The following is a 56565-nucleotide window of genomic DNA, read 5'->3' as shown; positions in this document are numbered from 1 at the left end:
ACGAGGCCCTGGCTTTGAATACCCATTTGATGCAGCAGCGGCGAAATCAGCTCGGAAAAGGCTGGTTCTCCAATCCATCCAAGACCAAGAGAGGCCAAGGTAATACCCAGCTGGCAGGCGGAGAGGTAGGCGTCAAGCTGACTATGCACTCTGGCGAGGATCCGGCCGCGCCAGGGATATTCCTCTGCGATAATTGCCGCACGAGTCGTGCGCAAACGGACCATGCCAAATTCTGCCGCCACAAAAAACGCATTGAGCAGAACCAGGAGAAAAGCTGCGGCAATTAATAAAATAGTCATGGTTAGATATAATAAGCGGTTTTAGTCATTATTTTAGAGACTACAGACATCATCTTTTTTATCGGCAAGGGCAGATCCATTGCTCCCGCTTCAATCGCCTCATGGGCATGATTACTTTCGTCCTGTTCCATTTCCTCGATAATTGCACGTGATTTGTGATCCTCAGCAGGAAGATTTTTTAAATGATTTTTAAGATGTGTGGAGACCTGGTTTTCTGTTTCGGCCAAAAATCCCAGACTCACCTTATCGCCAGCCAGACCAGCCACCGCTCCCAGAATGAGTGAGCCGGCATACCAGACAGGGTTTAAAATACTGGGTTCACTGCCCAGTTCTCTCAAACGCTGCTCACACCAGGCAAGGTGATCCACCTCTTCACTGGCAGCCTGGGTCATTTTTTCCCGGACGTGATCCAGGTTAGCGGTGAGCGCCTGCCCCTGATATAAGGCCTGCGCACATACTTCCCCGGCATGATTCACGCGCATCAGGCCGGCAACATGCTTCCTTTCCTGCATGCTTAAATGCGGCTCCTTAAGTCCCTGTGCCGGGGATACCCTCGCCGTTTCCCGTTTTTCCGGTGGCAAAAGGCTGCGAATTGCCGTATCAATTTGAGCAAGACATTGATCAAGCAAGTTAAATTCCCGCATTATCTCATCCAGTTAAACAGTTCAATTATTATTATGTTAGCCTGTTTATCGTTTGAATACGAGTCCAGGAAATCAGTGGGCCAGGATGAGCAAAAGCGAGGGGGATTATTCTGCACTAAACTATATAAAACCATTTTAAATAGAATAGAGCGATGAATAACGATGCGTTTAAGAAGCTGAACGATAGAAAGGGAAATTACTCCGATGAGGACATTGATGCGCTATTCAGGCAAACCAATGACCTGCAGGATAAGGAGCTTGCTAAAAAAGAGAAGCAACGCGAAAAATATGATCCTTTTAACGAGGATGAGTTTGAAAGCTTTGATCCAAATGAAAGCTAGTCGATTTTACTAGTGAATCTAATTTGACTATTATTAAAGTGAAGGGCATTGAAAGATGCCGTTAACTTAAGATAGGGAGATCTCTATGTTAGGATGGGCACTTATTTTTCTGGTGATTGCAATTATCGCAGGCGCCTTTGGCTTTGGGGGAATTGCATCCACAGCAACCAGTATCGCTAAAATTCTGTTTTTCCTGTTCCTGGTTGTGTTCGTTGTTTTACTTATTTTGAACTTGTTTGGCGGCGGAACGCCACCTCCAGTTTAATCCTTACAATGGTAAAAAAGACACCTTCGGGTGTCTTTTTTATTCAGGCATTAAATAACATTTGCAATTGAGCCGTTAACTGTCCATATCCTGCTTCGATATTAATATAATTGTCCTTTCCTAGAAAGTAAGACAGAGAACCATCATCCTGGGCCGTGTCTGATTGTAATGCGACATTGAATGCCAGACGTTTCAACCTATAAAATTCTTCTTGTCGGGTCACAAAGAAAAAATTACGGAAATTGGAATTGCGTAAATAATTCAGCGCCTTGGCATCCGATGCCAGAGGGTGCTTCGGAAAATACTCCTGGATGGAATAGCCCTGGTTGTTGTGCACCGCAATGACTTTTCCGGGAGGAATCAACTCAAGAATGGCTTTGGCAAATCGTCTGACTTCGCGATGCGCAGACGGTGAATAGTTACCATACTGCGTTAAGGTTTTTTTGATGCCCGCATCAGTAAATATCCTGTTAGGATCAAATTCATAGCGCTGCTTTTTGAGGTAGAAAACAATGTTCCGTTTTCCAGAATGATGTAAGGTAATTAATGTGCCGCCGTTAGAATCCACATAAAGCTTGGCAGCCTGTAGAGCGGTACTCTCATTTTCATGCAAATGCACCAGCGTTTTTCCCTGGCCGGCCTGGCGAATGATCTGGATTTTAGCATCGCCTAAATTGAAAGGGTGAATTTCAGTATGAAAAATTCCTGTAAACAGAAAATAGAGATAGCTGAAATAAATCATGTTGGGTCCATTAATTTTCCAATGGGCAAATTTTATACTTTTCTCGAGAAAAAAGCACCTGCTGAATTTATAAATATTCAATTGAAAATGATTATCATTCGTGTATGATATCGCCTTTAGCTTAAATGGATTTAAGATGAAATTAGCCGGTTTTTGTCTCCTGGCCCTATGCAGCTCTGCATTTGCTTTTTCACCGCGCTGTGATGTTCACACCTGGCATGACATCCGTAGTACCGAAGGCAATTGGAAAATAACGATGAGAATAATCAGCCAGACAGGTTTACTGGTTGACGAATCCTGTCAGCCCGTTAATGAATTTCAGATTTCACCCACGCAGGGATTGCGATATGGATTCGGTTTTTCTGATAATGCCAGTTTCGATATTGCCTACACGATTACCGCCATAAAGGAAACAGCGGGATTTGAATCCCAGACCTGCGTTTTTGTAGTCACTGCCAATGGACCAGCACAACCAGACATTAATGCACTGGCGTATCATGGCGCAAATTGCGATTGGAAAGTAGTTCCAGGCATTGGAGAAGATTTTACGGTGGGGTAAACTGGTTTTTTATGGTCACACAGGCTATTCAGGGATTTTAATGCCTGGCCATCCGTTTTAATAAGCAGGAGAGAATATGTCTCTACTGAGATCTGCATTTGCTGGTTTAGGAACCGCATCCGGAGTTGCCTGGCCTTTTTTAGGGCTTTCCGTAGCCATCTTTGGACTGGCTGCAGGCAGCAGTGCCGCTGTTAGCCTCGGAGTTTTAAGCGGCGGCCTTTTTGCTCTGGTATCGATACCGGTCCTTTACTGGACCTATCAATATTTTCAGAAAAAAGAGAACAAATTATCCGATAAATTCAAGCGCTACTCAGAAGAGTATCTCAATCAATTTTACCTGCTGATTAACCAGGCTCAACTGGCCTATCAGAAGCAATGCGAAGCGAATAGGGGCTTCAATCAGGACTTCTATCAATTCCTCAGAAACTGGCTTAATGAGATAGAATTAAATTCCGCTCAGGATTTCTCCCTGAATTTGCAATTTCTTGCTAGCCTTAAACGAAATAAACAGCAATGGCTGCATGTCCTCACCTTGCAGGGCGATGAGCGTAAATCCGCTTTAAGGGAGCCTTTATATGAGTTTTTGCTGCTTAGCTTTCATTCAGAATATGCAAAAGGGTCAACTGCTGATCAGAAAAGGGAAATCGCATTTATCGTATTTGCGGGTACCTTTGGTTCGGTAGCAGGATTTAGTTCAGGATTCTCGGGCTTGTTGAGCAGTATGGGTTTATTTGCCGGATTTGGCAGTTTTCCTGTTCTGGGTCTTGGGATATTGGCTTTGGCCATTGGGCTCGCGCTGTTTGCTGCCAGTCAGGCCGTTGAGATGAGCGACCAGCAAGCCAAAAAGAAATGGCTCTATAAAAGCCTTAAAACATCCAGGCAGCATTTGAAGACACTGCAAAAAGAGCCGCTTTTTTCTGCAGAACAATTCAATTCTGAGATTAATACAAAAGATGCTGATCATTATCCTCCCTTGATTCATAATACATCGAACAAGCCTGAATCATCTGCTACATGCGGCCAGGCTCTCGGTTTTAACACAGGACATGGCCTGGGATAATTGGCTGTAGTTTTTGGAATTATTCATTATGCAAAAATCAAAAAAAATTAACTGCCCTATCTGCGGCAAAACGAATACCTGGAAGCCGGAAAACAGCTTTCGCCCCTTTTGCTCGGAGCGCTGCAAATTAATTGACTTGGGCGAATGGGCGTTTGAAACCCGCAGAATCCCCGGTGCTTCAGTTTCTCCGCAGTCAACTGATGATGGCGAGGATGATTTTTCTAAACAATAGAACGTCGGGCGAAGCGCCCGACCTACGTTGTTTTCTATCAGAAAAAAGGGGGCGCTTTTTGACCTAAAGCGAGGCGGCAATTGCCTTGCTGATATCTGGCATTATGTTCTCAGAGCCTATCAAATCATTCACTCCCGCTTTTTCCAGTTTATATGTTACCCGGGTATTCGCTCCGGAGAGAATGACTTTCACGCCGCGGCGTTTGAGATTACCAATCGCTTCTTTTAAGGTTTGCAAACCAGTGATATCAATAAATGGCACCCAGCGCAAATGAATGATCAGCACTTTGGGGTCGGTATGTGTAGCAGCCAGCGCATGTTCGAAATTCTCAACCGCTGCAAAAAAGAAGGGGCCCTCAACGGTATAAACCTGAGTACCCGCTGGCAGTTTTTCAATGCCATTTTCTTTTAATTCCTGCTGGATATCTTTTTCATCCGCCTCACGTACTTCGACACTGGAGGCCATACGTCGAACAAAATGCAGCACCGCCAGAATCACCCCAATATTTACCGCAATCACTAAATCAGCAAAAATGGTCAGTGCAAACGTCACCAGGAGGATGACAATATCCGCGCGCGGAGCCTGCTTAAGCATTTTAATGAAATGGCGCGCTTCACTCATGTTCCAGGAAACGACAAATAGAATGGCCGCCAGTACCGCCAGAGGCACATTAACCGCAAGCGGAGCCAGCACCAGAATAATCAGTACCAGCATCAGCGCGTGAACTATTCCGGATAAAGGACTATTTCCACCATTACGAATGTTGGTCGCTGTTCTGGCGATAGCTCCGGTGGCAGCAAAACCGCCCAGAAACGGCGCGACAATATTGGCCACACCTTGCCCTATCAGCTCCTGATTGGAATTATGTTTTGTACCTGCCATTCCGTCTGCTACCACAGCAGACAAAAGTGACTCAATAGCACCTAGCATGGCTATAGTAAACGCCGGACCAATCAGTTCAATAATTCTTGCTGTTGTGACCGGAGGAAAATTAAGTGAAGGCAAGCCTTGCGGAATCCCGCCAAACGCCTTACCAATCGTGTTAACGCCATCAAACTGAAAGATGGCTTGCAAAGCAGTGGCAATAACCAATGCGATTAATGGAGCAGGGATGCGCTTTAAAAAGGATATACGTGGTGCGATGATAAGCACTGCCAGAGAAAAAAGGGCAAGCAAGGTAGTTGTCAGATGGAATTGCGGCAAGGCTTGAATTAATTGCCAAAGCTTTTGATGAAAATGTTCACCCGAAATTGCCGGTAAACCAAAAAAGTCCTTCCATTGTCCAACCCAGATAATGACAGCTATCCCCGCTGTAAATCCGACGATCACAGGATCAGGGATAAATTTGATGATGCCCCCCAAACGGGCAAGTCCTAGAAAGAACAGCATAAAGCCCGCCATAATGGTGGCAATCTGCAGGCCATCAATGCCGTATTTAGCGGTGATACCAGAAAGAATAACGATAAAAGCACCAGTTGGTCCGGCGATTTGTAAACGGCTGCCGCCAAATACAGAAACGAGAAACCCGGCAACAATCGCCGTGTAAATACCCTGCTCTGGCTTCGCCCCGGATGCGATAGCAAATGCCATTGCTAAAGGCAAGGCCACAACCCCAACAATAGAGCCTGAAATAATATTGGATAACCAGAATTTACGGTTTAATAATCCGGCACGATACGCTTCAAGAATGGCAATCATGAATTACTCACTGAAACAAAATTGTCCAGAATTATAACCTATTGCAGAGAATCCGAACAGCCCCCTGCTAATCTTCAGGTGGCAATGGATACTCGGGAAGCTCTCTTGCTTTTCCAGTCATTGTAGAGAGCGATGGAAAGGCTACAAAAGGCAAGATAGCTGACTGCATAGAGCAATGAGGCCATTGCTGGAGAGGCCCAGCCAAAAGCCAGTTGCGTCAGATAATTCTTAAAATTAAGCATCTGACCTTCTCTTTCAATATGAATCAGAAATTGCAGTTTGAGGAAGATGATGTGAAATACGTACAAACTTAAAGCATTCGCTCCCCAAAATTTAAAGAGGCCGCATGCCTTCTGTTTTTTCTTCAGATCAATCAGCCAATAGCAAAAGCTAAACGCTAAAATAGCCAGGCCGCCAGACCACAAGACAAAAGAGCTTGACCACAGGCTTTTGTTTACAGGAAACCAATGCCCCCAGCACCAGCCAGAAACACAAAGCGACAATCCCAATATTATCAGTATACCAATCCTATTTTTTTGCCGGGAGCTAATAAGAATATGAGCGCTTAAATTACCAAGCAAGGCCGTGCTGATGGCAGGGAATGTCGATAAAATTCCTTCGGGATCATAAAGTGGTTGATATAAATGCGCCGTCGGAATAAGCAGCCTGTCCACATAGGCCGCCAGATTGGATTCCTGAGTCAAACTGCCAACTACTGCTCCCGGCACCGGAAAATAGGCCATGAAGAGCCAATAAGCTATTAAAATCATCACGGTAAGAGCCACTTGAAAGCGTATACTGGTTGAAAGTTCTAATACTGCCGCGAAGAAATAACAGATGGCGATGCGCTGTAATACGCCTGGAATTCTTAGCGTTTCCCAGGAAAAATGAGGGATTGCGTTGAGCAATAGTCCACATAGAAACAGCATGATACTGCGTTTTAAAATCTTTGAAACCAGCTGCCTGGTCTGCAATCGTGTTCGACTGGATTGAACTGAGAAGACAGCTGAAACACCCACCATAAAAATGAAAAAAGGAAAGACCAGATCTGCCAGACTGCAGCCATTCCAATGAGAATGAGCCAGAAATTCATAACTTTGCGGATTTCCTGGGCTATTGACGAGAATCATTAACGCCACAGTTATTCCGCGAAATACATCAAGGGACAACAGTCGGGGAGGAGTCTTATTAGCGGGAATGAAGGCAGTCAATTTATTCCTTGGGCAGCATGCTTTGTTTAAATTTGACTATATGTTCATAGGCTTCGTCAATGCGTGATTCCTTAATTTCTCCCGATTTGACCTTGGCTTCAATAATATCGATAACCTGCCTGGGATCCTGTGCCTTGTCGGTAATCTGATTACCGAAAATGAGCATATCAACACCGGCATTGATAGCCAGGGGCAGGGAATCTTCCAATCGGTAATGCTCACTGACCGCTTTCATTTGCATGTCATCAGTAATGATTACCCCATTAAAATGCAGATTTTGTCTTAGAAGACCTGTTAATATTTTATACGACAAAGTCGCCGGCAAACCCGACTCATCCAGTTGCCTGTTGACAATATGGGCGGTCATAATCATACCGCAGGCGGATTTGCTGTTGATTAGATCGCGATAGGGGTTCAGTTCATAGGCCTGCCAGGTTTGGGTCACATCAACAAAACCCAGATGCGAATCCGCTGTTGAACTGCCATGCCCGGGAAAATGCTTGTAGGCACATTGAACGTTTTCTTTTAAAAAACGACTGGCCATAATATCCGCATAATAACTCACCTGTTCCGGATCCGCAGAGAAACTTCGATTCAGTAAGCCGATAATCGGATTTTGAGGATTCACATTGACATCGAGAATAGGCGCAAAATCAAGATTAAAGCCTACTTTTTTAAGGGTAGTTGCCATTGTCTGGGCCGCTTGCCCTGCCTCAGCCTGACTCATTTTACCGACATCCACTGCAGACCAGGTTTTAGGAAAACCATAATCCTGCTTCAGGCGATCCACAGATCCCCCCTCGTAATCCACAGAAATAATCAGGGGTAATTGAGGGCGTTGGGCTTTCTTATTGGCTAAACGGGTCAACTCCTGGAGGTCTTCGTTGAGTTTCTTAACCTGAGCGGGACTTTCGATATTTTTATCAAATGACAGGGTTTTATAATTATAGTCAAACAAAATTACACCACCCAGATTGTATTGCTCTATGTCTTTTATAATCGCGGCATTGGAATCAACATTTTTACCCTCAAAGCCGACAATCAGCATTTGCCCTATTTTTTCGCGCAGGGAAATTTCCCTGGCAAAAGCAGGAACATTGAACAACGCCAGTGACAAAGCGAGAATGGACAGTTTTAATTTCACACTTAACTCCTAGTCAAGAAATGACAAAAATGCTGCCAAATTATATCAATGGTCTTAAAAAAACACAAACATATCGAATTTGTCCTGCTTGATTACAAGCCTTTCTCTGTTCAGCAACACAGCTAACAATAGAAATTATCTCTTCTGCGTTATCCCGCGCGCAGCGAGGGATCTCCCCGCAGTCGCACAGTCTTTGTCATATCGATCGATATAAATCATCCCGCCGGGATTCAACTCATTAATCAGACCATGCCTGTGCTCGGATAATGTGGGATTTACCTCTTCATTTAAGTGAGCAAAACTTAATCACATGATAATATATTATACTTATAGAGCACAAACCAACCGCTGTTTACTATGCCACAAAAAAAAGCCCCTAAAGGAAAGTCTCCGCGAGAGGTCGTTATTGCGCCAGCAGATCAGCTATCCGAGGCTGAGTTAACCAGACTTCGCCAATTGAGTGATCACCAGCAAGCATTGGTGGAACAATTATCTCAATTCAGCAGTAAAAAATTTGAAATCGCGCCTCAGCTTATGGAGGGAGTCGAGCTCTTAAATGAGCTTGATAAATTTCTGGAGATAATACCCAGGTTTGAGCAACGCATGGCAAGGATCGAGTCCAATCAGTTGACCGCGGAAGATCAGGAAAGTCTGATTCGCTTGATTGAAGCTGAGCAAAAAAAATTGCTGAATGAAAAATCCGGTATGGAGCAGCAATTACAGGAGATATCGGATGATGCTCTCAAGGTATCAACCAGGAATACAATCAACGATATCGCAGAAAAAATCAGATTTCTGCAAACCGTTATTGTTTCTGTTAAAAAAAACCACACCACCGCACTACAGCGAACGCAACTCTCAATCCTGATACTTCCAGAGCAAATTAATCAATTACAAAAAACCTTAGAGAACGTTCAGCCATCCTTTACCCATTTACAGTCTCTGGAAAAGACTCCTCTGACATCGATAATTACTGCAGCCAGTGAGTTGTATGCGAATGCCAAAGCGGAACTGAATAATCAGCGCAGTAACCTTACCGCGCCGCAAACTGGTCCTGCCAATCAGAATGCTCGCAAAATCGACTCCTGGGCGGCTGAGATAGAAAAATTAATGCAGGAGTTTTTACGTACCCGCGACGCAATGCCCACTGCAGAAAACCCTCAGAATAATCTGATCAAGCTGTTCAATCTCAAGTGGCAGCTGCAGCTTAAGCATTTTGAAATTCGTCAGGGCGTTAAATTAATGGCTGATGAACTTGAGATCAATAAAAAAGATGCCGAAATTAATGATAAGCAACAGCAAATTCCTGAAAAAATAAATCGATTAAGGCAAACCCTGGCTGCTATCCAGCTCAACCAGATTTCACTTCCACAATTTAAGGAACTGGAGCATCAGATACGAAGTGCTTTGGAAGAAAATGAAAAAACAGCCACTCTTGCTCCTCTTGGCAAGGCTGAACTGCAATGGGACAATCGAAGCGAACTGGCGCCTGTTTTACTTGAACAGCGCGACACGCGTCTTAAGGCTCTGAAGGAGCAAAACCAGCGTCTCGACGAACTATTAAACAACCTCAGTCAAACATTGGAAGCTGAGAAACAACGACTGCAGCCCCTTCAGGAGCAGTTGGTTTTAGCCTCCAGGAAGCAGGCTCTTCTTGTTCAGCTAGGGATCACCCAAGAGCGTAAAAATTTATTCCGCAGTTTTAATCTGCTATTAAACAGCGATGTCAGGACTCTGCCGGCGGATAGCTTTGGCAATACGATGCATAACCTGCTAAGCCTCTTTCGTTGGGAAGATCCGGAATTTAAAGTAGAAAAATTCATTAATCAAATTAACTCGGAAACTGCAGCAGCAAAACAAAAATTTAACAGCAATTGCCCTGATTTAAATATCGGACCTAATTCATTCCAATTCAATGGCAAAAACTATGAGCCGGCCACTATCATTTCACTTCTGATAGCAAACCGCAGTTTCCTGAATAACCTGCCTTCATTCAAAACTGCCAATGACGATTTGAAGAGCCTTATTAATAAAGGAAATGAAACAGAGCTATTACATTATCTAGAAAAACAGCTGCATGATTATCTGATTGCCTATACAAAGTTATCAACGGCATTTGCCGAGGGAGCGAATGAGCAGACCAATTATTCTCAAGCCTTAATGCAGCTGAATGAGAACAGACCTGTGTTGGACAGCGTACTCGTGCTGGCCGGGCAAGCCGCCGATCATGAACGTATCATTAAGCAGCGTGAACAAAAAGCCCTTGAGGAAGTTGCCGCCGCTGAGAAAGCCGAGCAGGAGCAGCAATTACAGAAATTGCAAACGGAGGCAGCTATTAATAACACAGTGGATATCTTGAGCGCACAATTGAAAGTTCAGTTAAACAAAAATCTGCTACTCACTCAACAGGTAGAAGAGATTCTTTACAAACTGACAAAAGAGGAGCAACGCATTAGTCAAAAAGATCCGGCAGATCCTAGAATCAACTTATTACGAAATATTGGTCAACAGGTTTTTGCTCCCTTTCAAAATAAACTGAAAGATCTCAATGAAAGAATTCAGCAATCAACTACTAATTTGTCACAAGAGACATTGGAAAACACCAAAACGGAATTATTACAATATGTTAAGGAAACCAATCAGATTGTCGCCACAATTCCCAATCAGGTCTCCACACAGTTAAGTGATCAGGAGCTAGAAAAGTTGTCTTCAGTTAAGCAGAATATCTTTCTGCGATGGATTGACCAATGGATTATCCGGCCATTTTATTCCAAACGTTCAGACAGTATTTTTGCAACAGCAGTTGAAAAAAACCTTAGCAGTTTCAGAGATAAATTTATCTCCCAGAATCAAACCGACACCACCAGTGAAACAGAAATTGGGGATCTTAATATTCCACAGCGAAATTGATTGTCTAATGCGCACCTAGCGCCTTTTGAATTAATTGCGCCTGCTTTAAATTTTCGACAAAATCCTGCTTGGAAGATTCAAGATAATTTTTGATGGCGGGATGAGTTGCAATCGGTTTAAAATCCTGCTCAAAAAGCGTTAAGGCCTTGCTGGAATTACGAATCTCAAATTCGATATATAAGTTATCCAATTGGCTGTTTTCCGCTTCGGAAAGTTCTTTCAACTCCTGATTTTTTACACCGCGTAATTTCAATGCCGTGGCTGCATCAATAGTTGAAATGCCTGTCGTTTTGCTTAAATGATAGATTTCCTTTAAATGATGCCGGGCTTGCTGATCAAGTTTTAAGGCAAATTGCTGTATAACAGCATTGTGTGATCTTTTATAAACATAGCGTGCCAGCGCCGACTGATTTTCATTGATCACCAGCAAGTTAGCCAGCACCGCCCCATCTTGTTGCTGGGGTAAAGGACCCAGGACTGAATTATTCTGATTCACAGCAGCAATTTGCAAGAGCCCCAGCAAAAGCAGGCAGATAATACCCATTCTTGTTTTCATATTCAGGCATCAGGAACATCGGCTTAATTTAATTATAGCGATTAACAAATCGATTTTATAATTTTACTGTATTTGGCATTTACTGGATTATAACTTTCACGCTCTTCAAAAAGACTATCCCTATCAATTCTTATGTCCTTCATCAGGGCCAATTTAAAATTTCGCCATTCCGGCAAATGCCCTGATTTACTGCCATTACTTACCTGATAGGCATGCAGTTGCCTGCTGCCATTTAAAATCCCGTAATGATGGGGTTCAACCCGGCGAGCATGCCCATCATAGGAAAAAAGCAGATGGCATTTCTTCATGATCGCCGTGGCAATGATCGTCTCTACGGAAGGCATGGTCGCCTATTGGGCTTTCACTGGCGTTTTAACCGTTTCAAGTATCTTAATATTATCGACAAAACACTTGGTTTCACCGCTCCAGGGGAGTACAAATTGATCACAGTGATATTTCAATACGACATGCCGATTATTCTCCATAGCGGAAATGGCCTGATTAACCAGATCAGATTTGAATTGCCCCAAAGTGAAGTGAAACTCTCTGCCTGTCGCACCACTGGCGTTGTCCAGCCCTCCGCGAATCAGTTCACCCTCCCAGGTTCCCCAATAACGGCCTTCTTTCGCCACCTTGACAATAATGCCCGATTTCTGGCCTGATTGAACCGTCCAGCATCCTGTCAGCAGGGGGGTTGTTGCCAGAAGTATTCCGAACAACAGTTTCTTACTCATTCTTTTCTCCAGAACAGTTTTAGAGGTATATCTGCTAAGTATAGAGAATTTCTAGAATTTTCCGATAGTTTTTTTATATTCGGACTGTCTCTGAAAATAATCTTTTCCTTATTATTTAAAGGGTATTTACATGCCGGTCCACTTGCTATTGAATAGCATCCTCATCATAAAAACAGGTTACTCTTATGTCAGACAATAGAACCGTGGTAATTACTGCGGGTAACCGCGGCGGCGGGCTAGCGCTTTCCCGCTTATTTGCAGCCAGGGGAGCCAGGATTGCCATGATTGCTGAAAAAGTGGATTCTCCTGAGCAAACACCTGTTGAACTGGATAGCCCCTCTGAGTTGCTCAGTATTGATTTTGACGATGAGGCACAGATTAATGAGGCAGTAGAGCACATTATTACCCGCTTTAAAACAATCGATGTGCTTATTAATAATTTTAGTGTGTTCAATTTTAAAACTGTCGCAAACTCAACAGCAGGGATGTTTAACGATGTGATGAAAAACGTATTTGCGACGTTTTTCTTCTCCAAAGCCTCTGCAGTCCATTTAAAGCATTCGGCAAACCCGCATATTATTAATATTTCCCCGCCATTCCACATGGATTCCGCCAAACTGGCTTGCCAGCATCATTTATTATTTTCAATTTCCAAATACGGGATGAGCTTTACCACAATGGGAATGGCTGAAGAATTCAAACCATTAGGTATTGCGGTCAACTCCTTATGGCAGGAGCGTCCTGTGGCCACCAAAACCTTGCTTGATAACTTCGCTAATCAAGTGGTCGAGGGGAGTAATTATCCGGAAATATACGCCGAAGCAGCTTATCTGATGTCCTTGAAACCTGCGGGAACATTCACTGGTAATTACTGTATTGATGAGAGCATTCTTATCGAAGCCGGTATTGATCCACTTCAATACGCGATAAATAAAAACGCGGCCCCGGTGAAGGATATTTTTCTTCCCGGGGTAGACTATAATCGCCTGAAAGAATTACTCTCATGAGCCATCAGGTTTTTTTCCATCTTACCCGATAATGATGATCGAGCCAGCGTAATTCCGCCTCGCATCCGGCTGATATTGAAGTAACCCCGGCAGGCGTGCCGGTATAAATTACGTCTCCCGCTTTGAGCGGGAAAAATTGACTGATGTAAGCGACTACATCGGCAGGTTTCATCATCATTTGGATTCCTCTGGCCGATTGTCTGACAACTCCGTCGATAAGCAGTTGAAATTCCGCCTCCAGATAATCCGGGAATTGGTGACGGGGAATCCACGGGCCAAGAACTGCCGCATCTTTAAACACTTTGGCAGTAGTCCAGGGATGTCCCTGTTTTTTGAGTAGGCTCTGACGTGCTCTTAAGGTCATATCCAGCCCAAGCGTCACATCTGAAATCGCATTTGAAGCCTCTTCAACACTCATCTGATACCCATCACGGGCAATGCGCAAGGCAATTTCACATTCAGGCTGAACCGCTGAATCCTCGGGAAAATACAAATCAGCTTCCTTATCCCAATCATTGAGCTGCCTAAGCACGCTGGCAGGCTTCAAAAATAACACCGGCTTCTCCGGTACTGCATCGCCAAGCTCCAGAGCATGCTCGAGATAATTCTTTCCCACACACACAATTTTATCGATAGACATTGTTCGTACCTTCTATTCAGCCTTTCAGGAGTTTAGCTTAAACCCGTTTAGAGGCAAACAGTGACAGAGGATTCGATATATGCATCGGGTCTTACCAGGATGACCTGATTATTGTAAGGGGAACTGCTTGTCCAATAGCCGTCATCTTGATTAGTTGAATAAATCTGAATGCAATTAACCTCTTCCTGTAAATCCGGGCTGATGACCTGATTACCAAAAACAAGCAGGGTGAATTTTCGATAATCCAGAAGCGAATAGATTCTAGTTCTGGTTTCTCGCTTAAAGACCTCGAAATCAAAAAGACGGGTACCACACAGCTCAGATTCGCCATAACGAATTCCCATGCCGGTTATGTTCCCAGCCCGCTTTTCTATTATTTTTACGTAATCCTGAGCGTGGCTCCCCTCTTTCGAATATTTGGTAGAACGGACCAGCTCGGCGGAGGTTTCAATCACTGAGTGCGCCACGGGTTTGCGCTCTTCCTCATAGGTTTGCAATAGGCTGGCAGGTGCGCTTCCCTTGATTACCCTATTCAGTTTCCACATCAGATTGAAGGCATCCCCAAGACCAGTGTTAAGACCTTGCCCGCCATTCACCGAATGGATATGGCATGAATCGCCCGCAAGAAAAATACGCTGCTGTACAAAGAATTTTTCGGCAACCGATTCTTTAACTGAAAATTGCGAGAACCAGACAATTTCTTTAAACTTCAGGCTATGAGGTTTAATGGCCCGACTAATTTTGTCGATTGCATCCTCAACACAAAACTCTTTGGAGTCCATTCTGACGTAAAATCGGTCGACAGGTTCTTCCCTGGGGATCCAGGCGACATCGGAAGTTTCTGCCTGGAATACAATAATCTCCGGAACTTTGGGGAAGTCGGTTTCAATAATCCCATCGATTACCGCCCAGATCAGTTGCGGACGAATAATATCAAAGGCTATGTCAAAATGATTACGGACAAAGGAGCGCGAACCATCGGCACCGATTACATAACGTGAATGGACCTGTTCACCATTTGAGAGTGTAGTCAGACAGGCATCATTATTGAGTTCAATATGCTCAATTGCCAAGTTTCGTTTAACCGGAGCGCCTAAGGCTTTTAATTTATGATCTAAAAGATTTTCCAGATACGACTGTCCAAGCATCAGAAAATGTTTATGAAAGCAGCCCTCCAGAGACTCCCACCATGAGGACTGGCGAGAAATGAATTCGCCATTCGCCCAGACTGAACTGGTATTGCAGGTTTTTCCAAGCGGATACAATTCCTTGAATAAACCCGCCACTTCAAGGAGCTGAAGGCTGCGTGCATTGAGCGCGTCCGCCCGGCCGCGATCCAGAGGGCCACTGGACATATCCGCAATTATCGTTTTAAGACCGGAAATCTGGCCCAGATAGGCGCACATCAGCCCTACAGGACCTGCCCCCACAATTAAAACATCCGTGGCGGTTTTACTCATTGATGGGATTCCAAATGAGGATTATCAAAAGGCGGATCACTTAGAACATGTACCCGCTGCAAATGCCTTGGCGATCTGGAAACAAATCCCTCGCGCCCGTGTAAAAGTGAAAAGTTATCGGCAATCACTATATCATTGCTCTGCCAATCATGGGCATAAAAAGTATCCGGCGCATACAGGGCGGCTTTTAAGCTGCGATGAAATAGCTCTGACTCTTCAGAATCAAGCCCGATAAAATCAAGATCAGGAGGGTTCACAAAGCGCCCTTGGTCTTCTGAGCATGGCTCGTTGTAGCGAATAACAGAATAATCCTTATAAGGATGTTTATTGATAATCGGAGATACGGTTTTACTGTTATAAAACTCCATTGTTCTTTCATAAACTCCTGTCACTTTATTCCATAAATTTCTGCACTCAGTTGATGCGTTTTTTAAAGCTAACACGGTGTTTGAAAAAGTGGTTCGGCCTCCCTGGCCAGCCAGAGGCGCTTTAACGCAATGAAAAATTTGAAACTCGGGCACTTGCGGTCGATACATTCCATCCCAGTGCAGAGGCACATAACTGTGATCAAATATATGATCTTCAGGCTTCTCCTGCTCGATTAATTCGAGCACTTTTCCAAAAGGCCAGACGCTGATTTCCCCCCAGCTTTCACAATAGGCTGAAAAGTCTGCTGAACTCTTAAACGTATCAAAGCCTCTTAACAAAACCAGCTGCTCCTCGCCGCACAATTGACGCAGCTCCCCAATGTCGAGATCGTTTACGCTGGTATTTGGGTAATCTGGTGTGAGACAAAGTCCAAAAGGCTTAAGCCTGGTGATCTTAAAATTCATGGATTATCTCCGTACTCTCGTTCAGTAGATAATGGCTTGGACGTCCATCATCGGAATGAATTAATGTGGCCCCCAAACCTTCGGCTTGCGAGCGCTTAAGCAGAATATATCCCTTGCCGGTTCCAACCGCTACACCATGCCAGGGAGTCATCCAGCGTTCGTTTGCAATTAAACGGATCCCCAGTTTTTTTGAACCGCAGACTTGCGGATGGATTGATAGCCTTATTGCCTCTGGAAAACGCTCTGCAATCAACTCACTCCAGGCATTGCTTCTTCTGATAACCTCGTAAGCTTTATCGCGTGCTGCTTTTTGTATTGCCGAGCGGCTTTTCATTTGCCCAGTATAGAGAGAGTCTTCAAATAAAAAACGAGTAATGCCGCAATACATTCGGTTAGCCTCCTGGTCATCGGCGTCGGCGAATGGCTTTGAGCCATTGCGTATTTTTTGTTTTATATTGCTCAGGGAATTTCCATAACGACTCATTAATCGATCACGCATTTCCTGAAAACTCAGCGACTCATAACAATGGTCGAGATTAAACGTTGACAGATCGCAAAGCGACATATCAGCTATTAACTTATCCAGTTCATGCTGGTAAGCGCTAACATGCGTTTCTTTCATGCCCACCACATCACTGAATACTCTTCCATCAGAACAGAGCAGAATGCGAATGCCCGGAAAATAATATTTTTTTACTTGCTGACAAAGAGTCCCCAGAAAAGCCAGGGAAAGCCGTTCCGCATGATCTGGCAGAGGGCTTAATACTTTTTCGAGATTGGGTGATTTTCCAGGAAAAGCCGGTAATACAAAAAATACGGGCTCGTTTCGTTTAACGGCAGACAGAATTTTAGGTAAATGGATTGAAACACAGCACGAACAGCCCACGCCCCTGCATGATTGACCTGATTTAGATACACGCCGAAACGCCATGAGCTCTGTCAGAATCTTTATCGCGGTTTCTTTCGCTGCCGAATGGCTGGACGCAAAATTTCTAATGGCAGGTTTATGAGTTAATATGGGAAGCATTGCTGTATTTTTCATTTTTTTCTCCTGAGTTAAAAAATACAGGCTTTCAAAGAATAAATAAAATAACTATTTAATATGCTTGTGATAAGGATTTCTTATGTCATTAGGTATGGATGATATCAAGTATTTCATAACGGTGTGTGAAACACTCAACATTACCAGAGCATCGGAAATCATTGGCATATCTCAACCGGCATTAAGTTATGCAATTAAGCGCCTGGAAAATGAACTGGGTGGAGAGTTAATTATTCGCCTTAAAAATGGCATTCAGCTCACCAAACTGGGCGAGGAATTCGTATTACGTTCGCGCCGTCTTCTCTATGAGTGGGAGCAGGCGCAAAACCTGGCTAAATCTGAATCTGGCCTTATTCAGGGACACTATACTATTGCCATGCACCCTTCTGTCGCGCTTTATACCATCGGTTTTTTTATGCCCGCAATTCAGACCGAATTTCCAAAGCTTAATTTTAATTTTATTCATGGCCTGTCGAGAGAGATGACCGAGAAGGTGATTAGCTGGGAAGCTGATTTAGGAGTGGTCGTCAATCCTATAAAACATCCTGATCTGGTAATAAACCATTTATGCAATGATGAAGTTACTATCTTTTTTGCAGAGAATGCCGCCAATAAACTCATTTATGATCAGAATCTTGCACAGTCTCAATACATCCTGAAAAAAATTGGCAAAAGTGATTGTTTTGAAGGAACACTTAATTCAGCGAACCTTGAAGTAGTCGCCAAACTCACCTCTCTGGGTCTTGGTTATGGGCTTTTGCCAGCAAGACTTGCTTCACAATATCCTCATCTAAGAAAATTAACGGATGCGCCTGTATTCAAAGATGAAATCTGCTTGATCTATCGTCCGGAGAAACATAAAAATCCGGTGAGCCGAAGTATTATAGAAACTATCAAATCAACTGTGAGTCGCTGCTGTAACAGTTGGCTGGATATGCAATCTGAATAATCAGATTTCCTGCCTCGTATCCATATCTTCTAAATATTCGGGAAGAAACCCACCCGCCTGCATATGCCACATCCTGGCATAATGTCCCTGGAGCGCGAGTAGTTCCTCATGGGTTCCATCTTCAATTATGTGCCCGTTATCAAATACCAGGATCCTGTCCATTTCTGAAAGTGTGGACAGGCGATGGGCAATGACGATTGTAGTCTTTTCATGCATTAAATTATGTAAAGCTTCCTGAATGTATTTCTCAGTTACCGAATCCAGTGCTGAAGTGGCTTCATCCAAAATGAGGATAGGGGCTTTTTTTAATATTGCTCTTGCAATAGCAATTCGCTGACGCTGGCCACCGGATAATTTTATCCCTCGCTCCCCCACCATGGATTGATACCCCTCGTTCAGTTGACTGATAAACTCATGGCAATGGGCTTTTTTAGAGGCTTCAATAACCTCTTCATCACTCGCATTGGCGCAACTATAGCGAATATTCTCCATTAATGTACGATGAAATAAGGAAATATCCTGGGGAATTAAAGCAATGTTTTCGCGCAAGGATTCCTGCATCACATCATTAATATTTTGATGGTCAATGGTTATTGAGCCAGACTCCACTTCAAATAGTCTTAAAATGAGATTGACGAAGGTACTTTTGCCGCTGCCTGAAAAACCGACAAGCCCTACTTTTTCACCCGCATGAATAACTACATTCTTATTTTGAAATAATTTCGCACCATCACCATAGTGAAAGCTGACGTCTTTAAACTGAATTTCTCCTCGGGTGACTACTAAGGGCTTGGCATCCGGCTTATCAACAATGTCGTGAGCCGCATTAATAATGGAAAGCGCTTGCCGGCATTTTCCGACCTGCTCAGAAAATGAAACGAACTGACTGGCAATAAACCACAGGTTCCAAAGGATGCCGATTGAAAGAGTAATAATAAAACTAAAATCGCCCACCGTAACCAGGTTCTGACTGTACATTCTTCCAAGCATCCAAAGATTAATGCCTAGCAGAGCTATAATACTCACATCCCACCATATACGCATATGGATAATTTTGCCTAGCATGTTCCTGTCCTGCTGTACTGTATAGGCAATTGAGTCGCCGACATAACTGTTCTCGTAGCGGTGTTTGGCAAATAAGCGGATATTGACGATATTGCTGATGCTATCAACCATCTTGCCTACCAGAGAGCTTCGTGCTTCAGCAAACAGATGGGAAAGGTGTTGAACGGGCTTTAAAAATAAAAAACTGATAGTAAGAAATACGGCGACCCAGGCGACTAAAATAAAGGCAAAAACAGGATGAATTAATAATAAGGCAACGATTGCAATAGTTAAGCCCAACACCTGCGCATAAATATCGTCGATGATATTGAAAATATCTACAATCCCGCCCTGCATGTCGACAATTTTATTAATCAGACTTCCTGCAAAATTGTTTTGAAAGTAATGATGAGAGTGCTGATTTAAATAGGCAAACATCTTTAACATCGCATCCTGTCTTAAGCTGGGAAATAATCTGAGCTTTGCCCAATCCAATAGCCGCATATCCAGACATAAAATTATCCATAGTCCGATGTATAGAAAAATATAAGGCTGAATTGCAATAAAAGCAGAAACCCTGTCGCCTTCAAACCCCGCTATTTTGTCGATAATGAGCTTAAGAACATAAGGCTGGAGAGTATTAGTGAATGCCCAGAAAAGCGCTGTAAACGCAATAATAATGAGATAGGCTTTATAGGGCTTTACAATATTAAAAATAAATTGCGTTAATGACTGATGTTTACTATTCATGTTTTTATCCTGCCAAACGCTTTTCAGTTATTCTGAATTATAAACACAATCTAATTTGAAAATTATTATTTAATCGTTCTAAAAGGGATTTAATTTGATCTTTTTCCTCTTCTTTAAAGCCGCTTAAAACAAACTGATTCAGTTCACAGGCACATTGTTCGATAATGCTTTGACAATTTCGCCCCTTTTCGGTCAATCTGATTTCAATTGCTCGTCTGTCTCTGGCACTTCGAGTTCGTATTATTAAGCCGTCACGCTCCATACGATCCAGCGTTCTGACTGCCGTGGGTTGCTCAATACCTATTTGCTTATGCATTTCCGATTGAGTCAAGCCATCTTGCTGGTAAAGAGCCATCAGAAAATAGGTATAAGCGTCAGTAAGACCGTATGGCTTCAATAATTCATTGGCCCTTTTAATTAATAAGCGGCTTGCTTTTTTGATTAAGGTTGAGGGATACATTTTTTTCTCTATTTGTATAGCTTGCTATATATTACCAAACTATGTAATATTAATCCAGTTTCTTTAAAACCAAGATTCCCAATGACTAAACAAATCGATTTTCAGGAGGCTGCTCATGGCGCTTAAGTTATTATCCCTATCCGAAGTGAAACAATGCATCAGCATGCCAGAGGCTATCGATGCTATGGAAAGGGCATTTATTCAATTAGCCCAACAAAAAGCGGCCTTGCCTTTACGAACGGCTATTCCTGTAGGCCATAACGGATTAACACTAACCATGCCTGCTTATTTATCTGATGAGAAGATTCTGGGATTAAAAGTAGTTTCTGTCTTTCCTGACAATAGTCAACACAATAAACCATCGATTAATGGAACGATTCTGCTAATCGATGCAAGCACCGGTGAGCCGCTCGTGCTCATGGACGCGGCTTATTTAACAGCGCTTCGTACTGGTGCTGTTTCAGGTCTGGCAAGCAAATATTTTTCCCGTGATTTACCTTCGACAGTCTGCATTCTGGGAGCAGGAGTGCAGGCAATGACACAGCTTGAAGCAGTGGCTGCCGTGCGCCAGATTGAACAGGTATTTGTGTGGTCACGGCATTTGGAAAGTGCAGAAAAGTTTGCCAGAGAAATGGGCGCTTTCTACAATATTCAGGCTTGTGAGCAGTTATCTTTCGCCTTGAAAAACGCAGATATCATTTGCACTGCAACAGCAAGTACAGAAGCTTTAGTGCATTTTAGGGATCTTAAACCTCATGCACACATTAACGCCATTGGCTCACATCATCCTTCCATGCAGGAAATCAGCGGGGATGTGCTCCAGAATGCAGTGCTAGTAGTGGATCAGATAGACGCTGCAATGAAAGAGGCTGGTGAAATAATTAATGCGGTAGAGCGGCAACAAATTAAAAGAGAATCCATTGTTGAGTTTGGATCCTGGTTAATGGAAAAAGCGCCTCTGGCTCAGGAAAAACTTACTGTCTTTAAATCAGTCGGTCTGGCGATTCAGGATTTGGCGGTGGCAGAGGTCGTATATCAAAATGCCTTAAAAATGAATTTAGGTTCTGCGTTCAAGCTTAATTAATAAGGATAGTCCATGCAGTATCTTCATACGCAAACACCGCTTATCGAGTCTCAATATTTAAAAAATAAATTCAATAAACAGGTTTACTTTAAACTGGAATGCCTGCACCCTCCAGGCTCTTTCAAACTGCGGGGAATAGGCGCATTATGCCAGGAAGAGCTTCAGCGAGGTGCAAAAACGTTCGTTGCTTCGTCAGGAGGCAACGCCGGGATTGCGGTAGCGTATTGCGCAATGAAATTGAATGTTCCTGCCACTGTGTTTATTCCTGAAACCAGCAATCCCATTTATATTAAGGCGATTAAATCCTATGGTGCAAAAGTCATTGTAGCGGGAAAAGTATGGGATGAAGCACATCAAGCCGCATTAAATTTTGCCAGACAACATCAAGCCGCTTATATCCCGCCTTTTGATCATCCGACTTTATGGAAAGGGCATGCGTCTATGATTACCGAGGCTATTCAACAAGGGCTTTCTATTCCTGACGCGGTAGTCCTCTCTGTGGGTGGAGGCGGTCTTGCCTGTGGGGTTTTGGAAGGAATGCACCAGCATAAATGGGAAAAAGTGCCTTTAATTGCTGTTGAAACCAAAGGGGCTGATGCGTTTTTCCAATCGGTAAAGGCCAATAAATTAGTCACTTTAGACACCATCACCAGCAAGGCAACCAGTCTAGGCGCAAAACGGGTGGCTCAAAAACTAATGGATTGGACCAAAATTCATAAAATAGAAAACGTCGTTGTCAGTGATGAAGAAGCCGAACAAGCCTGTTTCAGTTTTGCCCATGAACAACGGATCCTGGTGGAGTTATCCAGCGGCGCCTCATTATCCCTGATTTATAATGATCATCCTGTTCTTCACAAAGCCCAATCCATTCTGGTAATTGTTTGCGGAGGGGTCAATACCTAATAAGGGGAGGTTTACAAGCACACTAAAGCAAGCCTTCAACTATGCTGTAAGCCGAGGCGAAATGCTACTAAACCCAGCAATGACTATACGAGCCAGAGACATAGGCGGTATAGAAAAGCCAAGAGAACGTTATTTAACCCTCGAAGAAGTAAAAACCTTATGGCAATTCCTCGACAGCGAAGAACAAGGAACCTCCTTCCAGATCAGAGCAGCCCTAAAAATCATCCTGTTAACAGGTGTTAGAACAGGAGAAATCCGAGTAGCCAAATGGTCTGAATTCGACTTTGAAAACTCTTTATGGACTATCCCTGCCGAAAATACCAAAACCAACATAGTCATGAGAATCCACCTCACAGAAATGACTAAAAAGGTATTGAGAGAACTCAAAGCCCACAGCAATTCAGAATACGTCATTACAGGCGCAGACGATCAAAGTATTTTATCCAACCGAGCTATGCCAAGAGCCGTAATCAGAATACAATCACGAGTCGGCATTCCGCATTGGACAGCGCACGACTTAAGACGAACCTTCGCAACCCAGCTTGGTGAGGCTTTGCATATTGATCCCGTGGTGATTGAGAAATGTTTAGGGCATAAGATGCCGAAGATCATGGCTACTTATAATAAGAATGAAATGCTGCCTCAAAGAAAGGAAGCCCTTATTCGGTGGGAAGAACGTATTAAGCAACTTATAGAATCAGACTCCCCCAAATTAGCTGTATATTGCAAAGATGCATTAAACAAAGCAGAAATTACGATTGGATAAAAATTTATGATAAAAAATCTAATTACACAACAAGAAGGAAAAACACTCGAGTTTAAAAGAGATTTATCATCACCAAAATCACTACTTAAATCTATCGTTGCTTTTGCAAATACAGCTGGCGGTCACCTGATTATTGGAGTCAATGATGATAGACAAATAACAGGTGTTGAGCATCCATTAGACGAAGAGGAACGTCTATGTAATCTGATTGCTGATTCTATCTCACCACGCCTTATACCTAGTATTGAATTGGTAACACTAAATAATAAAACACTGCTGGTAATTGAAGTATTTGTCAGCAATACAGGACCTCATTGGATCAATTCAGAGGGATCAACACAAGGTATTTATGTCCGACTAGGTTCCACAAATCGTCAAGCAGATCAAGAGCTTATCACAGAATTACACCGTCGCTCAGAAGGAGTAAATTTTGATGAAATGCCCATGCCCGAGCTTTCTGTCGATGATGTTGATATAACGAAAGCTCAAGAACTATTTTCAGATATTAAATCGCTGAATGAAAAAAACCTCCTGACTTTAAAGCTCATCACTTCTCATCAAGGAAAATTAGTTCCAACAAAAGGCGCGATATTGTTATTTGGAAAAGAACGCAATACATATTTTCCTGATGCCTGGGTACAATGTGGACGTTTCATTGGTAAAGACAAATCCCGTATTTTCGATCATGTTGATATCTATGACTATCTTCCCAATGCAGTTGAGAGCATCATGATGTTTTTGAAAAAGCACGCTTTACGTGGCGCTGATTTTTCAGCAGTACAAAGAAAAGATATTTGGAGTATCCCTCTTCTTATGTTGCGCGAAGCTGTTATCAATGCACTTGTTCATACTGACTACTCTCAACGTGGTGCGCCAATTCGAATTTCCTTTTTTGACGACCGTATAGAAATAGAAAATCCTGGAATTCTTTTGCCAGGACTAACAATTGAAGATATGCGACAGGGTATATCAAAAATTAGAAATCATGTCATTGCCAGAGTTTTTCGTGAACTTAATTTAATTGAACAATGGGGAAGTGGCGTAAGTCGTATCTACTCCGAAGCTATAGAAAAAAAATTACAAGAACCCGAAATTATAGAAATTGGGATGCGAATACGCTTTATAATATACCTTGCACAAGCTATACCAATTGACACTATTTTCGATAAAAGGGATGAACAATTAGAGTCACGGCTAGAGTCACGGCTAGAGTCACGGCTAGAGTCAAAACTTGCGGCTAGAGTCATTTTGATATTACAAAATGAAGAAAATGGCAAATTACAAATTGCTCGTGCCTTAGGTCATGAAACCGTTTCTGGTGAACTAAATAAGCAAATTAAACAACTTATAACACTTGGGATGATAGAAATGACTATTCCAGACATACCCAACAGCCGATTGCAAAAATATCGCTTAACTACAAAAGGATTAGATTTAATAAATGAATCCCAACATTAAATATTTATTCAGTTGGTGACATTTTGTCACCAACTGAATTTAGCAGTTATGATCAATGTTAGATTAAGGGTAGAGGTATATTGCCACCTCCATTTTAATAAGGTAGTTAGAAAAAGGGATGGCAAATATTGCTTATAACATCCTGAGCAGATGTTTCCAAAATGGAAATAACTGAAAAATGAGCAACTGTTTCCATTTTGGAAATAGTTCAAAATAAAACATACTAATAACTTTTCATACACAGTGAAATGGTTCGGTTCAATGATGAATGGCTTCCAAAAATTGATGTCCAATACATTGCCAATGAAATTATTAAAAAATTGGCCATTCAAGAAGAGAGATTAACTGGCAATCAAGTTAAATTCATTCGCTCTTATTTTTCCATGACCCTTCGAGAATTTGGCAGAACAGTGGTTCATGAATCGCACACCGCTGTCAGTAAATGGGAAAAATGCGGGGATGAGATAACTAACATGAATGAAAATACTGAACAAGTGTTACGAATTTATATTATCGAACAGACACAGACCAAGGCCCAAGCTGAACAAAAGAATTTCTATTCAAACTCTAGCTTTTGTAAATGCCAAAGGTAAAAAACCCAAGCCACTTCGATTAAACCTCTGCGCATAAATTGTTTGCTAGAACCAGTCGGCTACATTTTGTAACCGACTAAAATAGTCTATTCACGGATGGGAGCAAATTGCCACCTCCCTTTTGATTGAAAAGACTAAAGTTAGATTTAGTGCAGTTATTTGAATCGGTTACAAAATGTAACCAGTTAAAAATTATCTTCATATAGGATAAAAGATAAAGGGATTATAGAAAATACTGGCTTCATTAAGTCATGTGTCTGGAAAATGCGGGATAAATCAAGAATAAAATCACGAATAAAATTAAATTTAACTCATATAAATCAATATCTTAATTAAATTAAAAGAAATAAAATTTAGGAATAAATTCATCTTTCATTGCAAAATAGACGCTCTAGAACGAGCGAGTATACGTATAACTATATTTACAATTTAACTTCCATCTCAAAATCAGACATAACCTTACCAAATTTAAATAAATGGTAAGACTTTGTCTGATTTTGATTAAATTAAACCGTGACAATTTGTCACACTTTGAAAATAACTTTGTAAACCCCCCCAAGGGCTAATCGACTTCTTGATGTGTCCTGCTAATTGACTTAAATCCCGGAAATAACGGTAGGGCTAATCTATTCAATTTGAATTGGTTCTTACCCAATGCAATCACTGTTTTTAACAACTCTTTGGAGAAGCCAGAGGGCACTGTTAAAATAATGGGCTTATTGGAGGTAGGATGTGTGGTTGATGTGGATATTTTTATTTTCTTGTCAGTATTTTTTATAGGTCTGGTAGTGGGTTATGCTGCTGGACGAAATCGTAAACGCAACGCTGAAAATTGTGGTGAGGCCCGAGTCAGGCACAGGCTAACACAGTATTGTCAACACAAGGAGGCTCATGTTCTGTCTAATATTACCCTACGCTTGGAGGATGGTTCCACCACTCAAATCGATCATATTCTAATCACCCCAAAAGGTATTTTCGTTGTAGAAACCAAGCATTACAAGGGGTGGATATTCGCGAACGAAAACGCCAGAAGCTGGTCTCACTCCCTTTATTACGATAAATTCAGATTTCAAAATCCCCTCCGTCAGAATTATAAACACGTTAAGGCTATCCAGAAAGCGCTTGATTTTATAGAGCCTCATCATGTCCATAATATCGTCGTTTTTAGCGGGAAAGCCGTATTTAAAAGCGCCAAACCTCCCAATGTGCTTTATATAGACGAATTAGTCCCTGCAATCGAACAATTCACCGACGGGGCTTTAAGTTTAAATCGCGTTCAGTTTTGCGTGGGAAGACTTGAGTATATGCGCCTGGCTATAACGAAGAAAACGGATGTTGAGCACCAGACCCATTTAAGCAAACGGTTTGGTGATTCCTGGAATGGTAGAGTCTAAAGAAAGTAAGGAACTAGTTTCCATGTCCAAGACCCGGTCGGATAGCGTAGACTATTGGTCAATGGTCTCCAGTGACTCCAACCACTGGCCGGGCGGTGGAACTGGCTTACAACCTTATCCGGTGGTGTTAACAAACCGCATTCTAATGAGCGAGCAATCGAATGAGTTTTAGCAAGTGGCCTTATACTTTTTATTTCTTACTCGCGACTCTCCCAGCTATGAATGCGTTCGCGATGGAATCTTTAACCATTGAAGAGAAAAAGGTCATCAACCGTGTGACAAAAGCCAGGATATTAATCGAGACAAAGGGGAAAAAGGCGGCGTTGAATGCGTTTCAAAAAAATTCAAGTCAGATTTTTGCCATTGAACTGGATGGTACAGTGCTCGCCTCCCCTATTCATCCCGAAATGATAGGAACTAATCAATGGTTGTATAAAGATGATTTGGGCGTTTTAGTCGTTCAAGAGGAGATTGCAAAAGCCAAGGCCGGAGGCGGATGGCTTAACGCCCGCTTTAGGAAAAATCACCTTACGGGCCGTTACGCCTGCCGAAAACTTTACATTCTTCCCATACAAAACGATTTCTTTATCGGCTCCTGGTATTACTATCCTGCCCGCCTAAAGAATAACTGCCCCGTGTAGTCGGGATTGGCGTTAAGACTGACGAAAGAGAAAATGCTATTCGTTGTTAATTCAATTGATATCCCCCTTTATCTCAATTTTTTATTAGCGATATCGTTTCGCCTGACGTGTTGCTACAGAGCAGATTTTCATCCACAATGGCTTCATCAAAGAATCCCATTCGCGCTTTATTGTGTTTGCTTGTTTTTTCCAATTCTTTTTGAGCGATGAAGGCGTTTATCAGCTCCAGTCCGGTGCAATTATCAGCCAGTATCGCGGTGGATTTTGCTTGCTTTAACACATCGTCGGGAGTTGTGGAGAGGGGTATAAATGGAATATTACATAGCAATATTCTTGTCAATTCAATTTGATCGGGTCGTGCTGCTGAATCGATTAAGACCTTTTGATAATTGACAGTATCTCTAATTTCTAGCCTCACTGTTCTATCAAGACAGTCAAAACCTTCTATCAGAGAGTCAAGGCAATGCAATTGAAGGTGCCGAAAACGGTTAGAGACTTTAAACTCCTGCAAAACCCATTGTTGCGTTGAAAGACTAATGTCAGATGTAAAGTTAAAAGGATTATTCGATTGGTTTATCCCATTGGGAAAAATTTTATTCTGCCAGGGATCAGCAACAATAATGGCTTCATTATCTAAAAATAATTCAGCATCGACAATCATTGGGCCAGTCTTGTTTTGAAACGGATCGCTTTGAAGTGATTGATTAGAACGTGGAACCATGAGTACAAAGCCGTGATTGACCCGTTCGCTTTCATAGGCTGCATAGAACACTCTATAGCGTTTAGATAAGTAAGTGGTATTGGATAGCAGGTCCGATAAATAGGCGGATTGATCCCCACAGTCGCCAATGCGATATTGAAGCATTAAACGAATGTAAGCGTAGTGGTCATGCTCAGCTGCCAGGTCATTAATTGTGTTGTAAATCAAATTTTGTTTATTCCCCATTGTTTTATAGGGCCCAAATTCCTCTCTATCAATGTGATATAAAGAGCCACTGAACGAATAATCAATTTGGGAGCCGATGAACCTGCAATAATGCTCAACATAAAATAAGACTCCGTTTTTCATTTAATCTCCGTTTAGAAAAGGTTACCTAAATTGCAGGGCAACTCCTTTATAGCAAAATTTTTAATTGGGAGAGAGCATTTCTCTTCCCATCATGGGTTCTTTCTGGTTATGTTCGCTACTGTAACCACTTAGATTGCCTGGTGAATCACATGCGTTACAACAACCCAAATCACCAACCCCTGACTGTCGGTAATAGCGATGGGAGGAAAGGAAAGGTTTTCAGGTAAGAGCAGTACTTCGCCATGGATACGAGATAACCGTTTGGGCGTTAACTACCCATCGATAGCGCGATGACAATTTTTCTATGCAAAGGCGATAAGTTCGCATCCACAATCAATAAATCAGTTAAATTACAGAAACTTGGCAAAAGCGAATTAGGAATCAGAATCGTTTGATAGTTACTTTTAAATACAGAATATCCAATAGTCTATTTCATGGAATATTTTTGACCAATGATGTACACTAAAGACCTTGCCTTATAAAGGCATACCTATATTATGAATCTTGGCATAGTGAGTAAGTTTTTCATGCTAGAAGCCTTTAAACCTCAATTCAAAAAGCGTCATTTGATATTTAAGTTCATGCGTATAATAACACTTTTTGTTTGCTTTATTCAGTGCGTTTATTCTGAAACTACAGATAATATAAAAAAAATTTATTGCCCATCCAAAATAATATGCTTGAAAAACGATGATTTATCCTCCTGCTCACATAACTCGAAAAATTCTTCTTTATGGGATCATATAACGTATACAAGTCAACCTAACAGGATTTTTGTTGGAGAATATAAGTTTTATCTTGTCGATGCACCATATCATGCTTCATTTATTGATGTTTCTGAGGCAACGCAAAACAATATGATAGTCTGCCAATATATGAATGAGAATTATAGAGAGCCTCTAGGTATTATTGCGATTCCTGAGCCAAATTTTGAAGCATATAAGGCTAATTTAACTAAATGGGGTATTAATTCTGAACGTGCACGTTGTTTCTCAGAATATCCTGAAGATTGTCCAATGAAAGAAGCTGATTCTTTGGCAATTTTTAACAATTTTGATTTTTCAATGCGCATTTCTGTTAATGATTCAAGCATTCCAATTTATTTTGATAAAGGTGACCGGGGATATTATACAGTTAGATATGAGGATATCGTTTCTAACTGTTATGCAGGAAATTTGTGTAAACTTGATTTTTCTACACCATCTGACGGAGTTATCGGTAGTGTGATAGTAGATATAGATAATGCTATGCGTATTAAACAAATTATTTATCCAGAAACCCCCATAGCTGCCATCACTCAAAATTTACCCTTTAACTCGATAAAAATACAGAGGACTTCGGAGAAAGAACCCTTTATCGGTATTAATAATCAAATAAACAGCGATTTATTGATCACTATTAACGGAAAAATTAATCTTACGTTAACTTCAAGAAAAATGGCAAAAATTGGTAATAATCTCGTACTATCAGCTTGTGGTGGCTATCAGAAATGTACAATCAATATTGGGATTCAGTCTGAGCAACCTAATGTCGGAGCTATTACAGTAGATGCGAGAGATAATATTAAAATACTTAAAGTAGTATCAACCAGGTCATCGCAAATAATAGTGAGACAGATAGAATCCTCCAATTCGATTGAAGTCAACTACCCTTATTTGAAATAACAGTAGAACCACTAAAGTGAAGAAGTGATCATCAATTTCATTAATAAACCCACATCTAGGACAAGCACAATTATCTGCCGGATTGAATGTCCTTCAACAAACATGTTATAACGACAAAGTCGCTTGGTAATTAGTCCGACAGATTCCCTCGGCAATGACACTAATTCAAATTATCTAGGTTGTCTTACTTGTCAATATTTAATTTAAGGCTCTTTAATTTAGTATCACTGATTTGATTGAAGACCTAAAGGTATTTGGTCATATCCTGTTGTATCGGATCCTTGAGAATAAGCCACTAGCATTCCCAGGTTGCCCATTATAAACATTATACCTCGACTTAATTCTTTCCAAAGCTGCTTACCATAAATTCTAAGTTCCGGCTCCGAAATGGACCTAAAAGTGTACAACCAAACAGTTAAGTAACCAGCACGATCATATTTATTGCCCCTCTGAAACTCCTTTATCTGATTGCCAATTTCAAGGACTACATAAGGGTTTTTCTCTAATTCATTTATAGGATCCAAATAATCAATACCAGTATTTTGGAAACTTACATTTCTGATAATCGTTGCCATTACTACTAAATGAGCCAACTCGGCCTCATCTAAACCCTGAAGAGATTGGATATATTGCTTTAGTGCTTGTTCTTGACTTTTAATTATTTTATTCCTTAAAAAAACCTTAATACTTCCAAACATTATGTTTACCCTATAAATTTTTAGATTCATTTGACCTTTTAATAAAGACAAAATGATTAAATTATGATCATTCGTGCAATATTAACCCATTTTTTTATAAACACCAAGACAAAAAAAACAGTGTATGTAATGGTCAAGTAAATCTAAATAACTTAACAAAACTCCTCTCTACTAACACGCAGCCATACTTTTGCAGGAACTTTATAGTATTTTTTAATATATTGGGTTGTTCATATTCGCCTTAGTGTCTTCAAGTGTAGTAGCCCAACCCGCACTGAGAGGCATTTCGACAAAACCGACAAACCGTCAGAGCAGCCTGAACTACTTCAGATTAGCAAACCTGTTGAAGCGAAAATTCGACATCAAATTCATCGTACAATGCTTTAGGCATTAAAGGCGCCCTTCCTTTACGAACTCTATTTGGGCTCTCTTCCAGCTTAACCAAACCATATTGCTCCATGGTTCTTAAGGTTCTTAAAATATTATTAGCCTTCCGCTTATATCCAGTTAATGCCTCTAAGTCAGAAACCGATTTTGGTTCATTTTCAATAATTAACTTTAGCAAATGCTGATTCTCTTCAGATAGTACATTTGCCAACGATTTCATAGATGTAAACCAAATTTTTGGTTCATCTTTTTTAGGTTTATATAGTCCCTTTGCAATAGCAATTGTGCGTTGCTTATACTGCTCAAGGGACATAATGCCTATTTTTGCCTTATTCATTATTTACTCTCCTTAAGCGCTTCAACGCGCTTGTCAACCTCTTTCCAAAAATCTTCCAACAATTGTCCGGGATTTATATAATGATAGGGTCTTCCTTTATCATTCTCATCATAGTGCCAATGGTCAAATGTTCTTTCAGGACGAACTCCCCTCTTTGCGCCATACTCTATTTCATGGCTATTATCAAAACCCATGATTCTTTTTTTTGATTTATCATGTAATGTCAACGAGTATTTAATGCCTTGATGTCGATTAGATGTTTTAATAACTTCAAACTTAACCCATAATCCGAGAGACTCATCAATTACAATTCTCTCCCCATTAAGGTCTAATAAGTTTTCCAATGATTGATCAATTGCTTTCATTTCTTAATTATATCACAAGATGATATATTTGCAATTCTGTGGTAGCAGAAAACTGCATTGAGTGAATTACTGATTTCAGCCTGAAAACGGCTTTTCTCAATTCAGATCCATGATGATCCAAATGGTCTATGCGTTACCAACCATAGTGGTTCAGCCAAAGTTCAGAAATAATTTCAATAGAGGCCAGATCCAAATGTGATCTGGCATCCACATAGTTTGGTAATCCAACCTTATTAAGCAGTTCTTGGCCGCATTCAGGATCAAAAAAAGAATACATCAGAGCTAATAATGCTTGCTTACCCTGGCTATATCCGCCGATGGCCTCTTTAATAAATTGATAATTGGGTTCTAATTGCCACCTTTTCTCGGCTGCTTCAAAAGACGAAGCCTTCAGGTTAAAAAATTCCACACCAACCTTCGCAACCCCTTTTTTCCATGCCTTATCAAAGCGGGTTTTAGGATCATTACAGTTATTCATTTATCAGGTTCCTCTAAACATTAGTTCGCAAGCTAACCATGCTCATGATTTATTATCGAACATTTTACGGGTTCTATTTATTCGGTGGTCGTTTATCAAAATAATTCTTCTATAGTTTGTTGCATTTCATCCTGGCTAGGCTTTGCATAACGAAAAATTTCTTTTATTGAAACATTCCCACTGAGTTCCTGCGCGAAATGTACCCCATGCTTGTCCGTTACCTTCTTGAGAAAAGTATGTCGCAGTTTATGCGGAGTAAACTCAAATCGTTCATGCTCTGGCAAAAGAGCCAAGACTTGCTTTAATACCCGCTGACAGATTCGATAGATGTTACGCGTATTGATACGATTCCCCACCCTATTGATAAACAACGGCTGATCTGGTTCCAAATTCCGACTTTTTAAATAGTTGTCCAAATACTCTCTGGCTTCACCTGGCAAAGGAATTTTGGTACTAACCCGTTTGCTTTTATGCCGGACTACAGAATGAAGACCCTTTGAATGATATTGGCATACGTTCAATGATACCAGCTCAGATTCCCGCAAGCCTGTTCCCAGCAGCACATAAAAAACCGCCGTTTCCAGCAATGCGTCCTGATTTTTTCGGGTACATATTTTGGCTCGTTGCTCACAGGCGGCTTTTAAGCGCATGAGCTGTTTGGAAGTCAACCCATTCCACTCTGGCATATCGGTTTGTAAATCTTTAACCCCTGATAAAGGATCACCTGCAATTAATGGCCTCTGATGATGAAGCCATCGACCGGCATGACGAACAGTTGCCATCGTTCGGTTAATTGAAGTGGCTTTGTAGGGTTTTCCAGTTTTTTCAGAAATGGTACTACTTAAAGAACGTTGAAATTGTTTGCTGACCGCCGGTGTCCAATTATCTACCTGGTCATGCCCTACTTCCATTTGAAAGAAATTTAGGAATTTATTTAAATCGTTTTGTTTGGCTTGCTCCGTTTTTTCGGGCGAGCCTTTGACATGAACCTGGTAATAAAATGACAACCAGGCTGACAGGGAGTTGGTATCAAAATGCACATCCAGAGGATGAAAAACCTTATCTACCCCCAAACTTTTGATTTTTGTCATTTTATCAATCAATAAATTCAAGACCGTCTACTGAGTACTTTTTTCATTATACCCTGTTTGGGATAGATAAGGTACGTTATCTACCCCAAACCGTATATTGTAAATGAAACTACAATTAAGAAATAATCAATCTTGGTGACGAGATGATAAGACTGTTAAATTCCTACAAAATTATTACCTTATATACTTCACCATCCTGTACAACAATGAACCTATTTATATTGGTATGTAAAATGTGTAATCTTAATGATAAAAATTCTAATCCTCGTGTAACTACCTCTACTATTTTATTAATAGCCTAATAAACATCAAGGAATAATTATCGTCGATTTATCCGATTTAGTTGAAAATGGTAGCTTAGAAATAAAAGGACACCTTTATGTCCTTACTTTTAAGAATTTAAATAATGCACAAGCCACATTTATCGATTTACGAAAGATATTGCTTATTCAATGGGCATCACCCAAGATAGGGGTTCAAGTAAATCGGTAAACAAATTTGATATCAGGAAATTAAGACATGTTTAAATTTGTAGATTTTTTTAAAGACAGCAGAGGCCAGATTGTTATATTCCAAGCACCTAATTTGCCACTCATTTGCTGGATGATACTTACAATATTGAATTTGCTTTGGAGCAATAATCAACCAAAAATCCATGATTTTTTTAACTTGCTCAGTTTTGGCTTTATCTTTACCTGGGCATGGCTAGAGATAACAAGTGGGGTTAACTATTTTCGCCAAGCACTTGGTGTGTTAGTCCTTATTATTGCAGTTGTTTTTAATAATTAGCTCTAACGCATGGTCACTGAATTTCTTTCAAATCCTAAAGTCTTCATGAATCTTCGCGTTGCTCCGAACAGGCGCGCCAGCTTCAGCTTGTTTAGAATTGATTGGATTTGAGTGTCTGTAAATTTTGATTTTTCCATAAGAATATCCTGTATATCGGTTACGAGAAAATTCTACTTTTAGCACCAGTTATTTTTCGGGGGGATTACCCCCTAATCCTTTAAGAGCTATTTCAAGGCCACTGATTATGAACACATTAAAAAAAATTTCCTTATCCATGAAGAAATATATTTGGGTGTGGAGTTGCCCCTATAAAACCGAACCACCTAACTCACCGCTAATAAGCTCCTGATATATTCTCTGGGAGCCATCATTTTTAAGCCTTTATGAGGCGCAACTTCGTTGTAATCGTCAAACCATTCAGGAAGCTTTTTCATAACCGTTTGCGCATCATCAAGATCAAAAAAAGTGACATAATCTCGTTTAAACGTTTTAACAAACGCTTCTGCCATACCATTGCTTTCAGGACTATATGCTGGTGTTGTCCTCACATCAAAGCCCAGGTTTCTTGCAAAAGAAACAGTGTCCCTGGCCACATAACAAGGGCCATTGTCAGTTAACCACTGTATCTGTTTGGGCATGTGTTCTGCTGCACCAAATCGGTATTCTACACTTTCTAGCAATAAATCCCTGATTGCCTGTCCGTCAATGCCTACTGTCGAGGCGATATAGCCTAATATTTCTCTGTCACAAGTATCCATTGCAAAGGCGACATGAACTCTATCACCATTAGCACACTGTATGGTAAAACAGTCTGAACACCAGCGAGTATTGCTATGCAATGTAATTACTTTCCCATCATGTACTCGCGTTTGTTTTTTTCCATACGCCGGCAGTAATAATTGATTTTGCTTCATAATACGATATACACGTTTATGATTTACGCAGGTAAGACCTCTCTTTTTTAACTCATGATTAAGAAGCGTTGTAACCCTGCGATAGCCATAGCTACTGCGTTTATCCGTTATTTCACGAATGTAAGGCAGTAGTTCCTGATCACGTATTTTAACCGTTTGTTTTCTGGGGTGTTCCATATTTTTCAACCTCTGCATTAAGTGGGAGCGCGAAACCTGCAGTGCCCTGGCAACTGCTCTTATTCGAAATCGCTTATCCCGTACAAGGGTTGTCGCGAGATCAGTTTTTTTTCTCGACCCAACTTAACTGCTTCACGCAAGATCTCATTTTCCAATGTCTTTTGTCCAAGAACTTGCTCAAGTTGCTTAATGCGTTTTTTCAACGCCCTGGCTTCGCTTTCAGGGATGACTTCTTCTTCTGTTTTAACGCTGGTCAATGCACCGTTCTCCATTATTTTTCGCCAGTAAAATAGTTGACTGGGAGGAATACCGTGTTTGCGTGCAATAAAGGATACTGTTACGCCTGTTTGGTAGGTTTCATGAACTATTTGTTGTTTTTCGTAAGCTGTCCAACGTTTTCGCTTACGACTGGAGTGAATTATTTCGTTACATTCTATTGTTGTTATAGTCATATTACTAGTCCTATTCCTAGTCGTTAATTTAAAACTAGGTGGACCGGTTTATTTGGGGGGCATTACAGGGTGTTGTATTTTGTTAAACATGATCCCAGAGTAAGTTGGAAAGCAAAATTAGTGGCGTTTATAACCTTAGCTTACGCATTAAGCCCCATAGATCTTATTCCAGATTTCATCCCAATTTTAGGTTTTCTGGATGATCTATTAATTATACCGCTAGGTATCTACCTTACGATTAAATTAATACCTAAAGACATTTGGGATGAGTGTATTAGTCGCGCTGCAATAGCTATCAATAAGGGCGAATCATTGCCAAAAAACTGGGGATTTGCCGTGATTATTGTTCTATTGTGGCTATTCATTCTGGGAATAGTCGGAAGATGGCTATGGAATAGCTATTTGATTTAAACTAAAAAAATATTTTATAACACCGTCATGTAATTTTGCAGATCTTATTTCAATTTATGTTATTACAATCCAACTGTATTTATAGCTTGTTTTATCAGGAGAGATTATAGATGAGGCGCTTTCAACTAATTACCCCAACTATCGCAGCACTTGGTGCTGCAATGTATTTTGAAGCCAGTACGCCTTTTGCTAAACAACTTGTGGGACAGGTATCCCCCGTACTGGTTGCGCGATTATTGTATGCTGTATCCTGCGCCGGCGCTGATGCGGTTTGTGACATTTTTAGAAATTCCAATTAAAAAGCCTGGGTAATGCTAAGGTTCAGTCCCTCGCTGCCTTGCTTTATAATCAATCACTGGAATGACCATAAATGATAATTACTCTAGAATTATTGTCGGGAGCAAATATACTGTATATGCGCCTCATTTTATTATGAAAGAAATTCCATGCCAAAGTCTTATACTTTTTTAATAGTAGAACCTTCATTGGCAGCACGAATTGTTATTCGCTCACAATTCTTGGATCTAGAGCATCACATAGATTTGGCTTGGGATTTTGAATCTGCAATGGAGTACATAACCGTTAAGCTATACGATCTTATTTTAATTGATATCAACCTTAATCATCGAAACACTTTGATTCATCAAATTAAGAAAAATTGGCATATTAGCAAAGAAGCACCTATTATGGGTTTATCTTCATACGAAGATTATGGGTTATCAGAAGAGAAGAAGGAGCGAGTCTTTCGTAAGCCCTTCACTAAAAAAGACGTAATGAAAATTATTGAGTTCCTAAATAGTTCGAAGAGGAACCATTAGATCATTTCTTAAAACTGGACAAGGAGAAGCCCAATGTTTAAAAAATTATTAATTATCAGCAGTCTTGCGCTTACTATTACAATCCCTAATACACTTTGGGCAAAAGAGAATTGTGCTTGTATGATGGGCTCAATGACAAAATGCCAAAGTACCATGGATCAAATGATGATGGACAAGTTAGGTAAAAAAGACAATCAATACGATAAACGCTTTATTGATTTGATGATACCTCATCACGAAGCTGCCATTATGATGGCAGAAGATGCTTTAAAAAATGCAACACATCCTGAAATCAAAGAAATGGCTCAGAAAATCATTGACACCCAACAAAAAGAAATTGAGCAATTAAAAACATGGCGTAATCAATGGTATGCAAATGAACCATCAAAAGGAGAATAGCATGTCCCACCAACAGTATGAGGCCTGTATTAAAGCCTGCCAAAAATGTGTGGCTGAATGTGAGCATTGCGCAACGGCTTGCAGCGAAGAAGACAACCGTAAAGACCTAGCCTGTTGTATTACATTGGATCGTGATTGTGCAGCAATCTGCGCCCTTGCGGCAGAAATGATGGCCAGGGGTTCATCCTTTATTAAAGAAATTTGCGGATTATGTGCTAAAATTTGCCGTGATTGTGGCGATGAATGCAGTAAACATCAGCACATGGAACACTGCAAGCGCTGTGCCGATGCATGTTATCAATGTGCTGAAGAATGCGAAAAAATGGCTTAATGTTCAAGCTCCATTGCAGTATCTGCAATGGAGCTTACAACGAATGGTGCATCATTAATTTGGGCAATTTAAAATCGCGATAACTCACTAGGGTCATCATGCCCGTTTCTTGATGATACAGCATATGGCAATGCATCATCCAATTACCAGGATTATCAGTATCGAATTGAATGTTCACTGTGGATTTCGGCAACACGATGACCGTATCGTGCAATAGACCATTTCTTATTTTTTTACCATCAATCTCAGTTACTTCAAATACATGACCATGCAAATGCATAGGATGAGCCATGGTCGTTTTATTGTTAAAGATCATTTCGACGCGTTTATTACCATCAACGATTAAAGGTTTAATGTCTGGCCATTTTTGGTTATTAATAGTCCATACATAGCGCATCATATCGCCTTCTAGATTAACGGTTAAGATTTGGCCTGGTGTTTTATCAGGCAGTGGGTGTAATGCTTTAAATTGAAACTCCTGATCATAATTTAAAGCCCCGGCTTTACTTGAACTTTTTTCATTAAGTTTAGGAATAATCGCTTTAGGCGTTGCGAGTATTAAACCCGTTTGCATCTGCGTCCCCTCGCCTTGAGCAAGAATTGGATATGCTGCTTCACCCTGGGGAATAGTCACCAGGACATCAAGTCGTTGTCCCACAGCAAGTTGAAATTGCTCAGATTGTACAGGTTGAATCGATTGGCCATCGAGTGCGATTGCCTCTCCTTTCAAAATACCTGTATTTAAAAAGAAATTGGACATTGCAGAACCCGCAATGAAACGTAATCGAACAGTGTCTCCTGGATGAACGGGAACGATTTGAGGATTTTTTAAAGTTTTATAATTGGTTAGAAAAGCATCATAATTAACATCATTTAAATCAGCTGCCGCATTATCCATAGGCATAGAAGACATCCCATTGCCATGATGCATGTGGGTCATTTGCCCTTTTTTTAACTCACTTAGAATCACTTCTGGTTTTTTAAAACTAAAATCTCCGATAAATAAAGTAACCTCTTTATCACTAATCTTATCGTTTGGATCAGCAATAATCAAAGGGGCTGATAAAAATTGCTGTACTTGTAAATCATGATGCGAATGCATCCAATAAGTCCCAGACTGTTTAAGTAAGAAATGATAATGATACTCGCCACCTGGGGGAATAGGTGCTTGCGTCACATAAGGTACCCCATCTTGATCATTAGGAACAATAAGACCATGCCAATGTAAGACGGTGGGCTTATCCGTTTGATTTTTTACAATCGCATCAAATACTTGACCTTTGACCCCCTTATATCCCCATGTGCCATCGGGCTGTTCAATGCGGAACAACTCAGCTGGTTTACCATCCACTTCGGTTTGGAATTTTTTAATCAACAATACTGTAGGGGCACTCGTTTTAAGAGGGACAGGCTCTTGATTTGCAAGAGCCTGTCCTAAAACCAACGTACTTAATAGTACTCCTTGAATACAATAAAACAATTTCATCAATGTAATCCTTAATTAGACTGTGAGGTTTGATAAAGATTGCGTAATTGAGTTAATATCTTTTCCAATTTATCCCAATTCACTTGTGTCCCCTCTTTATCGTTTGCATCACCTGTTTTATCAAGACGTGTAGCCAATTGCGCAACAAAGCTTAAGTTATTCTGCAAAGTCTTTTTCTGTTCATCCGATAAATCCAGGCTTTTAGCAGGAAGTGCATTGACTAAATCGCGAATAGCAAACGCATGCTCATGAATGGAAGCTAATTGGTTTTCTTTTAATGCCTGATTTATCGATGCACTATGTTCCTCTATAGCCTTCCAAATGGCAGGAACAGTGGAAGGGATAGTTATTTTGGGAGGTTCATTTGTATTGGCAAAAAGTTCTAAGGGCATTGTCCAAATAAAAAGGCTCATAATCAAACTAAGCCATACCGATTTACCGTTACGCTGTATTTGCTTCATAGTGTTTCTCCTGGTTGTTTATCCTTTAAAGCACTTCGTTTTTCGCGCCATTGTTCTATAGCATTATAAACTGTCGGTACCACAAACATATTAAGCACCGTTGAGGTCAATAACCCGCCTAATAGTACCTGGGCTAAAGGCCGTTCTAATTCTTTACCCGCAGGTGATCCCCAAAGGAGTGGAAAAAGGCCGAGCGCTGCGGTAGCTGCTGTCATTAACACAGGCACTAATCTATCGAGCGTACCATCAATAACCACTTGCTCACGGGTTTTTCCTTGCAAACGCAATTGATTGTAGTGACTGACTAAAATAATCCCATTTCGTGCGGCAATCCCAAACAAGGTAATAAAACCAATCATTGCCGCGACACTCATCTCACCACTGGCGATATAGAGCGAAATGACCCCACCAATTAACGCTAAAGGTAAATTAAACATGACCAACAGAGCTTCTCTAAAGGTACCAAAGGCTTTGTGCAGCAAAATAAGCATAATAAAAATAACCAAACCACCAAAGGTCAGAATCACTTTGGAAGCCTGTTGCTGGCTTTCAAATTGGCCACCGTATTGAATAAAGTACCCGGCAGGAAGTTTAATTTTTTCTTGCACTTCTTGCGTAACTTCAGCTATCACACTGCCTAAATCACGTCCCTGGACGTTAAAGCCTATCACCAATAACCGCTGGACATTTTCCCGATTAATGGCAAAAGGTTGTGGTTCGACTTTAATTTCAGCCACCGCACGCAAAGGTATTTGACTTGAATTTCCTTGAGCCTGCCCATGCGCATCAATGAGCATGTTTTCAATCGCTTTAATGCTGTCGCGACCGGTCTTATCCATACGAAGGTATAAATCAAAAGTACGCTGGCCTTCTAGAACACTCGAAACACTCACCCCATTTAAAAGCACCTGGACGTCTTCAGAAATCTGCCCCACATTCACGCCATAACGTGTCGCTTTTTCACGATCAATTTTTATAATGACTTGTGGTACATTAATTTGCTGCTCTTTGTTGACATCGACAACACCTGGAACGGATTTTAAGACTGCTTCTAAAGAGCGCCCTAAATCATTTAACGTGGATAAATTATCACCAAATAACTTCACCGCCACCTGCGCACGAACCCCAGAGAGCACTTCATCCATGCGATGAGCAATAAATTGCCCGACATTAAACACAGTCCCCGGAATATTGGCTAAATCAGCGCGAATACGTCGTAATAATTCATCTGGAGGCATGGATTTATCTTTATCAAAATCAAGACGCACATCAAATTCACTGACATTGGGGGGCAATGCATCTTCATCAAGCTCGCTTCGTCCAGCACGTTGGGAAATAGAGATAACTTGGGGGTAGGTCATTAAGGTTTTTTGCACCTGTTGCCCTAAGCGCATTGATTCTTCTAAGGAGGTGCCTGGCAAGGTACTCATGGCCACAATGAAATTCCCTTCATGAAACTCGGGTAAAAAAGAAGTACCAAAAAAGGGAAGTAAGGCTAACGCAAACAAAAAAGCGGCCAGTGCGATGGCCACCACCGTTTTAAGGTGTGCTAAAGACCAGTGTAATGCAATTAAAAAATAACGCTTAAGCCCCACTACAAAACGTGTTTCAGACTCAACCACCTGCCCAACCTTTTGCTCTAATCCGTAGTGACGCTCGCGCTGAGACAATGCATGCAAACTCACATCAGTATCGCGTGTTTTTTCCTGACCTCGAACCAATAAGAGATAACAAAGAGCAGGCACCATGGTAATGGACACCACTAGTGAGCCCAAGACAGAAGCAATATATGCAATGGCTAATGGACTAAAAATACGCTCAGCAATTCCTGATAGAAAGAAAATGGGCAAAAAGACGAGACTAATAATGATGGTGGCATAAACGACTGAGCTTCGTATCTCAAGCACGGCATCAAAAACCACTTCAATAGCAGGTAGAGGATGGATTTCTTGGCGGTTAACTCTTAATCGGTGCACCACATTTTCTACGGTGATGATGCCATCATCAACCACCTCCCCAATGGCAATGGCCATCCCACCTAGTGTCATCGAGTTAATACCAATGCCAAAATAGTGCAATACTAATAAACCAATGACAAAGGATACAGGCATGGAAAGAAACGTAATGAATGAAGCTCTCCAATTCATTAAAAACACAAATAATATGGCAATAACAATAATGGCGCCCTCTAAAAGGGCGCGAGTTAAATTATGAATTGCAGATTCAATAAAATTGGCTTGACGAAAGACCTCAGTTTTTAGTTCAACACCTGCTGGAAGTGTTTGTTTGATGTTTTCTAAAGCCTCCTCCACTTTAGCGGTAGTTGTCACCGTATCAGCACCATACGCTTTAGAAATAGTGCCAATCACCGCAGGCTTCCCATTATACGCGCCATCTCCGCGCTTAATTTCCCCGCCAAAGGCGACTATTGCCACGTTATTGATAGTGATAGGAACCCCTTTTCGTACGGTAATGGCGGTTTTTTTAATATCCTCCAAGGATTGGATTCGTCCCATCGTCCCTACTACAAGCTCGCTACCTGCTTGGTGAACAAAGGCACCTGGCACATTTTGGTTGGCTGTTGTTAATGCTTGCCGTACCTCTTCAATGGTAATAGCATACGCAAGCATCCGTTCAGGAATTAAACGCACCTGGTATTGTTTCACCTCTCCACCAATTGACACTACAGAAGCGACCCCACCTAACGCCAAAATCCTCGGTCTAATTGTCCAATCCGCAATCGTACGTAATGTTTCAGGACTTTCTGTATCACTGATTAAGGCATATTTTACAAGCCAGCCAACAGCTGAGGTAACGGGGAGCATCACCGGTGGATTTACGCCTGGCGGAAGTTTGTTGCTCACTTGTTGAATACGCTCATTAACGAGTTGCCGATTTCGATAAATATCAGTTCTATCATTAAAAACCACCGTAATCGTGGATAAACCAACTGATGTTTTAGAACGTACACTAGCAACCCCTGGCGTGCCATTAATGGCACTTTCCAAAGGATAGGTAATAAGCGTTTCAACATCTTGGGTTGCCATGCCAGGTGCTTCGGTTTGCACTACAACTTGAGGTGGAGCAAACTCCGGAAATACATCCACTGGCATTTGTTTTAAGGTGTAACCACCTAAAAGACAAAGAACTAGCGTTAAGGCTAAAATCAAAAGACGGTTATGGAGCGACCAAGCAATTAATCGAGTAAACATTAGTGGGACTCCTTCTCACCCTTTTTTTGGGTGCCGCCACCGCTTAAGGATAAAGTATATAATTGGCGATTTCCTTGAGTCACAACCTCATCACCCGGTACCAAACCTTCTTTAATTTCGGTGTACTTCTCATCACGAGCGCCAATACTGATTACCGTTCGGTCATAAGCTTTGCCATTCTTTACAAAAACAAAAGTAGCATTGTCGATTTCAAGTACGGCGTTATTAGGTATAGTGAGTGCCGCTTGGGTAAACCGTAATACCACATTAGCACGCACAAACATACCAGGCTTTAGTAGTCCTTCTTTATTATCCAGCCCGATTTGTACGTTCACACTGCGCGTTAAAGGATCTAAATTGGGTTCGATAAGTGTTATTTTTCCTGGAAAAACACGTTTTGGATAACTTAAAACATGTACATTGACGTCTTGGCTTACTTTAATTTTACCTAAATCTTCTTCATACACTTGGGCAATGGCCAACAATTGCGCGCGGTTACTGATGTGAAACAAAACGGTATTGGGTTCTACTGCTTGTCCTAAATTGACATTGCGTGAATCAATAACACCTGAAATGGGCGCTTTTACCGCCACACTGGGTGGAGGATCGCCAATTAGACGAGATTGTACCGTGGCCAAGACCTGTCCTTTGGTCACTGTATCGCCTAGATTGGCAACCAGTTCAGTCACGGCACCACTAATGCGTACACTGACATCGGCTTGTGCGTTGGGTAACAATTGGATTTGACCATTTAATGTCAAATACTCACCCATAGGACGAGAAGTCGCTTCAGACACCTTAATGTCCAGCATCTTTGTTTGTTCGGGCGTCAGTGTAACAGTCTGCGCAGGACCCGATTCATTCACTTCAATTTCGTCTCCATGAGCTATCAGGCATGAGGAATGAAAGAGAGCGCCCAGCAAAAAAAGCAACCCTAACCTTTGACAGATACGATGAGGTGGATGAATCATTTGGTCACTTCCTTGGTTTGGGATAAATAAGAACAGAATCCGCTTGAATGCGGTGCTCCAATAGCAGTACATAAGGCGACATAGGATTGAAAATACTGCCCCACAGTGGTTAAGTAGGCCATTTGCACCTCGTTTTGTTGCCGCTGTACTTGTAAGACGTTAAGAAAAGAGACCTGCCCATTTTGATACGCTTCACGAGCAAGTGTCACATTCTCAAGTCCTAAACGAAGAGAGGTTCCTTGCGTTTGTACCACACTTGTTTTAAGTGCATTAAGTTGGCCGTAATTGCTGGCGACTTCTGTTTCAATAGTAAGATTTAAGGCATCAATGGACATCATTGCCTGAGTGCCTGTTGCACTTGTTTCTAAAATTCTTCCCTGGTTACGATTCAATAGCGGCAGTGGGATCGATAACGAAATACCTAAGGTGCGGTCTGCTTGTTGAGGAGGCGCTCCTTCCACCACAATTTTATCTTGCTGTACCCCAACACCCACATTCCAATCGGCAAAGCGTTCAGCTTGTGCAAGGCGTCTATCAGCCCCGGCACGCAGGCCTGCTAGTAATAACCCTCGTCTGTCAGGACGATGATTCAAGGCGAACTGGGTAAGTACTCCTAAAGGAGGAAAATTTTTTGCTATCATAATGGATTTTTGAACTAACAACGGTGTATTAGGGGCTTGTCCTATCAGTTGATTTAAGAGTGCGTATTGGCTTATCAACTGACTTTTTAACAGTTGTTTTTCTTGTTTAATGCGTGCGTATTCGATGCGGGCAGAGTTATCATCCAATTTAGAAATCTCAGCTGCATGATAACGGTTATGAATGACACGCACTAGCTCCTGATTAATGCTTTGTAGATAATTAAGTTGTTGCATGCGATTTTCGGCAACTACCACTGCATAATAGGCATTCGCGACTTTTGCACTGAGTAGGCGTGTAGCCTCAAAAACCTCAGCGTGTGCGCGAACAATATCAATACGCGCGATGGTTTTTTGCTTCGCTATACGGCCGGAGATGGGAAAAGCTTGGTTGAAATTGATGCTGCGAGAATATTCTCCCTCGTTATTAAATACCCTATCATCATTGTTATTTAAATTTAAAGTCGGATTAGACCATAACCCTGCTTGAATCAGACGAGCCTCGGCAATGGCAATGGCGAAACGTGCTGCTTTTAAATCTTTGTTATGTTGAATAGCCAACTGGGTGAGCTCTTTAAGACCTAAAGAAGACGTGGCATACACAAGTCCTGGCATTAGCACCATAATACTCACCACCCAATACTTCAAGCCCCAGTTTTGTTTCATCATGATGTATACTCTGTCCCTAAAATACATTGGTTTTTTTATATAGTTATTCTTGTTCTATCATGCCAGTTTATGGCGTAAACGCAACGCATTGACAATCACTGACACGGAACTTAGCGCCATAGCAGCACCAGCTATCATCGGGTTAAGCAATAACCCTGTAAGGGGATAAAGAACGCCTGCCGCGACAGGCACACCCAGTGCATTATAAATAAAGGCAAAAAATAGATTTTGATGGATGTTTTTTACCGTATGTACGGAGAGCTCATAGGCTTCCAAAAGCTTATTTAAATCACCCGATAATAACGTCATACCAGCACTTTCAATCGCTACATCACTACCCGTTCCCATCGCAATACCAATATCTGCTGTTGCCAAAGCAATCGCATCATTAACGCCATCACCAACCATTGCGACCACATGCCCTTTTCGTTGTAGTTCGCGAATCACATTGCTTTTTTCATCCGGCAATACTTCGGCAATGACGTTCTGAACGCCTACGTGTTCCGCTACCGCTTTAGCTGTCATGGAATTATCACCGGTGAGCATGATGACTTGAATGCCCTTTTTAATTAAGGAGGCGACCGCATGTTGGCTCGACTCTTTAATAGGGTCGGCTACCGTAAAGACACCGGCTAACTGTTTATTGACCGTCATATAAATCACAGTAGCTCCCTCTCTTTGTGCTGTTAATGCCGCATCAGGAATCTCATCATCAGGAACAGACAACCAATGGGCATTGCCAATGGCAATAATCGCATCATTGATTTTGGCTTGAGCGCCTTTACCTCTGACTGCAATAAAATCTGTAGCCTCTTCCAGAGTAATTTGGCGTTTTAGCGCTTCATCACGTAAAGCTTTAGCCAATGGATGCTCGCTATGACGTTCAAGAGATGCCGCAAGACGCAACAGTTCATTTTCTTGCCAATACTTACATGGGATTATTTGGGTTAACGCCGGATGGCCTTGAGTCAATGTTCCTGTTTTATCCACAACAAGTGTGTCGACTTTTCGTAATTGCTCTAAAGAAGCTGCGTTTTTAATCAAGATACCACGTCGTGCGCCTTCACCAATCCCCACCATGATTGACATAGGCGTTGCAAGCCCCAAAGCACAAGGGCAGGCAATAATCAGTACGGAAATAGCAGCAATTAGCCCATAACTTAAAGAAGGCTCAGGCCCTATGAAAAACCAGACGAGAAACGAAAGCCCTGCAATCCCTAAAACCAATGGCACAAACCAGGCTGACACAGCATCGGCCAACCGTTGAATAGGAGCTTGACTGCGTTGCGCTTCGCTGACTTGGGTAATAATACGAGCAAGTAACGTATCTTTGCTCACTTGGGCAGCTTTTATAATGAAGCTTCCTTGTTGATTGAGTGTCCCGCCAATGACGTGATTGCCTATTTCTTTTGCAACAGGCATAGGCTCACCGGTTAGCATGGACTCATCGACATCGCTTTGCCCCTGAATCACTTCCCCATCAACCGGGATTTTTTCACCCGGACGCACTAGTAATCTATCCCCTACGCGCACCTCATCAAGCGTAATATCCTCATCTTTATCATGATCATTTAATCGATGAGCGACTGCAGGACTTAAATGAAGCAACGCGCGAATAGCATCTCCTGTGCGTTCTCGCGCCTTCAACTCCAATACTTGACCTAAAAGCACCAGAGTCGTAATGACTGCTGCCGCTTCGAAATATACCGGAATCGTCCCATTTTCTTGCAAATGAAGGGGAAACCATTGAGGGAAAATAAATACTACTAAACTATACCCCCAGGCAACTCCCGTACCTAAAGCAATTAGAGTAAACATATTCAATCGTTGTGATCGAAGCGATTGCCAACCTCGAACGAAGAATGGCCAGCCACAACCCCAAACCACCACAGTGGCCAGCATTACTTGAAGCCATAAGGATAAGGACACTGGAATCGATGCGCTCAACCAGTGTTCACCCATCGCTAAGATTACAATGGGAATACTGGCGATAAAGGCCACAATGAAGCGCCAAAACATGTCCTGATATTCAGGATTTTTTTGCTCTGTTAAACTCACTTGCTCAGGCTCAAGAGCCATACCGCAAATGGGACAAGTACCTGGTTTGTCTTGACGTATTTGCGGATGCATTGGGCAGGTATACATTGTATTTCCTGTCTCTTTATCAACACGAGACACAGGAGGGTTTTTATGTTGATGAGCACAACAACTGTGCTCCTCTTTGGTGTGCTCGGTTTTGTGGTTATGCGTACTCATCATTCACCTCAATCGTATTTTTTAAGCAAGCCCATTATTTCATCCATTTTTTCTTGACGCGATTCCTGACTGCCATGGCAAGCAACCTCATTAAGACAATTTAAAACATGGCGCTCAAGCACGCCAAGCTCAATAGTTTTTACAGCATTTCGAACGGCACGCAATTGCGACAAAATATCCACACAATAACGCTGCTCTTCAATCATCCGCTTAATACCTTCAAGCTGTCCTGTCACTCGATTTAGTCGGGACAATTCCTGATGATGCTCCGAATGTTTGGGCATAATTTTTTCTCCTATATACCCCTATAGGTATATACCTGGATGGGGTATATGTCAAGGATACAAAATGCTACTAAAAAGCTAATAAAAATATACTTGCCCATGGTTTTCTATTGGCCAGACTATTTAACAAAACTTCCCCAGCGAATCTTCACCATCTTATTTTTCACGTGCACTAAACAGGGTTATCCTTAGAATTTTGTAAGTTTTATATTTATTTGGCAGGAAAATACATATTTTAAATGGCAGATTGACTAAATTAAATGTTTCTACTATTCTAGAAATATGGACATAAAAAATTCACTAAAAATATTCGATACCCTTTCTCAGGAAACTCGCTTGCAAGTGTTTCTATTGCTTGTTCAAGCGGGACCAGAAGGGTTATCCGCAGGAGCAATTGGCGATGAGCTGGGTATTTTACACAATACCCTATCATTTCACTTAAGCCATTTGTCTAATGCCCAAATTGTCACGTCCTATCGTCAAGGGCGTTATGTATTTTATTCAGCAAATTTTGAGTTAATGCGCGATTTTATCACCTTCATGGTTCAGGATTGTTGCAGCAAACAACAAGTTCAAATTCAACAACCTGGGAAAAAAGATTGTCTGGTTATTGAATTAACTGATTACTGTAATTCTAAAAAGGGGTAAGTCATGAAACGTTTTCATATTCATATTGGTGTTGACAACCTTGCTGATAGCATCTGTTTCTACAATGCCCTATTTGGAGCTGAACCAATAAAAGTTAAATCCGATTATGCCAAGTGGATGCTAGAAGACCCGTGTATTAATTTTGCCATTTCAACCCGTGCTGGAAAACATGGTGTGGAACACTTAGGCATTCAAGTGGATGATGCCGCCGAATTAGACGCACTGAGAAACCAATTTTCTCAAGCTAATATTTCAACCCATAGTGACGGTGAAACAACGTGTTGTTATGCGAAATCAGAAAAATCATGGGTGAGTGACCCTACTGGAATCGCATGGGAAGCCTATCATACTATGGAGGATGCTCAATTTTTTTCTGGAGATAATACAACAGAAAGTTCGTGCTCAATGCCTACCAAAAAGACATCAACCTCTTGCTATGATACACCGTTAAAAACAAAGGGATGTTGTGATTAATGAATACTGATCCAGTTAAATTATTATTTCTTTGTACAGGTAACTCTTGTCGGTCCATTATGGCCGAGGCAATAACTAATTATTACTCGAATGATCGCTATCTGGCTTTTAGCGCAGGTAGCGCCCCGACCGGAAGCGTACATCCGAAAGCGATAGAAACTCTTGCTCGCCATGGTATCAAACCAAATACACCTCGCAGTAAATCCTGGCATGAATTTAAATCAGAATCTATTGATTTAGTCATTACTGTCTGTGACCAGGCGGCTAGTGAAAGCTGTCCCATTTTCCCTGGTCAACCAAAGAAACTCCATTGGAGTATTCCTGATCCTGCTAAAGTGGAAGGATCTGAAGCGAAAATTAATACAGCATTTGAAGCGGTATTTAATCAACTGCAACAACGAATAGAAAAGGAGTTGTTGTCATGACCACTTGCAATAATCATCGTCTTTCTTTTTTAGATAGATATCTAACATTATGGATTTTCATGACAATGGCTGTAGGCGTTGTTATCGGCTCTATCTTTACAGGCACGCCAAAATTTTTAAATTCCTTATCTATTGGTTCCACCAATATTCCTATAGCGATTGGCCTAATCTTAATGATGTACCCTCCTTTGGCCAGGGTTAAATATGAAGAATTACCATTGGTGTTCAAAGATTGGCGTATTCTTCTATTATCATTGATTCAAAATTGGCTTGTTGGACCATTTCTCATGTTTGGCCTTGCTGTTTTGTTCTTACATGGTTATCCCGAATACATGACCGGACTGATTCTCATTGGCTTGGCACGGTGTATTGCTATGGTGATTGTCTGGAATCAACTAGCCGAAGGAGATAATCAGTATGCTGCGGCATTAGTGGCATTTAACAGTATTTTTCAACTGTTGTTTTTTAGTGTCTATGCCTGGTTTTTTCTAACAGTTTTACCACCCCTGGTTGGCATGACAGGGCAAATAGTTCACATTAATTTTATGACAATTGCAGAAAGTGTTTTTATTTATCTGGGTATTCCTTTTTTTGCTGGATTTCTGACTCGCTTTGTATTGATAAAGCGAAAAGGTCTGGCTTGGTATGAAACCAATTTTTTACGAAAAATTTCTCCCATTACCCTTGTTGCTCTGCTTTTTACGATTTTGGCGATGTTTTCTTTGAAAGGCGGGATGGTGTTACAACTTCCATTTGATGTGATTCGTATTGCCATTCCCTTGGCTATTTATTTTGTTGTGATGTTTTTTGTCAGTTTTGCAATGGGAAAAATCATCGGCGCAAGCTATGAGAAAACAACGGCAACTTCATTTACGGCAGCAAGTAATAATTTTGAATTGGCTATTGCTGTAGCCATTTCTGCCTTTGGACTTAACTCTGCTATCGCATTCACAACAGTTATAGGCCCCCTTGTTGAGGTGCCTGTGCTAATTTCACTCGTGAACGTAGCATTTTGGTTACGACGACACTGGTTTTATAACGCAAATCCTGGGTGCTAATCAGCATATTGGTTAAGCGGTACTGGTGCTGATTAAACTTGTTGGTTTTCGACATCATCAGGCAGTAAGTACTATAGAAGAAACCATCACCTATATTGAGGGCTGGTTGCAAAGGAATACTCCATGAATAAAAAATTGTTTCATGCGCTCGAGCGCGAGTGTTTAATTTATTTATCCAGAAAAGAGGTGACGCAAGAACTGCTTCGCCCGCTAATTAATGAATTTCTTTCCACACAACCAGAGCATCTACTGTTAATCCTGGCCAAAGAAGAACAAACGACTGATGCAGTCAGTGATGTAATCGCCCATCAATTCACCGATACCCATGATATTTTAATGCATCGAGTGATACATCACCTTAACGATCTGCTTTATGAAACCATCAAGCCTTATTATTTCTAGAATAAATGCTAATAAAAATCCACTCATCTCGCTATGACAAAAACCATTAGGAGTCAGTTGATGTATTCTCTTTCTTTAACTGTTCCTGTTTTCTTAAATAAATTTCCTGCCTGTTCACAGACACCTGTTTAGGCGCATCAATTCCCAGTTTGAAATTTCCAGGTTCATGGGTTTTAAAAGGGGTAATCACCACCTTTTGATTGGGTTTTGTCGCAGAAAATTTCAGACTTTGGTAGAGTTTCCACATTTTTTGGAGTTTGACGATGCTCTCTTTCAAATGGAAACATTTCAAGCGGGATATTATATTGATGCTGGTCAGATGATATCTGGCCTATTCTCTGAGTTATCGAGATGTTGAGGAGCTTGCTCTTGAGCGTGGCCTGAAAGTAGACCATTCCACTATTCATCGCTGGGTAGTTGAGTACTCCCCTCAGCTAGAAGAAGCTTTTCGCAAACGTCATAAGCGTCCGACGGGAGGTTCCTTAAGAATGGATGAAACGTATATTAAGGTTAAAGGACAGTGGATGTATTTGTATCGTGCAGTGGATAAAGAAGGCAATACCGTTGATTTCATGCTATCAGAAAAAAGGGATGAACCGGCAGCAAGGGCATTTTTCGCGAAAGTCATTGGTTCAAATGGAGTTCCACACACCGTGACCATGGATAAAAGTGGCGCCAACAAAGCTGGCATTGATACTATCAACCTGCATCTGGCAATGCTATTCATTATGGGCGGACTTTTCCTCCAGATCACAGTAAGGCAAGTCAAGTACCTCAACAACATCGTAGAGCAGGATCACAGGTTCATCAAGAATGTCACTAAACCCATGAAAGGATTTAAAGCCTTTCACTCAGCCAAGGCTACACTGGCAGGAATTGAACTCCACCACATGCTTCGTAAAGGACAGCATCTGAAAACAGGAAAACAATCCATCTTTGAACAGTTTTATGGACTTGCGGCATAGACTCGCCCAGCGTTTCTCAACACTGTATCTGAAAAAAAATTTGCGACAAAACCAGCATCTGAGAACGCTTTCGCGTTTCAACTGCCTACACTTTAAGTATAGTAAAGCCATACGGGCTGTCAATTTTCGTGAAAGTACATGTGCTATCCTCTGCTCTGAGTTTCCAATTCAAGGTTAACCTACATCTACGCGTCCGTAAGACGTTTAATGAGCTTCATTGCAATTTGGCCAAGCCACTTTGCTTAAATGTGATTACTCATAGCCAAAGGACTCATTGGGTTGGGTTAGAATAACCCCACCCATTCTTAAGCATTCGCATCAATCAATCCAGGGATTGGAATACCCCTCAATGCCGGCCACTTGAGCAGCCCACTCTTTTTCCCAGGCGCTTGGCGGAAATTGCCGATGCCAGGCAATAAATAATTGTTGTTGTGCGGGACTTAATGCAATGCCATACCGGTCAGCCATAAAAAGGTTCGCACGGGCTACTAGTCCTTTCACCGTATCGGCTGGTTCAATGCGATGTGTGGCTTTATCCACGTAAAACTCACAGCCGTAGGTTTTTGTTTTGCCTGGGAGTTCGGCGTAGCGATAATTAGAACGCATTTGATTTAACAATCCCACTTCTGGCCATAAGTTATAAAGCTCAGCTTCCGCCAGGCGAAATCGTGGCTCTATTTTTTCACAACAAGCCCGCCCTTTATAAGGTGTGCCGTTGGCATGATGGCAAAGCGGTACCCGCCAACAGGCGAACTGCCGACCAAAATTTTCGGCAGGTCGGGTAACAGAGTCGCATTGCTGCGACTCCGTCCCCTAAGAACGGAGCGTGCGACTTTCACCGCACTCCGCTCAAGCCTTTATAAGGCCATATAAATGACCCAGCTTAACCCTTTTTATTAAGGGGTTCAGCAGCGATCCGTTTGTTTTTAAGTTGCTTCCTCTTTTCAAAATATTCTTTGAATTTTGGGTCAAATGGATATGCTTCAGCTCTGATTTTGATATGACGTCTGATAAGTATTCTCGTTGGCTCGACAATGTCGAGATAGGTCGTCTTTCCATCCTTGTCCTTGACGGTAGTAGAGAATATCCAATTTCGTTTGGAATCGGAACGGAAGTACTTCTTAAGTATCCACCCAGTTCCTTTATTTGGATGACGTCTTCTGGCCCATTTCCAGATTGCAAAAAAGATAAGATGGCTAACTTTAGAAAAAGTTTCTTTTGCGCATATTGTTCTGTGATAATTTGTCCACCCGCGAATTTTAGGATTTAACAAGTAGATAAGTTTTTCAGCAGATAAGGTTGGATTCGATTTTATCGTTGTCCTAATGTCTTTTAGGAAACTTTTAATGCTGTCCTTAGCGGGCACTATAATAAGTTTGTTATTGAATTTTCTTATGTTAGCGCCGAGAAAATCAAATCCGTTGTCTATATGCGTAATTTTAGTTTTCTCTGGAGATAATGTTAGGCCCCGCTCAACAAGGAATGCTTCAATTTTGGGTTTTACCGTATATTCCAATATTTCTCTGCTTGCCCCTGAGACAATGAAATCGTCTGCATAGATAGCCGTATGAACTTTACTTGCCTGACTGCCTTTGCCATCCTTGATGATCTTTTCCAGTCCGCTTAATGTAATGTTCAGTAATATTGGTGAGATTAATCCGCCTTGTGGCGTACCTTCGGAGGTCGGGTATAAGGTTCCTTCCGCCATGTATCCTGCCGTTAGCCATTTCTTCAGTATGTCTTTATCCATGGGCACGTTGTTAATAAGCCATTGGTGCGAAATACTGTCGAAGCATGATTTGATATCCCCCTCTAAGATAAATTTTGCAGAATGCCTATGAGAGAGAATTTTGAAGCATCTCTCGATAGCATCCGCTGTTGATCTTAAAGGCCTGAATCCAAAAGAACTTTTATCCGCTATTGCTTCGGAGATGGGAATAAGTGCTAAAACATATAAAGCCTGCTGGGCACGGCATTTCATCACCGGAATGCTAAGAGGACGAAATGTTCCTTTTTGTTTTTTGGGAATCATAATTCGCCGAAGAGGTAATGGTTTATACCCTCGCCGCTTTAGCGATTTTATGGCTCTCATCTTTTGCTTTGGTGTGCTCCATACTATTTTATCAATCCCGGCTGTTTTTCCTCCTTTATTTTGGGTAACTCGTTTTACAGCCAATGCTTTAGCGTAAAAGGAGTGAGTGAGCAGCCATTGCAAGGATTTAACTTTGCCGTGTTTACCCTCTTTATAAGCCTTCGCAATACGCACTTGTAGCCGATGTACAAACTTCTGAGCTTGATGCCAAGGGATGGCATTCCAATCGAGTTCGCTTGTTGAAGATGCACCAGTAGAGTGTTTAATTCTAGCCGTCATTTGCTTTTCCTCATACTATTGGTTCTGCAAGCTATCTTGCGATTAAGACCAGTTGGACGTGGGCTCACTTTCGTGCCGGATAATATTTAAATCCGTATCATTGCGATTACAACAATGCCTTCGCTTTTTCCAACCTCCTATTCCTGCAGCAGTATCAGCAATCTTTACAGAGTACCTTCCTATTCTCAGGACTACTGCAGGGTTTCCACGTTTCGCATAACAAACAAAATGGGTTAGGCTCTTCCACTTCACCGGCGGCACTACATTCGCGATGCGGCATGATGTAAACCTGCATCTTGACCACTTACCTTTTGGTTAAAGCCTATCAGCATCTTTGGCTTTCTGAACATGACGGTGTTTATAAGAAGTTTGCATAAGCTAGCCATACCATTTATCCCAAGCACCTCACCGCTTGATGCTAGCAGTTTCGGAGTCACCTTACGGCTTCTCTTACGGTTATCCGCGGTTACAATGTCTCTAGAGCTTCATACCCCTGCGTTGCCACAGATGCATGTCCAGATAGGGAACTGCTGGCGAAACAACAGGCTTTCTATATTCTTCCTGATTATGAAAGCAGTTTGTTATGCGACCTCGTGTCGCACGCATCATATGCTCCCATTCCAGGCGCAACGCTCGTTTTTTTATCGGCGGCGGCATCCATCTGACAGCTCGCCAAATCAATTTGCTTGTTTTGGTAATGGCACTGGCAATACAACGTGATAGGATGCGGCTTAAATACGACTGCTGCTATTTTTTTGGCTTGCGCGAAATTAGCAGGCGGTGTGGCATCGCACACCTGGCTCAAAGTTAAAAGAACAATGAAGGGCAATATTGTTTTTGTTTTCATGTACGAAGCTTAATGATAATGCGCCGGTTTTTCCAGTCTTGTCTTTTTTAAACACTGCCCTACCATGCCGTGTAATTTTAAGGAGTGAATAACATGTCCCAGCATCAAACCGACTGCCTTTTGTACGGAAACGAGTGACCGTCCACTTCCGTTATTACTGGCCGAATGCTTTCGTTCTTTGGCAGCACAAGCGATTTGGGAGTATCGATATCACTGAGGTGATGACCTCTGATGAGCGAATTGACTTTGAGTCCTTGCCGGTAGAATCCCAAATTGCCTGCCGCCATGCGGCCTGGGAGCATTTGCATGTCAATAAACTCCTTCAAGAAGCCAATATCGCCAATATCTGGCAAGCAGATGAGCAGCGTAGTGCTCTTCGCATCGGCGTAGATTGAAAAATGTCTGGGCAGTAGGGTTTTTCCTTTACTTATCAGCGCTCTAACATTCTATACACATCGTTATCCACAGATTTTGTGGATAAGTGACAAGGTGATTTCTCGCATTTGAAAGGTGATAAGCCTTTGTAATCATAGGGCTTGAAGAAGGAACGAAGGAAACAAGGCGCTAATAGAGAGATGTTTGAAAAAACTTATCCACAAAAGCAAGACTTGGGATAGAAATTTCAGAAATGCATTGTATCTTCTTTTTTTTAGAAGAACCAGTCTTGACTTTTTTCCGCTGTTCCCTTTGAGAACAAACCCTTCGCTATCTCACTAATAATTAATGATAAATTGGTTTTGAAACGATTTTGCCTTTCTTTCAGAGAGCGAAACCTATTGGCAGACAATAAAAAGACGGATGCGCATCCAAGAACTAAAAAATCATCCATACTTTAAACAGCAAGTCTTTTGCGAGGCATTATGGAAATTGCCATTATCGGAGCAGGCTGGTATGGTTGCCATCTTGCATTGGCCCTGGCCAAGGCAGGACATAAAGTGACATTGATTGATAAAAACAAAGCTATTTTTCAGGGGATTTCCGGCCAATTTGGTATTCGCTTGCATTGCGGTTCGCATTATCCGCGCTCCCCCGAAACCCGGGAAAGTTGCCGACGAGGATTTGAGGCCTTTATGGCCACCTATCCGGACTTAGTGGTTGACCATGAATACTCCATCTATGCGGTCGGCACTACCGATTCGATGGGCAAAGCCTCTCACGTCAGCGCGTCTGAATTTAAGTCCGTGTGTGATGAATTTCAGAAAGACACCGCGATTTCACCCGACGAGCTGGATTTTGCAAATATCTTAAGCGCCCATAACATCAAAGAACCTAGTCTTTTAATTGGCGAGCCCCTCCGGGAGTATTTTCAAAACGCCTTAAAGGAGGCCGGCGTCACGCTGCAATTAGACACCGAGATAAAAGCCATCCAACCTGGAGACCGTGGTGCCGCTCTCCACATGAATGGCGAGATGCGCTCCTTTGATAAAGTGATTAATGCATCGAGCTTTCAATCGTTTCAACCCCAAGACGAGCTGCCCTTTCCGTTTGAAATTGCCTACCAACCCTGCTTAGGGCTCATTTATGAAGACAGCGACCCAGGACAAAAACCCATCTCGGTGATTATGATGGATGGCCTATTTCCTTGCTTAATGCCACTGG

63 protein-coding genes and 2 pseudogenes (2 of these 65 running past the window's edge) are annotated in these 56565 nt (G+C 41.6%); 31 read left to right on the top strand and 34 right to left on the bottom strand.

What is annotated here, in order from left to right; translation table 11 throughout:
* Positions 1-299: the 5' end (the start) of a hemolysin family protein gene (locus tag LXA66_RS10840; RefSeq protein ID WP_233013194.1), read on the bottom strand. It extends 1027 nt beyond the left edge of the window; 299 of the gene's 1326 nt are visible here — the first part of the coding sequence; the start codon lies at positions 297-299; the stop codon falls past the left edge of the window.
* 2 nt (positions 300-301) lie between these two features.
* Entirely contained in the window at positions 302-943 is a 642-nt protein-coding gene (gene coq7 / locus LXA66_RS10835) for a 2-polyprenyl-3-methyl-6-methoxy-1,4-benzoquinone monooxygenase (protein WP_112218941.1), read from the bottom strand.
* A gap of 152 nt (positions 944-1095) precedes the next feature.
* Between coq7 and LXA66_RS10830 the strand changes: the two genes are divergently transcribed.
* Together LXA66_RS10830 and LXA66_RS10825 are read left to right on the top strand one after the other, a co-directional pair.
* Positions 1096-1284 carry a hypothetical protein gene (locus tag LXA66_RS10830; protein ID WP_112218940.1) on the top strand — a complete coding sequence of 63 codons (189 nt, stop codon included), beginning with the start codon at positions 1096-1098 and terminating at the stop codon, positions 1282-1284.
* An 85-nt stretch (positions 1285-1369) separates the two neighbouring features.
* Positions 1370-1549 carry a DUF1328 domain-containing protein gene (locus LXA66_RS10825; protein ID WP_058506793.1) on the top strand — a complete coding sequence of 60 codons (180 nt, stop codon included), beginning with the start codon at positions 1370-1372 and terminating at the stop codon, positions 1547-1549.
* 43 nt (positions 1550-1592) lie between these two features.
* Here LXA66_RS10825 and LXA66_RS10820 read toward each other — a convergent pair whose 3' ends face one another.
* A complete protein-coding gene (locus LXA66_RS10820; protein ID WP_233013193.1) occupies positions 1593-2291 on the bottom strand; it encodes a protein tyrosine phosphatase in 699 nt (232 codons plus the stop codon).
* Between the two features lie 136 nt (positions 2292-2427).
* On the opposite strand from LXA66_RS10820, the gene LXA66_RS10815 reads away from it, so the two are divergent.
* From LXA66_RS10815 to yacG, 3 genes are all read left to right on the top strand, one after another.
* Positions 2428-2850, top strand: coding sequence for a hypothetical protein (locus LXA66_RS10815; RefSeq protein WP_233013192.1), 423 nt, complete (start codon positions 2428-2430; stop codon positions 2848-2850).
* A 76-nt stretch (positions 2851-2926) separates the two neighbouring features.
* Positions 2927-3910, top strand: coding sequence for a hypothetical protein (locus LXA66_RS10810; RefSeq protein ID WP_233013191.1), 984 nt, complete (start codon positions 2927-2929; stop codon positions 3908-3910).
* A 28-nt stretch (positions 3911-3938) separates the two neighbouring features.
* A complete protein-coding gene (gene yacG, locus LXA66_RS10805; RefSeq protein WP_133139587.1) occupies positions 3939-4142 on the top strand; it encodes a DNA gyrase inhibitor YacG in 204 nt (67 codons plus the stop codon).
* 63 nt (positions 4143-4205) lie between these two features.
* Here yacG and LXA66_RS10800 read toward each other — a convergent pair whose 3' ends face one another.
* From LXA66_RS10800 to LXA66_RS10790, 3 genes are all read right to left on the bottom strand, one after another.
* A complete protein-coding gene (locus tag LXA66_RS10800) occupies positions 4206-5840 on the bottom strand; it encodes a SulP family inorganic anion transporter (RefSeq protein ID WP_233013190.1) in 1635 nt (544 codons plus the stop codon).
* A 74-nt stretch (positions 5841-5914) separates the two neighbouring features.
* Positions 5915-7051, bottom strand: coding sequence for an acyltransferase family protein (locus tag LXA66_RS10795; protein WP_233013189.1), 1137 nt, complete (start codon positions 7049-7051; stop codon positions 5915-5917).
* A gap of 1 nt (position 7052) precedes the next feature.
* Positions 7053-8195, bottom strand: coding sequence for a glycoside hydrolase family 3 N-terminal domain-containing protein (locus LXA66_RS10790; RefSeq protein WP_233013188.1), 1143 nt, complete (start codon positions 8193-8195; stop codon positions 7053-7055).
* Positions 8196-8552: 357 nt separating this feature from the next.
* Here LXA66_RS10790 and LXA66_RS10785 point away from each other — a divergent pair, with 357 nt between their 5' ends.
* Positions 8553-11105 carry a hypothetical protein gene (locus tag LXA66_RS10785; RefSeq protein ID WP_233013187.1) on the top strand — a complete coding sequence of 851 codons (2553 nt, stop codon included), beginning with the start codon at positions 8553-8555 and terminating at the stop codon, positions 11103-11105.
* A gap of 4 nt (positions 11106-11109) precedes the next feature.
* Here LXA66_RS10785 and LXA66_RS10780 read toward each other — a convergent pair whose 3' ends face one another.
* The 3 genes from LXA66_RS10780 to LXA66_RS10770 are packed head-to-tail and all read right to left on the bottom strand — an operon-like array spanning position 11110 to position 12395.
* Positions 11110-11661, bottom strand: a complete 552-nt coding sequence (locus LXA66_RS10780) for a DUF4142 domain-containing protein (protein ID WP_233013186.1) — start codon at positions 11659-11661, stop codon at positions 11110-11112.
* A 41-nt stretch (positions 11662-11702) separates the two neighbouring features.
* Positions 11703-12005 carry a WYL domain-containing protein gene (locus tag LXA66_RS10775; RefSeq protein WP_233013185.1) on the bottom strand — a complete coding sequence of 101 codons (303 nt, stop codon included), beginning with the start codon at positions 12003-12005 and terminating at the stop codon, positions 11703-11705.
* A gap of 6 nt (positions 12006-12011) precedes the next feature.
* Positions 12012-12395 carry a hypothetical protein gene (locus LXA66_RS10770; protein WP_233013184.1) on the bottom strand — a complete coding sequence of 128 codons (384 nt, stop codon included), beginning with the start codon at positions 12393-12395 and terminating at the stop codon, positions 12012-12014.
* A 185-nt stretch (positions 12396-12580) separates the two neighbouring features.
* Here LXA66_RS10770 and LXA66_RS10765 point away from each other — a divergent pair, with 185 nt between their 5' ends.
* Positions 12581-13402 (top strand): SDR family NAD(P)-dependent oxidoreductase, encoded by an 822-nt coding sequence (locus LXA66_RS10765; protein WP_233013183.1) that lies wholly within the window; start codon positions 12581-12583, stop codon positions 13400-13402.
* 4 nt (positions 13403-13406) lie between these two features.
* Here LXA66_RS10765 and LXA66_RS10760 read toward each other — a convergent pair whose 3' ends face one another.
* The 4 genes from LXA66_RS10760 to LXA66_RS10745 are packed head-to-tail and all read right to left on the bottom strand — an operon-like array spanning position 13407 to position 17377.
* On the bottom strand, positions 13407-14042 hold the full coding sequence (locus tag LXA66_RS10760) for a fumarylacetoacetate hydrolase family protein (RefSeq protein WP_233013182.1): 636 nt from the start codon (positions 14040-14042) through the stop codon (positions 13407-13409).
* A gap of 47 nt (positions 14043-14089) precedes the next feature.
* Positions 14090-15502: an FAD-binding protein gene (locus LXA66_RS10755; protein ID WP_233013181.1), complete on the bottom strand. Its 1413-nt coding sequence runs from the start codon at positions 15500-15502 to the stop codon at positions 14090-14092.
* On the bottom strand, positions 15499-16335 hold the full coding sequence (locus LXA66_RS10750; protein ID WP_233013180.1) for a TauD/TfdA family dioxygenase: 837 nt from the start codon (positions 16333-16335) through the stop codon (positions 15499-15501). The genes LXA66_RS10755 and LXA66_RS10750 overlap by 4 nt, the downstream gene beginning before the upstream one ends.
* Positions 16325-17377, bottom strand: coding sequence for an L-tyrosine/L-tryptophan isonitrile synthase family protein (locus tag LXA66_RS10745; protein ID WP_233013179.1), 1053 nt, complete (start codon positions 17375-17377; stop codon positions 16325-16327). Before LXA66_RS10745 ends, LXA66_RS10750 begins: the two co-directional genes overlap by 11 nt.
* Positions 17378-17459: 82 nt before the next feature.
* Here LXA66_RS10745 and LXA66_RS10740 point away from each other — a divergent pair, with 82 nt between their 5' ends.
* A complete protein-coding gene (locus tag LXA66_RS10740) occupies positions 17460-18326 on the top strand; it encodes a LysR family transcriptional regulator (protein ID WP_233013178.1) in 867 nt (288 codons plus the stop codon).
* Here LXA66_RS10740 and LXA66_RS10735 read toward each other — a convergent pair whose 3' ends face one another.
* Both LXA66_RS10735 and LXA66_RS10730 read right to left on the bottom strand, forming a co-directional pair.
* Positions 18327-20120, bottom strand: a complete 1794-nt coding sequence (locus LXA66_RS10735) for an ABC transporter ATP-binding protein (RefSeq protein ID WP_233013177.1) — start codon at positions 20118-20120, stop codon at positions 18327-18329. It abuts the gene before it with no gap.
* Positions 20121-20157: 37 nt separating this feature from the next.
* Positions 20158-20580: a MarR family winged helix-turn-helix transcriptional regulator gene (locus LXA66_RS10730; RefSeq protein WP_233013176.1), complete on the bottom strand. Its 423-nt coding sequence runs from the start codon at positions 20578-20580 to the stop codon at positions 20158-20160.
* 115 nt (positions 20581-20695) lie between these two features.
* Between LXA66_RS10730 and LXA66_RS10725 the strand changes: the two genes are divergently transcribed.
* The 8 genes and pseudogenes from LXA66_RS10725 to LXA66_RS10690 all read left to right on the top strand — a co-directional run bounded on the left by LXA66_RS10725 (position 20696) and on the right by LXA66_RS10690 (position 27419).
* A complete protein-coding gene (locus LXA66_RS10725) occupies positions 20696-21664 on the top strand; it encodes an ornithine cyclodeaminase family protein (RefSeq protein ID WP_233013175.1) in 969 nt (322 codons plus the stop codon).
* A gap of 12 nt (positions 21665-21676) precedes the next feature.
* Positions 21677-22567 (top strand): pyridoxal-phosphate dependent enzyme, encoded by an 891-nt coding sequence (locus LXA66_RS10720; protein WP_233013174.1) that lies wholly within the window; start codon positions 21677-21679, stop codon positions 22565-22567.
* A gap of 13 nt (positions 22568-22580) precedes the next feature.
* Positions 22581-23333 (top strand): annotated as a pseudogene (locus LXA66_RS10715) (tyrosine-type recombinase/integrase); the annotation flags it as partial.
* A gap of 6 nt (positions 23334-23339) precedes the next feature.
* Positions 23340-24791 carry a helix-turn-helix domain-containing protein gene (locus tag LXA66_RS10710; RefSeq protein WP_233013173.1) on the top strand — a complete coding sequence of 484 codons (1452 nt, stop codon included), beginning with the start codon at positions 23340-23342 and terminating at the stop codon, positions 24789-24791.
* 248 nt (positions 24792-25039) lie between these two features.
* Positions 25040-25384 (top strand): hypothetical protein, encoded by a 345-nt coding sequence (locus LXA66_RS10705; RefSeq protein ID WP_233013172.1) that lies wholly within the window; start codon positions 25040-25042, stop codon positions 25382-25384.
* Between the two features lie 710 nt (positions 25385-26094).
* Entirely contained in the window at positions 26095-26778 is a 684-nt protein-coding gene (locus LXA66_RS10700) for a nuclease-related domain-containing protein (protein WP_233013171.1), read from the top strand.
* A 22-nt stretch (positions 26779-26800) separates the two neighbouring features.
* Entirely contained in the window at positions 26801-26950 is a 150-nt protein-coding gene (locus LXA66_RS10695) for a hypothetical protein (protein ID WP_233013170.1), read from the top strand.
* A complete protein-coding gene (locus LXA66_RS10690; protein WP_233013169.1) occupies positions 26940-27419 on the top strand; it encodes a cache domain-containing protein in 480 nt (159 codons plus the stop codon). The genes LXA66_RS10695 and LXA66_RS10690 overlap by 11 nt, the downstream gene beginning before the upstream one ends.
* A gap of 73 nt (positions 27420-27492) precedes the next feature.
* Here the strand turns inward: LXA66_RS10690 and LXA66_RS10685 are convergent, their stop codons facing one another.
* Positions 27493-28488, bottom strand: a complete 996-nt coding sequence (locus tag LXA66_RS10685; RefSeq protein ID WP_233013168.1) for a hypothetical protein — start codon at positions 28486-28488, stop codon at positions 27493-27495.
* Positions 28489-29015: 527 nt separating this feature from the next.
* On the opposite strand from LXA66_RS10685, the gene LXA66_RS10680 reads away from it, so the two are divergent.
* Positions 29016-30152, top strand: a complete 1137-nt coding sequence (locus LXA66_RS10680) for a hypothetical protein (protein ID WP_146740078.1) — start codon at positions 29016-29018, stop codon at positions 30150-30152.
* A gap of 224 nt (positions 30153-30376) precedes the next feature.
* Here the strand turns inward: LXA66_RS10680 and LXA66_RS10675 are convergent, their stop codons facing one another.
* The 5 genes from LXA66_RS10675 to LXA66_RS10655 all read right to left on the bottom strand — a co-directional run bounded on the left by LXA66_RS10675 (position 30377) and on the right by LXA66_RS10655 (position 33508).
* The gene (locus LXA66_RS10675) at positions 30377-30850 is read right to left on the bottom strand and encodes a hypothetical protein (RefSeq protein WP_112220638.1); all 474 of its coding nucleotides are present in this window, start codon (positions 30848-30850) and stop codon (positions 30377-30379) included.
* A gap of 331 nt (positions 30851-31181) precedes the next feature.
* A complete protein-coding gene (locus LXA66_RS10670; protein WP_112220639.1) occupies positions 31182-31574 on the bottom strand; it encodes a transcriptional regulator in 393 nt (130 codons plus the stop codon).
* The gene (locus LXA66_RS10665) at positions 31574-31939 is read right to left on the bottom strand and encodes a DUF6516 family protein (RefSeq protein ID WP_112220640.1); all 366 of its coding nucleotides are present in this window, start codon (positions 31937-31939) and stop codon (positions 31574-31576) included. The genes LXA66_RS10670 and LXA66_RS10665 overlap by 1 nt, the downstream gene beginning before the upstream one ends.
* A 133-nt stretch (positions 31940-32072) precedes the next feature.
* Positions 32073-32417: a hypothetical protein gene (locus LXA66_RS10660; protein ID WP_112220641.1), complete on the bottom strand. Its 345-nt coding sequence runs from the start codon at positions 32415-32417 to the stop codon at positions 32073-32075.
* 95 nt (positions 32418-32512) lie between these two features.
* Positions 32513-33508, bottom strand: a complete 996-nt coding sequence (locus LXA66_RS10655; RefSeq protein ID WP_233013167.1) for a tyrosine-type recombinase/integrase — start codon at positions 33506-33508, stop codon at positions 32513-32515.
* A gap of 519 nt (positions 33509-34027) precedes the next feature.
* Here LXA66_RS10655 and LXA66_RS10650 point away from each other — a divergent pair.
* A complete protein-coding gene (locus LXA66_RS10650) occupies positions 34028-34297 on the top strand; it encodes a hypothetical protein (RefSeq protein WP_233013166.1) in 270 nt (89 codons plus the stop codon).
* A 2-nt stretch (positions 34298-34299) separates the two neighbouring features.
* Here the strand turns inward: LXA66_RS10650 and LXA66_RS15840 are convergent, their stop codons facing one another.
* Positions 34300-34434, bottom strand: a complete 135-nt coding sequence (locus tag LXA66_RS15840) for a hypothetical protein (protein ID WP_255665356.1) — start codon at positions 34432-34434, stop codon at positions 34300-34302.
* Between the two features lie 186 nt (positions 34435-34620).
* Positions 34621-35840 (bottom strand): IS3 family transposase gene (locus tag LXA66_RS10645; RefSeq protein WP_370637245.1). Its coding sequence is split into 2 segments (ribosomal slippage): positions 34621-35498 and positions 35498-35840, totalling 1221 coding nucleotides; the frame shifts between segments, so codons are not numbered across the junction.
* A gap of 120 nt (positions 35841-35960) precedes the next feature.
* Between LXA66_RS10645 and LXA66_RS10640 the strand changes: the two genes are divergently transcribed.
* The 5 genes from LXA66_RS10640 (at position 35961) to LXA66_RS10620 (ending at position 37799) form a co-directional block, all read left to right on the top strand.
* Complete coding sequence (locus tag LXA66_RS10640) at positions 35961-36251, top strand: DUF1232 domain-containing protein (RefSeq protein ID WP_233013164.1); 291 nt, start codon at positions 35961-35963, stop codon at positions 36249-36251.
* Positions 36252-36361: 110 nt separating this feature from the next.
* Complete coding sequence (locus LXA66_RS10635) at positions 36362-36550, top strand: hypothetical protein (RefSeq protein ID WP_233013163.1); 189 nt, start codon at positions 36362-36364, stop codon at positions 36548-36550.
* 147 nt (positions 36551-36697) lie between these two features.
* Positions 36698-37069 (top strand): hypothetical protein, encoded by a 372-nt coding sequence (locus tag LXA66_RS10630; RefSeq protein WP_233013162.1) that lies wholly within the window; start codon positions 36698-36700, stop codon positions 37067-37069.
* 33 nt (positions 37070-37102) lie between these two features.
* Entirely contained in the window at positions 37103-37468 is a 366-nt protein-coding gene (locus LXA66_RS10625; RefSeq protein ID WP_233013161.1) for a DUF305 domain-containing protein, read from the top strand.
* 1 nt (position 37469) lies between these two features.
* On the top strand, positions 37470-37799 hold the full coding sequence (locus LXA66_RS10620; RefSeq protein WP_233013160.1) for a four-helix bundle copper-binding protein: 330 nt from the start codon (positions 37470-37472) through the stop codon (positions 37797-37799).
* Positions 37800-37833: 34 nt separating this feature from the next.
* Here LXA66_RS10620 and LXA66_RS10615 read toward each other — a convergent pair whose 3' ends face one another.
* The 7 genes from LXA66_RS10615 to LXA66_RS10585 are packed head-to-tail and all read right to left on the bottom strand — an operon-like array spanning position 37834 to position 47776.
* A complete protein-coding gene (locus LXA66_RS10615) occupies positions 37834-39285 on the bottom strand; it encodes a multicopper oxidase family protein (RefSeq protein WP_233013159.1) in 1452 nt (483 codons plus the stop codon).
* A gap of 11 nt (positions 39286-39296) precedes the next feature.
* A complete protein-coding gene (locus tag LXA66_RS10610; protein WP_233013158.1) occupies positions 39297-39746 on the bottom strand; it encodes a transporter in 450 nt (149 codons plus the stop codon).
* Positions 39743-42958 carry an efflux RND transporter permease subunit gene (locus tag LXA66_RS10605; protein WP_233013157.1) on the bottom strand — a complete coding sequence of 1072 codons (3216 nt, stop codon included), beginning with the start codon at positions 42956-42958 and terminating at the stop codon, positions 39743-39745. The genes LXA66_RS10610 and LXA66_RS10605 overlap by 4 nt, the downstream gene beginning before the upstream one ends.
* A complete protein-coding gene (locus tag LXA66_RS10600) occupies positions 42958-43929 on the bottom strand; it encodes an efflux RND transporter periplasmic adaptor subunit (RefSeq protein ID WP_233013156.1) in 972 nt (323 codons plus the stop codon). Before LXA66_RS10600 ends, LXA66_RS10605 begins: the two co-directional genes overlap by 1 nt.
* Positions 43926-45236, bottom strand: a complete 1311-nt coding sequence (locus tag LXA66_RS10595; RefSeq protein ID WP_233013155.1) for a TolC family protein — start codon at positions 45234-45236, stop codon at positions 43926-43928. The genes LXA66_RS10600 and LXA66_RS10595 overlap by 4 nt, the downstream gene beginning before the upstream one ends.
* 57 nt (positions 45237-45293) lie before the next feature.
* Complete coding sequence (locus LXA66_RS10590; RefSeq protein WP_233013936.1) at positions 45294-47492, bottom strand: copper-translocating P-type ATPase; 2199 nt, start codon at positions 47490-47492, stop codon at positions 45294-45296.
* An 8-nt stretch (positions 47493-47500) separates the two neighbouring features.
* Entirely contained in the window at positions 47501-47776 is a 276-nt protein-coding gene (locus LXA66_RS10585; protein WP_233013154.1) for a metal-sensitive transcriptional regulator, read from the bottom strand.
* 282 nt (positions 47777-48058) lie between these two features.
* On the opposite strand from LXA66_RS10585, the gene LXA66_RS10580 reads away from it, so the two are divergent.
* From LXA66_RS10580 to LXA66_RS10560, 5 genes are all read left to right on the top strand, one after another.
* Entirely contained in the window at positions 48059-48424 is a 366-nt protein-coding gene (locus tag LXA66_RS10580) for a helix-turn-helix transcriptional regulator (RefSeq protein ID WP_233013153.1), read from the top strand.
* 3 nt (positions 48425-48427) lie between these two features.
* Positions 48428-48898, top strand: a complete 471-nt coding sequence (locus tag LXA66_RS10575) for an ArsI/CadI family heavy metal resistance metalloenzyme (RefSeq protein ID WP_233013152.1) — start codon at positions 48428-48430, stop codon at positions 48896-48898.
* Positions 48898-49323, top strand: coding sequence for an arsenate reductase ArsC (locus LXA66_RS10570; protein WP_233013151.1), 426 nt, complete (start codon positions 48898-48900; stop codon positions 49321-49323). The genes LXA66_RS10575 and LXA66_RS10570 overlap by 1 nt, the downstream gene beginning before the upstream one ends.
* Positions 49320-50381 carry an ACR3 family arsenite efflux transporter gene (arsB, locus tag LXA66_RS10565; protein WP_233013150.1) on the top strand — a complete coding sequence of 354 codons (1062 nt, stop codon included), beginning with the start codon at positions 49320-49322 and terminating at the stop codon, positions 50379-50381. The genes LXA66_RS10570 and arsB overlap by 4 nt, the downstream gene beginning before the upstream one ends.
* Before the next feature lie 123 nt (positions 50382-50504).
* Positions 50505-50783 (top strand): histidine kinase, encoded by a 279-nt coding sequence (locus tag LXA66_RS10560; RefSeq protein WP_233013149.1) that lies wholly within the window; start codon positions 50505-50507, stop codon positions 50781-50783.
* Between the two features lie 46 nt (positions 50784-50829).
* Here LXA66_RS10560 and LXA66_RS10555 read toward each other — a convergent pair whose 3' ends face one another.
* Entirely contained in the window at positions 50830-51060 is a 231-nt protein-coding gene (locus LXA66_RS10555; RefSeq protein WP_233013148.1) for a carbon storage regulator, read from the bottom strand.
* Here LXA66_RS10555 and LXA66_RS10550 point away from each other — a divergent pair.
* A pseudogene (locus LXA66_RS10550) lies at positions 51047-51748 on the top strand (IS6 family transposase). The gene LXA66_RS10555 and the pseudogene LXA66_RS10550 overlap by 14 nt on opposite strands.
* Positions 51749-52066: 318 nt before the next feature.
* Here LXA66_RS10550 and LXA66_RS10545 read toward each other — a convergent pair.
* The 3 genes from LXA66_RS10545 to LXA66_RS10535 all read right to left on the bottom strand — a co-directional run bounded on the left by LXA66_RS10545 (position 52067) and on the right by LXA66_RS10535 (position 54966).
* Positions 52067-52408, bottom strand: a complete 342-nt coding sequence (locus LXA66_RS10545; protein WP_255665403.1) for an endonuclease — start codon at positions 52406-52408, stop codon at positions 52067-52069.
* Positions 52409-52631: 223 nt separating this feature from the next.
* The gene (gene ltrA / locus LXA66_RS10540; RefSeq protein WP_233013146.1) at positions 52632-54119 is read right to left on the bottom strand and encodes a group II intron reverse transcriptase/maturase; all 1488 of its coding nucleotides are present in this window, start codon (positions 54117-54119) and stop codon (positions 52632-52634) included.
* 565 nt (positions 54120-54684) lie between these two features.
* Positions 54685-54966 carry a hypothetical protein gene (locus LXA66_RS10535; protein WP_058524226.1) on the bottom strand — a complete coding sequence of 94 codons (282 nt, stop codon included), beginning with the start codon at positions 54964-54966 and terminating at the stop codon, positions 54685-54687.
* 134 nt (positions 54967-55100) lie between these two features.
* Between LXA66_RS10535 and LXA66_RS10530 the strand changes: the two genes are divergently transcribed.
* The gene (locus LXA66_RS10530; RefSeq protein ID WP_058524227.1) at positions 55101-55361 is read left to right on the top strand and encodes a hypothetical protein; all 261 of its coding nucleotides are present in this window, start codon (positions 55101-55103) and stop codon (positions 55359-55361) included.
* A gap of 465 nt (positions 55362-55826) precedes the next feature.
* Positions 55827-56565, top strand: partial view of an FAD-dependent oxidoreductase gene (locus LXA66_RS10525; protein ID WP_233013145.1) — the 5' portion only. 527 nt of this gene lie beyond the right edge of the window; 739 of the gene's 1266 nt are visible here — the first part of the coding sequence; it begins with the start codon at positions 55827-55829; its stop codon lies beyond the right edge, outside the window.

The sequence above is a fragment of the Legionella sp. 16cNR16C genome (assembly GCF_021297775.1).
Taxonomy (GTDB): Bacteria; Pseudomonadota; Gammaproteobacteria; order Legionellales; family Legionellaceae; genus Legionella_C; species Legionella_C quinlivanii_A.
The sequence above is the reverse complement of the archived record's forward strand: the minus strand, read 5'-3'. Positions and strand labels throughout refer to the sequence as shown.

Excerpts from the sequence above, each read along its gene's own strand:
- LXA66_RS15840 (WP_255665356.1), bottom strand. The coding sequence starts at position 34,434 with ATGGAAAAATCAAAATTTACAGACACTCAAATCCAATCAATTCTAAAC.
- LXA66_RS10575 (WP_233013152.1), top strand. The coding sequence starts at position 48,428 with ATGAAACGTTTTCATATTCATATTGGTGTTGACAACCTTGCTGATAGC.
- LXA66_RS10535 (WP_058524226.1), bottom strand. The coding sequence starts at position 54,966 with ATGAAAACAAAAACAATATTGCCCTTCATTGTTCTTTTAACTTTGAGC.
- LXA66_RS10810 (WP_233013191.1), top strand. The coding sequence starts at position 2,927 with ATGTCTCTACTGAGATCTGCATTTGCTGGTTTAGGAACCGCATCCGGA.
- LXA66_RS10830 (WP_112218940.1), top strand. The coding sequence starts at position 1,096 with ATGAATAACGATGCGTTTAAGAAGCTGAACGATAGAAAGGGAAATTAC.
- LXA66_RS10785 (WP_233013187.1), top strand. The coding sequence starts at position 8,553 with ATGCCACAAAAAAAAGCCCCTAAAGGAAAGTCTCCGCGAGAGGTCGTT.
- LXA66_RS10710 (WP_233013173.1), top strand. The coding sequence starts at position 23,340 with ATGATAAAAAATCTAATTACACAACAAGAAGGAAAAACACTCGAGTTT.
- LXA66_RS10725 (WP_233013175.1), top strand. The coding sequence starts at position 20,696 with ATGGCGCTTAAGTTATTATCCCTATCCGAAGTGAAACAATGCATCAGC.
- LXA66_RS10765 (WP_233013183.1), top strand. The coding sequence starts at position 12,581 with ATGTCAGACAATAGAACCGTGGTAATTACTGCGGGTAACCGCGGCGGC.
- LXA66_RS10590 (WP_233013936.1), bottom strand. The coding sequence starts at position 47,492 with ATGAGTACGCATAACCACAAAACCGAGCACACCAAAGAGGAGCACAGT.
- LXA66_RS10780 (WP_233013186.1), bottom strand. The coding sequence starts at position 11,661 with ATGAAAACAAGAATGGGTATTATCTGCCTGCTTTTGCTGGGGCTCTTG.
- LXA66_RS10755 (WP_233013181.1), bottom strand. The coding sequence starts at position 15,502 with ATGAGTAAAACCGCCACGGATGTTTTAATTGTGGGGGCAGGTCCTGTA.
- LXA66_RS10665 (WP_112220640.1), bottom strand. The coding sequence starts at position 31,939 with ATGAAAGCAATTGATCAATCATTGGAAAACTTATTAGACCTTAATGGG.
- LXA66_RS10650 (WP_233013166.1), top strand. The coding sequence starts at position 34,028 with ATGTTTAAATTTGTAGATTTTTTTAAAGACAGCAGAGGCCAGATTGTT.
- LXA66_RS10720 (WP_233013174.1), top strand. The coding sequence starts at position 21,677 with ATGCAGTATCTTCATACGCAAACACCGCTTATCGAGTCTCAATATTTA.
- LXA66_RS10595 (WP_233013155.1), bottom strand. The coding sequence starts at position 45,236 with ATGATGAAACAAAACTGGGGCTTGAAGTATTGGGTGGTGAGTATTATG.
- LXA66_RS10615 (WP_233013159.1), bottom strand. The coding sequence starts at position 39,285 with ATGAAATTGTTTTATTGTATTCAAGGAGTACTATTAAGTACGTTGGTT.
- LXA66_RS10560 (WP_233013149.1), top strand. The coding sequence starts at position 50,505 with ATGAATAAAAAATTGTTTCATGCGCTCGAGCGCGAGTGTTTAATTTAT.
- LXA66_RS10680 (WP_146740078.1), top strand. The coding sequence starts at position 29,016 with ATGCTAGAAGCCTTTAAACCTCAATTCAAAAAGCGTCATTTGATATTT.
- LXA66_RS10735 (WP_233013177.1), bottom strand. The coding sequence starts at position 20,120 with ATGAATAGTAAACATCAGTCATTAACGCAATTTATTTTTAATATTGTA.
- LXA66_RS10635 (WP_233013163.1), top strand. The coding sequence starts at position 36,362 with ATGAGGCGCTTTCAACTAATTACCCCAACTATCGCAGCACTTGGTGCT.
- LXA66_RS10690 (WP_233013169.1), top strand. The coding sequence starts at position 26,940 with ATGAGTTTTAGCAAGTGGCCTTATACTTTTTATTTCTTACTCGCGACT.
- LXA66_RS10630 (WP_233013162.1), top strand. The coding sequence starts at position 36,698 with ATGCCAAAGTCTTATACTTTTTTAATAGTAGAACCTTCATTGGCAGCA.
- LXA66_RS10730 (WP_233013176.1), bottom strand. The coding sequence starts at position 20,580 with ATGTATCCCTCAACCTTAATCAAAAAAGCAAGCCGCTTATTAATTAAA.
- LXA66_RS10605 (WP_233013157.1), bottom strand. The coding sequence starts at position 42,958 with ATGTTTACTCGATTAATTGCTTGGTCGCTCCATAACCGTCTTTTGATT.
- LXA66_RS10800 (WP_233013190.1), bottom strand. The coding sequence starts at position 5,840 with ATGATTGCCATTCTTGAAGCGTATCGTGCCGGATTATTAAACCGTAAA.
- LXA66_RS10740 (WP_233013178.1), top strand. The coding sequence starts at position 17,460 with ATGTCATTAGGTATGGATGATATCAAGTATTTCATAACGGTGTGTGAA.
- LXA66_RS10620 (WP_233013160.1), top strand. The coding sequence starts at position 37,470 with ATGTCCCACCAACAGTATGAGGCCTGTATTAAAGCCTGCCAAAAATGT.
- LXA66_RS10695 (WP_233013170.1), top strand. The coding sequence starts at position 26,801 with ATGTCCAAGACCCGGTCGGATAGCGTAGACTATTGGTCAATGGTCTCC.
- LXA66_RS10625 (WP_233013161.1), top strand. The coding sequence starts at position 37,103 with ATGTTTAAAAAATTATTAATTATCAGCAGTCTTGCGCTTACTATTACA.
- LXA66_RS10655 (WP_233013167.1), bottom strand. The coding sequence starts at position 33,508 with ATGACAAAAATCAAAAGTTTGGGGGTAGATAAGGTTTTTCATCCTCTG.
- LXA66_RS10770 (WP_233013184.1), bottom strand. The coding sequence starts at position 12,395 with ATGAGTAAGAAACTGTTGTTCGGAATACTTCTGGCAACAACCCCCCTG.
- LXA66_RS10750 (WP_233013180.1), bottom strand. The coding sequence starts at position 16,335 with ATGAATTTTAAGATCACCAGGCTTAAGCCTTTTGGACTTTGTCTCACA.
- LXA66_RS10745 (WP_233013179.1), bottom strand. The coding sequence starts at position 17,377 with ATGAAAAATACAGCAATGCTTCCCATATTAACTCATAAACCTGCCATT.
- coq7 (WP_112218941.1), bottom strand. The coding sequence starts at position 943 with ATGCGGGAATTTAACTTGCTTGATCAATGTCTTGCTCAAATTGATACG.
- arsB (WP_233013150.1), top strand. The coding sequence starts at position 49,320 with ATGACCACTTGCAATAATCATCGTCTTTCTTTTTTAGATAGATATCTA.
- LXA66_RS10705 (WP_233013172.1), top strand. The coding sequence starts at position 25,040 with ATGGTTCGGTTCAATGATGAATGGCTTCCAAAAATTGATGTCCAATAC.
- ltrA (WP_233013146.1), bottom strand. The coding sequence starts at position 54,119 with ATGACGGCTAGAATTAAACACTCTACTGGTGCATCTTCAACAAGCGAA.
- LXA66_RS10600 (WP_233013156.1), bottom strand. The coding sequence starts at position 43,929 with ATGATTCATCCACCTCATCGTATCTGTCAAAGGTTAGGGTTGCTTTTT.
- LXA66_RS10610 (WP_233013158.1), bottom strand. The coding sequence starts at position 39,746 with ATGAAGCAAATACAGCGTAACGGTAAATCGGTATGGCTTAGTTTGATT.
- LXA66_RS10700 (WP_233013171.1), top strand. The coding sequence starts at position 26,095 with ATGGGCTTATTGGAGGTAGGATGTGTGGTTGATGTGGATATTTTTATT.
- LXA66_RS10580 (WP_233013153.1), top strand. The coding sequence starts at position 48,059 with ATGGACATAAAAAATTCACTAAAAATATTCGATACCCTTTCTCAGGAA.
- LXA66_RS10660 (WP_112220641.1), bottom strand. The coding sequence starts at position 32,417 with ATGAATAACTGTAATGATCCTAAAACCCGCTTTGATAAGGCATGGAAA.
- LXA66_RS10820 (WP_233013193.1), bottom strand. The coding sequence starts at position 2,291 with ATGATTTATTTCAGCTATCTCTATTTTCTGTTTACAGGAATTTTTCAT.
- LXA66_RS10675 (WP_112220638.1), bottom strand. The coding sequence starts at position 30,850 with ATGTTTGGAAGTATTAAGGTTTTTTTAAGGAATAAAATAATTAAAAGT.
- LXA66_RS10570 (WP_233013151.1), top strand. The coding sequence starts at position 48,898 with ATGAATACTGATCCAGTTAAATTATTATTTCTTTGTACAGGTAACTCT.
- LXA66_RS10670 (WP_112220639.1), bottom strand. The coding sequence starts at position 31,574 with ATGAATAAGGCAAAAATAGGCATTATGTCCCTTGAGCAGTATAAGCAA.
- LXA66_RS10685 (WP_233013168.1), bottom strand. The coding sequence starts at position 28,488 with ATGAAAAACGGAGTCTTATTTTATGTTGAGCATTATTGCAGGTTCATC.
- LXA66_RS10760 (WP_233013182.1), bottom strand. The coding sequence starts at position 14,042 with ATGTCTATCGATAAAATTGTGTGTGTGGGAAAGAATTATCTCGAGCAT.
- LXA66_RS10825 (WP_058506793.1), top strand. The coding sequence starts at position 1,370 with ATGTTAGGATGGGCACTTATTTTTCTGGTGATTGCAATTATCGCAGGC.
- LXA66_RS10585 (WP_233013154.1), bottom strand. The coding sequence starts at position 47,776 with ATGCCCAAACATTCGGAGCATCATCAGGAATTGTCCCGACTAAATCGA.
- yacG (WP_133139587.1), top strand. The coding sequence starts at position 3,939 with ATGCAAAAATCAAAAAAAATTAACTGCCCTATCTGCGGCAAAACGAAT.
- LXA66_RS10775 (WP_233013185.1), bottom strand. The coding sequence starts at position 12,005 with ATGCCTTCCGTAGAGACGATCATTGCCACGGCGATCATGAAGAAATGC.
- LXA66_RS10815 (WP_233013192.1), top strand. The coding sequence starts at position 2,428 with ATGAAATTAGCCGGTTTTTGTCTCCTGGCCCTATGCAGCTCTGCATTT.